The organism is Streptococcus hillyeri (genome assembly GCF_041081565.1).
Taxonomy (GTDB): Bacteria; Bacillota; Bacilli; order Lactobacillales; family Streptococcaceae; genus Streptococcus; species Streptococcus hillyeri.
Map to the genome: position 1 here is coordinate 1,949,904 of NZ_CP163513.1, position 57,671 is coordinate 2,007,574.

Annotated in this window: 52 protein-coding genes, 1 tRNA gene and 2 pseudogenes (2 of these 55 cut by a window edge); 4 read left to right on the top strand and 51 right to left on the bottom strand. The window is 39.8% G+C overall.

The window, feature by feature from the left end:
• Both AB6M99_RS09590 and AB6M99_RS09595 read left to right on the top strand, forming a co-directional pair.
• Positions 1–195, top strand: the final stretch of a protein-coding gene (locus AB6M99_RS09590; RefSeq protein ID WP_121835214.1) for an ABC transporter substrate-binding protein/permease. It extends 1,386 nt beyond the left edge of the window; only the last 195 of its 1,581 coding nucleotides appear in the window; the start codon falls outside the window, past its left edge; it ends in the stop codon at positions 193–195.
• Positions 188–928 carry an amino acid ABC transporter ATP-binding protein gene (locus AB6M99_RS09595; protein ID WP_121835212.1) on the top strand — a complete coding sequence of 247 codons (741 nt, stop codon included), beginning with the start codon at positions 188–190 and terminating at the stop codon, positions 926–928. Before AB6M99_RS09590 ends, AB6M99_RS09595 begins: the two co-directional genes overlap by 8 nt.
• Before the next feature lie 225 nt (positions 929–1,153).
• Here AB6M99_RS09595 and AB6M99_RS09600 read toward each other — a convergent pair whose 3' ends face one another.
• The 22 genes and pseudogenes from AB6M99_RS09600 to AB6M99_RS09705 form a co-directional block, all read right to left on the bottom strand.
• Entirely contained in the window at positions 1,154–1,342 is a 189-nt protein-coding gene (locus tag AB6M99_RS09600; RefSeq protein WP_245962693.1) for a hypothetical protein, read from the bottom strand.
• 2 nt (positions 1,343–1,344) lie between these two features.
• On the bottom strand, positions 1,345–1,668 hold the full coding sequence (locus AB6M99_RS09605) for a hypothetical protein (protein ID WP_121835208.1): 324 nt from the start codon (positions 1,666–1,668) through the stop codon (positions 1,345–1,347).
• An 11-nt stretch (positions 1,669–1,679) separates the two neighbouring features.
• Positions 1,680–2,570, bottom strand: a pseudogene (locus tag AB6M99_RS09610) (SPFH domain-containing protein).
• Positions 2,571–2,891: 321 nt separating this feature from the next.
• Positions 2,892–4,142, bottom strand: a complete 1,251-nt coding sequence (gene ilvA, locus AB6M99_RS09615) for a threonine ammonia-lyase IlvA (protein WP_121835204.1) — start codon at positions 4,140–4,142, stop codon at positions 2,892–2,894.
• A gap of 39 nt (positions 4,143–4,181) precedes the next feature.
• Positions 4,182–5,447 (bottom strand): S41 family peptidase, encoded by a 1,266-nt coding sequence (locus tag AB6M99_RS09620; protein WP_121835202.1) that lies wholly within the window; start codon positions 5,445–5,447, stop codon positions 4,182–4,184.
• A gap of 441 nt (positions 5,448–5,888) precedes the next feature.
• Positions 5,889–6,911, bottom strand: coding sequence for a ketol-acid reductoisomerase (gene ilvC / locus AB6M99_RS09625; RefSeq protein WP_121835200.1), 1,023 nt, complete (start codon positions 6,909–6,911; stop codon positions 5,889–5,891).
• 33 nt (positions 6,912–6,944) lie between these two features.
• A complete protein-coding gene (gene ilvN, locus AB6M99_RS09630) occupies positions 6,945–7,427 on the bottom strand; it encodes an acetolactate synthase small subunit (RefSeq protein ID WP_121835199.1) in 483 nt (160 codons plus the stop codon).
• Positions 7,420–9,126, bottom strand: a complete 1,707-nt coding sequence (locus AB6M99_RS09635) for an acetolactate synthase large subunit (protein ID WP_121835266.1) — start codon at positions 9,124–9,126, stop codon at positions 7,420–7,422. Before AB6M99_RS09635 ends, ilvN begins: the two co-directional genes overlap by 8 nt.
• Positions 9,127–9,786: 660 nt before the next feature.
• Positions 9,787–11,448 (bottom strand): DAK2 domain-containing protein, encoded by a 1,662-nt coding sequence (locus tag AB6M99_RS09640; RefSeq protein WP_369350665.1) that lies wholly within the window; start codon positions 11,446–11,448, stop codon positions 9,787–9,789.
• Between the two features lie 2 nt (positions 11,449–11,450).
• Entirely contained in the window at positions 11,451–11,813 is a 363-nt protein-coding gene (locus tag AB6M99_RS09645; RefSeq protein ID WP_121835196.1) for an Asp23/Gls24 family envelope stress response protein, read from the bottom strand.
• Between the two features lie 183 nt (positions 11,814–11,996).
• On the bottom strand, positions 11,997–12,185 hold the full coding sequence (gene rpmB, locus AB6M99_RS09650; protein ID WP_018164578.1) for a 50S ribosomal protein L28: 189 nt from the start codon (positions 12,183–12,185) through the stop codon (positions 11,997–11,999).
• A 144-nt stretch (positions 12,186–12,329) separates the two neighbouring features.
• Positions 12,330–13,670 (bottom strand): APC family permease, encoded by a 1,341-nt coding sequence (locus AB6M99_RS09655; RefSeq protein ID WP_121835194.1) that lies wholly within the window; start codon positions 13,668–13,670, stop codon positions 12,330–12,332.
• Positions 13,671–14,157: 487 nt separating this feature from the next.
• Positions 14,158–20,064 (bottom strand): SpaA isopeptide-forming pilin-related protein, encoded by a 5,907-nt coding sequence (locus tag AB6M99_RS09660; RefSeq protein WP_369350668.1) that lies wholly within the window; start codon positions 20,062–20,064, stop codon positions 14,158–14,160.
• A gap of 659 nt (positions 20,065–20,723) precedes the next feature.
• The gene (locus AB6M99_RS09665) at positions 20,724–21,605 is read right to left on the bottom strand and encodes a class II fructose-bisphosphate aldolase (protein ID WP_121835190.1); all 882 of its coding nucleotides are present in this window, start codon (positions 21,603–21,605) and stop codon (positions 20,724–20,726) included.
• 151 nt (positions 21,606–21,756) lie between these two features.
• Positions 21,757–22,596, bottom strand: a complete 840-nt coding sequence (locus AB6M99_RS09670) for an aldo/keto reductase (protein WP_121835188.1) — start codon at positions 22,594–22,596, stop codon at positions 21,757–21,759.
• Positions 22,597–22,608: 12 nt separating this feature from the next.
• On the bottom strand, positions 22,609–24,354 hold the full coding sequence (locus tag AB6M99_RS09675; protein ID WP_121835186.1) for a 1-deoxy-D-xylulose-5-phosphate synthase: 1,746 nt from the start codon (positions 24,352–24,354) through the stop codon (positions 22,609–22,611).
• Complete coding sequence (locus AB6M99_RS09680; protein WP_121835184.1) at positions 24,338–24,769, bottom strand: MerR family transcriptional regulator; 432 nt, start codon at positions 24,767–24,769, stop codon at positions 24,338–24,340. The genes AB6M99_RS09675 and AB6M99_RS09680 overlap by 17 nt, the downstream gene beginning before the upstream one ends.
• 95 nt (positions 24,770–24,864) lie before the next feature.
• Positions 24,865–25,848 (bottom strand): aldo/keto reductase, encoded by a 984-nt coding sequence (locus AB6M99_RS09685; RefSeq protein WP_121835182.1) that lies wholly within the window; start codon positions 25,846–25,848, stop codon positions 24,865–24,867.
• A 93-nt stretch (positions 25,849–25,941) separates the two neighbouring features.
• Positions 25,942–27,093 (bottom strand): N-acetylglucosamine-6-phosphate deacetylase, encoded by a 1,152-nt coding sequence (gene nagA, locus AB6M99_RS09690; protein ID WP_121835180.1) that lies wholly within the window; start codon positions 27,091–27,093, stop codon positions 25,942–25,944.
• Between the two features lie 95 nt (positions 27,094–27,188).
• Positions 27,189–28,824 (bottom strand): annotated as a pseudogene (locus AB6M99_RS09695) (Na/Pi cotransporter family protein).
• 146 nt (positions 28,825–28,970) lie between these two features.
• Positions 28,971–30,185 (bottom strand): pyridoxal phosphate-dependent aminotransferase, encoded by a 1,215-nt coding sequence (locus tag AB6M99_RS09700; protein ID WP_121835176.1) that lies wholly within the window; start codon positions 30,183–30,185, stop codon positions 28,971–28,973.
• Positions 30,186–30,315: 130 nt separating this feature from the next.
• Positions 30,316–31,710 carry a Cof-type HAD-IIB family hydrolase gene (locus AB6M99_RS09705; protein ID WP_369350673.1) on the bottom strand — a complete coding sequence of 465 codons (1,395 nt, stop codon included), beginning with the start codon at positions 31,708–31,710 and terminating at the stop codon, positions 30,316–30,318.
• 143 nt (positions 31,711–31,853) lie between these two features.
• Here AB6M99_RS09705 and AB6M99_RS09710 point away from each other — a divergent pair, with 143 nt between their 5' ends.
• On the top strand, positions 31,854–32,819 hold the full coding sequence (locus AB6M99_RS09710) for an asparaginase (protein WP_121835172.1): 966 nt from the start codon (positions 31,854–31,856) through the stop codon (positions 32,817–32,819).
• Between the two features lie 67 nt (positions 32,820–32,886).
• Here AB6M99_RS09710 and AB6M99_RS09715 read toward each other — a convergent pair whose 3' ends face one another.
• The 21 genes from AB6M99_RS09715 to AB6M99_RS09815 form a co-directional block, all read right to left on the bottom strand.
• A complete protein-coding gene (locus AB6M99_RS09715; RefSeq protein ID WP_121835169.1) occupies positions 32,887–33,801 on the bottom strand; it encodes an aldo/keto reductase family oxidoreductase in 915 nt (304 codons plus the stop codon).
• Between the two features lie 122 nt (positions 33,802–33,923).
• Positions 33,924–34,130 (bottom strand): helix-turn-helix transcriptional regulator, encoded by a 207-nt coding sequence (locus AB6M99_RS09720; RefSeq protein ID WP_121835167.1) that lies wholly within the window; start codon positions 34,128–34,130, stop codon positions 33,924–33,926.
• A 14-nt stretch (positions 34,131–34,144) separates the two neighbouring features.
• On the bottom strand, positions 34,145–34,777 hold the full coding sequence (locus tag AB6M99_RS09725; protein WP_121835165.1) for a DUF2975 domain-containing protein: 633 nt from the start codon (positions 34,775–34,777) through the stop codon (positions 34,145–34,147).
• Between the two features lie 64 nt (positions 34,778–34,841).
• Positions 34,842–35,432 carry a hypothetical protein gene (locus AB6M99_RS09730; protein ID WP_121835163.1) on the bottom strand — a complete coding sequence of 197 codons (591 nt, stop codon included), beginning with the start codon at positions 35,430–35,432 and terminating at the stop codon, positions 34,842–34,844.
• A gap of 4 nt (positions 35,433–35,436) precedes the next feature.
• Positions 35,437–36,009 (bottom strand): hypothetical protein, encoded by a 573-nt coding sequence (locus tag AB6M99_RS09735; RefSeq protein WP_121835161.1) that lies wholly within the window; start codon positions 36,007–36,009, stop codon positions 35,437–35,439.
• Between the two features lie 16 nt (positions 36,010–36,025).
• On the bottom strand, positions 36,026–36,592 hold the full coding sequence (locus tag AB6M99_RS09740) for a hypothetical protein (protein WP_121835159.1): 567 nt from the start codon (positions 36,590–36,592) through the stop codon (positions 36,026–36,028).
• A gap of 9 nt (positions 36,593–36,601) precedes the next feature.
• Positions 36,602–37,309 carry a hypothetical protein gene (locus AB6M99_RS09745; RefSeq protein WP_121835157.1) on the bottom strand — a complete coding sequence of 236 codons (708 nt, stop codon included), beginning with the start codon at positions 37,307–37,309 and terminating at the stop codon, positions 36,602–36,604.
• Between the two features lie 13 nt (positions 37,310–37,322).
• The gene (locus AB6M99_RS09750; RefSeq protein WP_369350678.1) at positions 37,323–38,192 is read right to left on the bottom strand and encodes an ABC transporter ATP-binding protein; all 870 of its coding nucleotides are present in this window, start codon (positions 38,190–38,192) and stop codon (positions 37,323–37,325) included.
• Between the two features lie 22 nt (positions 38,193–38,214).
• Complete coding sequence (locus tag AB6M99_RS09755; protein WP_121835153.1) at positions 38,215–38,664, bottom strand: hypothetical protein; 450 nt, start codon at positions 38,662–38,664, stop codon at positions 38,215–38,217.
• Positions 38,665–38,928: 264 nt separating this feature from the next.
• Positions 38,929–40,257 (bottom strand): aminopeptidase C, encoded by a 1,329-nt coding sequence (gene pepC / locus AB6M99_RS09760; protein ID WP_121835151.1) that lies wholly within the window; start codon positions 40,255–40,257, stop codon positions 38,929–38,931.
• A gap of 156 nt (positions 40,258–40,413) precedes the next feature.
• Positions 40,414–41,784 (bottom strand): glycoside hydrolase family 32 protein, encoded by a 1,371-nt coding sequence (locus tag AB6M99_RS09765; protein ID WP_121835149.1) that lies wholly within the window; start codon positions 41,782–41,784, stop codon positions 40,414–40,416.
• Between the two features lie 3 nt (positions 41,785–41,787).
• A complete protein-coding gene (locus tag AB6M99_RS09770; RefSeq protein ID WP_369350681.1) occupies positions 41,788–43,410 on the bottom strand; it encodes an ABC transporter substrate-binding protein in 1,623 nt (540 codons plus the stop codon).
• Positions 43,411–43,463: 53 nt separating this feature from the next.
• Positions 43,464–44,351 carry a carbohydrate ABC transporter permease gene (locus tag AB6M99_RS09775; protein ID WP_121835147.1) on the bottom strand — a complete coding sequence of 296 codons (888 nt, stop codon included), beginning with the start codon at positions 44,349–44,351 and terminating at the stop codon, positions 43,464–43,466.
• Between the two features lie 9 nt (positions 44,352–44,360).
• A complete protein-coding gene (locus tag AB6M99_RS09780; RefSeq protein ID WP_121835145.1) occupies positions 44,361–45,281 on the bottom strand; it encodes a sugar ABC transporter permease in 921 nt (306 codons plus the stop codon).
• 169 nt (positions 45,282–45,450) lie between these two features.
• Positions 45,451–46,440: a LacI family DNA-binding transcriptional regulator gene (locus tag AB6M99_RS09785; protein WP_121835262.1), complete on the bottom strand. Its 990-nt coding sequence runs from the start codon at positions 46,438–46,440 to the stop codon at positions 45,451–45,453.
• A gap of 155 nt (positions 46,441–46,595) precedes the next feature.
• Positions 46,596–47,921, bottom strand: coding sequence for an FtsX-like permease family protein (locus AB6M99_RS09790; RefSeq protein WP_369350684.1), 1,326 nt, complete (start codon positions 47,919–47,921; stop codon positions 46,596–46,598).
• 9 nt (positions 47,922–47,930) lie between these two features.
• A complete protein-coding gene (locus AB6M99_RS09795) occupies positions 47,931–48,665 on the bottom strand; it encodes an ABC transporter ATP-binding protein (RefSeq protein WP_121835141.1) in 735 nt (244 codons plus the stop codon).
• A 129-nt stretch (positions 48,666–48,794) separates the two neighbouring features.
• Entirely contained in the window at positions 48,795–50,810 is a 2,016-nt protein-coding gene (gene recG / locus AB6M99_RS09800; RefSeq protein WP_369350686.1) for an ATP-dependent DNA helicase RecG, read from the bottom strand.
• A gap of 55 nt (positions 50,811–50,865) precedes the next feature.
• Positions 50,866–51,717 (bottom strand): amino acid ABC transporter substrate-binding protein, encoded by an 852-nt coding sequence (locus tag AB6M99_RS09805; RefSeq protein ID WP_121835137.1) that lies wholly within the window; start codon positions 51,715–51,717, stop codon positions 50,866–50,868.
• A 133-nt stretch (positions 51,718–51,850) separates the two neighbouring features.
• Positions 51,851–51,936 (bottom strand) — tRNA-Leu (locus AB6M99_RS09810).
• Between the two features lie 108 nt (positions 51,937–52,044).
• Complete coding sequence (locus AB6M99_RS09815; RefSeq protein ID WP_369350688.1) at positions 52,045–52,998, bottom strand: IS30 family transposase; 954 nt, start codon at positions 52,996–52,998, stop codon at positions 52,045–52,047.
• Positions 52,999–53,322: 324 nt separating this feature from the next.
• Between AB6M99_RS09815 and AB6M99_RS09820 the strand changes: the two genes are divergently transcribed.
• Complete coding sequence (locus AB6M99_RS09820; protein ID WP_121836318.1) at positions 53,323–53,913, top strand: VanZ family protein; 591 nt, start codon at positions 53,323–53,325, stop codon at positions 53,911–53,913.
• A gap of 40 nt (positions 53,914–53,953) precedes the next feature.
• Here AB6M99_RS09820 and AB6M99_RS09825 read toward each other — a convergent pair whose 3' ends face one another.
• From AB6M99_RS09825 to AB6M99_RS09860, 8 genes are all read right to left on the bottom strand, one after another.
• On the bottom strand, positions 53,954–54,505 hold the full coding sequence (locus tag AB6M99_RS09825; protein ID WP_369350690.1) for a cysteine hydrolase family protein: 552 nt from the start codon (positions 54,503–54,505) through the stop codon (positions 53,954–53,956).
• A gap of 70 nt (positions 54,506–54,575) precedes the next feature.
• The gene (codY, locus tag AB6M99_RS09830) at positions 54,576–55,361 is read right to left on the bottom strand and encodes a GTP-sensing pleiotropic transcriptional regulator CodY (RefSeq protein WP_121836316.1); all 786 of its coding nucleotides are present in this window, start codon (positions 55,359–55,361) and stop codon (positions 54,576–54,578) included.
• A 137-nt stretch (positions 55,362–55,498) separates the two neighbouring features.
• Positions 55,499–55,699, bottom strand: a complete 201-nt coding sequence (locus AB6M99_RS09835) for a helix-turn-helix transcriptional regulator (RefSeq protein WP_121836315.1) — start codon at positions 55,697–55,699, stop codon at positions 55,499–55,501.
• A complete protein-coding gene (locus AB6M99_RS09840; protein ID WP_369350693.1) occupies positions 55,696–56,169 on the bottom strand; it encodes a hypothetical protein in 474 nt (157 codons plus the stop codon). Before AB6M99_RS09840 ends, AB6M99_RS09835 begins: the two co-directional genes overlap by 4 nt.
• Complete coding sequence (locus AB6M99_RS09845; RefSeq protein ID WP_121836313.1) at positions 56,169–56,639, bottom strand: hypothetical protein; 471 nt, start codon at positions 56,637–56,639, stop codon at positions 56,169–56,171. Before AB6M99_RS09845 ends, AB6M99_RS09840 begins: the two co-directional genes overlap by 1 nt.
• Positions 56,640–56,802: 163 nt before the next feature.
• A complete protein-coding gene (gene rpmH, locus AB6M99_RS09850; protein WP_002885866.1) occupies positions 56,803–56,937 on the bottom strand; it encodes a 50S ribosomal protein L34 in 135 nt (44 codons plus the stop codon).
• Between the two features lie 107 nt (positions 56,938–57,044).
• Complete coding sequence (locus AB6M99_RS09855; RefSeq protein ID WP_121836312.1) at positions 57,045–57,428, bottom strand: DUF3021 domain-containing protein; 384 nt, start codon at positions 57,426–57,428, stop codon at positions 57,045–57,047.
• Positions 57,429–57,436: 8 nt separating this feature from the next.
• On the bottom strand, positions 57,437–57,671 hold the 3' portion of the coding sequence (locus tag AB6M99_RS09860) for a DUF3021 family protein (protein WP_121836311.1). It continues 89 nt past the right edge of the window; the window shows 235 of its 324 coding nt (coding positions 90–324); its start codon lies beyond the right edge, outside the window; the stop codon is at positions 57,437–57,439.

The following is a 57,671-nucleotide window of genomic DNA, read 5'->3' on the forward strand; positions in this document are numbered from 1 at the left end:
CTTTACTTCTCTGGTAAAACTGTTGCCACACAGACTTACCAATATTTCCAAACCTTTACCATCATTGCAGTGATTTACTTTATCCTAACCTTCACGATTACGCGTATCTTGCGTTACATTGAAAAACGTATGGATACCGACACTTACACTACTGGCGCTAACCAAATGCAAGTCAAGGAGGTCTCACATGTCTAATACGATTTTAGAAATCAAGCACCTTAAAAAATCTTACGGACAAAACGAAGTCCTCAAAGATATTTCATTAACTGTTGAAAAAGGAGAGGTCATCTCTATCATTGGGTCATCAGGTTCTGGTAAATCAACCTTCCTACGTTCCATCAACCTACTCGAAGAACCAAGTGGCGGAGAAATCCTCTACCACGGTCAAAATGTTCTTGAAAAAGGGTATGACTTAACCACCTACCGTGAAAAACTAGGTATGGTTTTCCAATCCTTTAACCTCTTTGAAAACTTAAACGTTCTAGAAAATGCCGTTGTTGCTCAAACAACCGTTCTCAAACGTGACCGTTCTGAAGCTGAAAAGATTGCCAAAGAAAACCTTGAAAAAGTAGGACTTGGCGAGCAATACTGGTCAGCTAAACCAAAACAATTATCAGGTGGACAAAAACAACGTGTTGCCATCGCACGCGCACTATCAGTTGACCCAGAAGCCATCCTCTTCGATGAACCAACTTCTGCCCTTGACCCTGAAATGGTTGGCGAAGTTCTTAAAACCATGCAAGACCTTGCCAAATCAGGACTTACCATGATTATCGTAACCCACGAAATGGAGTTTGCCAAAGATGTCTCTGACCGAGTCATCTTCATGGACAAGGGACTCATTGCAGAACAAGGAACACCGCAACAAATCTTCGAAAACCCACAAGAAGACCGTACCAAAGAATTCCTAAAACGTTTCTTGAAATAAAGCAAAGACCAGCAAGCACACGCCTGCTGGTTGTCTTTTTATTGCAATTTATTTTTACTTCTCCGCTCTTCCCACCAATCATCAAGTTGCTTGTGAAAAATAACAGACATTACACCTATAACAAGAAAAACTAATTCAAGCCAGTGCTCTCCTTTTATAACATAAATGACCACCAAATAAGCAATCATACATAACAAAGTTATCAGTGCAGAAAATCTCATCTATTTACCTCAATTTTTCTGGTTTCTCCACAAAACTTCTGACTACCGTACCACACTTAGCACAGATATCATGGTAGAGAAATTGACTGGATAATGCCCACCCACTCTTACGAATGGCCCCTTGACCATCTTGCTGTCCACGAACCATTTCAGTTCCACCACAGTAGGTACAAACTAAATTTTTCATATTCATAACTAACTCCTTTTTTCCATAGCAATCGTCACACAGCCATATGCCCCACCTATAAAACCTGCGACAAGCACCTTCCAATACCAAGCAAAGTCTGGTATAAAGACGTTCATTAGTAACATTAAGGTAAAGATAACAAGACTCTCAATAATGCGACTTTGTCTCAACTTCCCATACCTTGTTTCCTGAAATTTCTTAGCAAGGGCAAAGCAAGCTCCTAAACCAAATCCAAAAAGAAATTTCATTGATAGGGTCAGATCTGTAAAAAGCAAAAGGACATTAGCCATCAGAATAAAGATTACAAATAGCGTAAATGATTTACTCTTCATCAACGTTTCATTTACTTCGCTTTCAAAGCAGATAGGACTTGGGTGCGAATGTCATCAATACCATTTGGTGTATTTGGCAAGAAAATGGTTTGATTTCCTTTAGCCGCAAAGGTATTGAGGGTATCAAGGTATTGGTTGGTCAAAAGGATTGACATGATTTGCTCTTCTGTCATACCGACATTAGCTTCTTTCAATTCAGCGATTGAATCTGCCAAACCATCAACAATAGCCTTACGTTGTTGGGCAATACCGACACCATGGAGGCGATCTTTTTCAGCTTCAGCTTCTGCGGCTGTAACGATTTTAATTTTATCAGCGTTAGCCAATTCTTGGGCTGCCACACGTTTACGTTGCGCAGCATTGATTTCATTCATAGACTGCTTCACTTCAGCATCTGGCTCAACCTTGGTAATCAAGGTTTTCACGATGATGTAACCATAAGTTGACATTTCTTCTGCCACTTGGTGTTGTACTTCAAGGGCGATTTCATCTTTTTTCTCAAACAATTCATCCAAGGTTAATTTTGGCACAGATCAACGCAAAGCATCTTCGATGTAAGACTTGATTTGAGATTCAGGTTTCATCAATTTGTAGTAAGCATCGGTAACATTTTGCTCGTTAACACGGTACTGTGTTGCCACATTCAAGGTTACAAACACGTTATCTTTTGTCTTGGTTTCAACGACAATCTCGCTTTGGAGCAAACGGAGTTGCACACGCGCCGCAATACGATCAATACCAAATGGTAGGCGAATATGAATACCACTTACCGCTGTTTTCTGATATTTACCAAAGCGCTCAATAATGGCAACAGACTGCTGACTCACCACATAGAGAGTGCTAATAAACACAAGTATAGCTACAAATAGTAAAGCTATCAATACAATAACAACAGGGTTCATAAGAGACCTCCTTAAAATTATTTCCCCATAGGGCTCCAAAAATGGCCACCCACGCACACAACAAGACTAACCAAATTGTCTTCATATTTCCACACCTCTTTGTATGGTTGATTTAATATAATTTTATGAACAAATTTGATAAAAGTCAAGTAGAAAGTTAAGTTTTGACGTCAAAAACTTTTAAATATGACAAAAGAGTCTGCCCCCACAGCGACAAACTCCTCTAGTTCAATATTTATAAAATAATTATACCCCATTTCCTTAGGGAGTCAAGAAAAATGATAACGTATTTTTCCGGTTTTTTGACCATATTTGACCAAATCAGACAAGCATATTGTAAAGACTTTCGTTCCCATGCAAGTTAATATAGGTTGGGTCAAATCCAGATAAACGTTCAAGAAAAGCTTGATAATCTTCTTTCTCTGCAAGGGTAATCCCAATCAAAACAGGACCTTTACCTTTATTAGCTCGCTTGATGTATTCAAATCGGGTAATATCATCATTTGGCCCCAAGATATTATTTACAAATTCACGTAGCGCACCTGGACGTTGTGGGAAATTCACCACAAAATAGTGTTTCAATCCGGCATAAATAAGCGCGCGTTCTTCCATCTCTTGCATACGGTTAATGTCATTATTACCACCCGAAATGATACACACAAGGGTTTTACCAGCGATTTCCTCTTTCATGACTTCTAAAGCTGCAATGGTTGCTGCACCAGCTGGTTCAGCAATAATACCCTGTTTTGAGTACATGTCAATCAGTGTCTCCGAAATCAATCCTTCATCCACACCAACGAGGTGGTCAACGTATTTCCTAGCCACTTCATAGGTATTGTTACCAACTTTTGCAACGGCAATACCGTCTGCGAATTTATCAATTTCTGGTAAAGCTACCGGTCGTCCCTTATCAAAGGCTGCTCTCATAGAGCGCGCACCAGAAGCCTCGACACCAACAACCTCAATTTCTGGCGAAACATCTTTCAAATAAGTCGCTACTCCTGAAATCAAGCCCCCGCCTCCAACTGGGACAAGAATTTGATCAAAATGAACCCCTTCTTCTTGAGCTTGCTCATAAATTTCATAAGCAACTGTTCCTTGCCCTGCTTGAACATTGGCATCGTCAAAGGGATCAATAAAGGTCATCCCTTCTGACTTGGTATAGTCTTGCGCTGCTTTTGCTGACGCATCAAAGGTATCCCCGACCAGTTTAATGGTCACATACTGACCTCCAAAGAAACGCACCTGCCCAATTTTCTGTTGAGGTGTTGTCACTGGCATAAAAATCGTTGCAGGAATCTTCATTTCATTACAAGTATAGGCAACACCTTGGGCATGATTTCCCGCTGAAGCACAGACAACTCCTCGAGCCTTTTCCTCATCTGATAATTGATGAATCGCATAGTAGGCACCACGAATTTTAAAAGAGCGAACTTTTTGCATATTCTCACGTTTGAGATAAATCGTTGCTCCATATTTTTCAGACAAATAACGGTCAAATTCTAACGGTGTACGTTCGACAACACCATTCAAAACGGCATAAGCTGCCGTCACATCCTTAGCTGTAAGCATCTCTCATTCCCCTTTTTCAAATTTTATCAAGATAAGTTTTTAATGCTCTTTCAGAAATAGCAGAGCTTTTTCCAAATCAACATCCCTAGAAAGATGTTCCTCTGTCCAAGGTATCAAAATATCTGGCTCAATACCTTTATCTGTTTGTCCCTGTCCCTTATCAATCGTCAGCAACCTAGATGTCGGAAAAATGAAGCGATAATCATCCAAAGGTAGGACACAACAATTAGAATAATCATTGATTCCCATTGTCGGTCTCCCCATGACAGTAACCTTAGGCATCCGTTTCATCATAGCCACAAAACTATCACCTGATGATCCACAATACACATCTGCCAAAACAACTACCCTCTTAGGAAATTCTTGACCGATATACGAATCGTAAAAATCAACGTCGTTATCTTCATCAGAGTCATAAGGCACATATCCCTTACCACGATTGGCTCTTAAAAGAGAGGCAAACTCCTCAATTAATCGTCTCGTTTCCTCAGTAATATCTGGTGAATTCAAATCCTTCTCAAACTGCTCTAAACGTAAATCAACATTTCGTTCAGTATAAAAGAACTCTTGCCGAACATCATCCTCTGGCAAATCACTCACCTTTTTCCCTAAACCTAGAGTGTAGTTAAAAAGAGGCCAATAAAGGCTATCTGAGCCACCATGATTAGTTCTAACATCAATAATAAGGTTGGGACTGTTCTCAATAGCTTGTTTACTTTCCTGATAAAGTGTGCTAATAGCTCCTTCATCTGAAAAATTCTCCATTTTGAGATAAACCGTCTCATTATCAAGAAGTTTCCAAACAAATGGTTCTGTCTTTGATACAGTAGTTGGTCTTTGAAGAACAACTTCAAGCTCTTTACCAGCCCGAAAAACAGTAACAGACTGTGTTCTTACCAAAAATTTCGCCCAATCCATGTACTGACGTTCCGGCGTTTTAGAGACAAATAACTCTTGATTATCTTGGTAAAACTGACTGGTCTCCACCTTATCTAAAGCAATGATAATATCTCCCTTTTCAAGACCTGTCTCCTCTCTTGCTGTAATCACATAGAGTTTTTTATCCTGATAGCGCAAGCGAAAACCTACCGGTCGATTATCAGAAGGCTTATAGAAGGTGAGATGACTAAGCACCCCAAACGAAGCCAGATAATTATTAACTAGAAAGACAAAATCATCATCTGACATTTCTTCCGAAATTTGCTTTCTAAATGGTAAAGGATTTGCACCCATTTTATCTTTCTTAGCTGATGAGTCATTTTGAGCTGTCAAAACAACTTGGTCAAAAATATCAATTTTTTGCATCGCAATTCTCCAGAATGGAATAAAGAGGTTGGGACATAATTATCTCAACCTTCTCTTTTTAATAGTAATAACAGATTGACGCAATAACTAATCGAAGTCTTAAACTAGACCTCTCTTCATTTTTAAGCGCCTACCTAAAACATCCCACTTTCTTATTTCAAAGCTCAGGCCTAAATCATGGGATTACCGCTTCCTCGCCTTGCTATTTTCAAGCTCGGACCTAAAATAGTCCACTGGACTTCCTCGCTCTCTGGTTTCAAAGCTCAGACCTAAATCGCGGGATTACCGCTTCCTCGCCTTGCTATTTTCAAGCTCGGACCTAAAATAGTCCACCTGACTTCCTCGCTCTCTGGTTTCAAAGCTCAGACCTAAATCGCGGGATTACCGCTTCCTCGCCTTGCTATTTTCAAGCTCGGACCTAAAATAGTCCACTGGACTATTTTAGTTATAAATCTTAAAGGCGTCGTCATCGTTTTGACCGACGAATGGCATTGCTTTGCGAAGTTCTGCTCCGACTTTTTCAATTTCAAGATTTGCTGCTTCTTTACGGTAAGCTTCCATTTTTGGTCGTCCAGCTTTGTAGTCGTTAACAAAATCATTAGCGAATTTACCTGATTGAATATCAGCAAGAACTGCTTTCATGTTTTCTTTAACTTGATTGGTAATAATACGTGGACCTGATACGTAATCTCCAAACTCAGCTGTGTTTGAAATGGATTGACGCATTTTCTTAAAGCCACCCTCATACATAAGATCAACAATCAATTTCATTTCATGCAGCACTTCAAAGTAAGCCAATTCTGGGGCATAGCCTGCTTCAGTTAGAACTTCAAAACCTGCTTCGATAAGAGCAGTCAAACCACCACAAAGCACCGCTTGTTCACCAAACAAATCTTCTTCCGTTTCTTCTTTGAAGGTTGTTTCAAGAAGACCTACACGCGCGGCACCAACACCTTTAGACCATGACATGGCAATGTCTTTAGCATTTCCAGTTGCATCTTGGTAAACCGCATAAAGTGCTGGAACACCAAAACCTTCTGTGTAAGTACGACGAACAAGGTGACCTGGACCTTTAGGCGCACACATGAAGACATCAACATCTGCTGACACTTTGATAAATTCAAAATGGATATTAAAGCCATGAGCAAACCCAAGAGCTTTACCTGCTGTCAAATGTGGTGCAATTTCATTATTATAGAGATCAGCTTGAATTTCGTCGGGTGCTAAAATCATGATGACATCAGCTTGTTTGGCTGCTTCTGCTACTTCAAATGTACCAAAGCCATCTTCAACTGCTTTATCAAACGATTTCCCTGGACGAACACCGATAATCACATCATGACCTGAATCACGCAAGTTTTGCGCATGGGCATGACCTTGTGAGCCATAACCAATAACGGCAATTTTTTTGCCATCAAGTGCTGGTACTTTTACATCGTTTTCATATTCCATTGTTACTGCCATAAGTCTTCTCTTTTCTATATAATATTTCCTAATTTATGATAAATCTCTGGTGAAGCCCGTTGCCCCTGTCCGAGCAATATTTTTAATGCCATAAGGGGTAATGACACGAAGAAGGGCTTCAATTTTATCCGCGTCACCTGTCATCTGAATGGTAATGGATTTTGTTGCCACATCAACAACGCTAGCTCTAAAGGGTTGAATAATAGCTAAAATCTCCGCTCGCTTGTTTGCAGGCGCAGCAATTTTTACCAAAAGAACTTCACGCTCCAAATGAGGAAGGTCAGTAATATCACGAACCCTAACCACATCAATCAAACGATTGAGCTGCTTGATGATTTGGTCGGCTTCATCCAAAGTCGCCACGTCAATAATAATGGTAATCCTAGAAATATGAGGATCATCCGTTGGACCAACTGAAATGGACTCAATATTAACCTGACGACGGGATAAAACACCTGTGAAACGGTTAAGGACACCTGTCGAATTTTGCAATTTTGCTGTTAACATTCTACGCATTGAAGGTCACCCCCAACATTTCATGATTTGCCTTACCTGCTGGAACCATTGGTAACACATGCTCTCGATTTGAAATACTCACTTCAATCAGCATCGGTTTATTTTCCAAGATAACTTGTAAGTCTTCTCTCAAAGTCGCTGGATTTATCAGGTGGTAAGACGCAATGCCATAGGCTTGCGCTAGCAATTGGAAATTCGGTTCGTCATCAAAGGTCGATTGACTTCGTCTCTCATCATAGAAAGATTCCTGCCACTGGCGAACCATCCCCAAGGAATGGTTATTGATAAGAACTACCTTGATTGGGACACCATAGCCATTTAAAATAGCTAACTCTTGATTGGTCATTTGAAAACCACCGTCACCGACAAAAAGGATAACTTCCTTATCAGGATTTGCTAATTTCGCACCAATTGCTGCTGGAATACCAAATCCCATGGTTCCCATACCACCTGATGTGATGAGCTGACGTCCAAACTGGTAAGGGTAAAACTGAGCAGCCCACATTTGGTGTTGCCCGACATCCGTGACAATAATTGCCTCACCCTTAGTCAATTCTCCGATCACTTCAATCACTTCTTGCGGCTTAATAAAAGTATCATCTTTTTCATAGCTAAATGGTGCTCTAGTCTTGTTGTGTAAAACCTGACTAGTCCAGTCAGCATGATTAGTAGCAACCGTGTCAAAACTCAACAACATTTCCAAGGTCTTCTTAGCATCACCTACAACTGGAATAGCTGTTTTAATGACTTTACCAATTTCAGCGGGATCTACATCAACATGAGCGACCACAGCATTTGTCGCAAACTGAGCAACATTTCCTGTCAAACGGTCATCAAATCGTGCCCCAATATTAATAATAAAATCCGCATCAGTCAAGGCCATATTAGAAGCATAAGAGCCATGCATTCCTCCCATCCCCAGTGAAAGCTCGTGGGTAATGGGCATCGTTCCTAACCCTAGTAGTGTTGAAACGACTGGAATCTGATACCGTTCTGCAAATTGAATTAATTCTGCGCCAGCATTGGCGTAAGCAATCCCACCCCCCGCTAGAATGACTGGGCGTGTAGATTGACTAAGCTGGGCTAATAATTTTTTAACCTGCAAGCCATTTGGTTCAACCGTTGGTTGGTAACTTGGCAAATGAACCGTCGTCTCATAATAAAAATCAACTTCATTGGCTGAAATATCTTTTGGTAAATCAATGACAACCGGTCCCGGTCTACCAGTCGTTGCAATATGAACCGCTTCTGTGATGATCCGAGGAATATCCTCAGTATGGCGCACCTGATAATTGTATTTAGTAATCGGCATGGTCATCCCAATCATATCCGCTTCTTGAAAAGCATCTTTACCAATACCTGCGGTAGCTACTTGACCAGTGAAGACTAAAAGAGGAACACTATCTCCCATCGCATCTGCAATTCCTGTAATAGCATTCGTTGCACCAGGTCCAGAAGTCACTAGAGCAACACCAATTTGTCCAGTTGACTTAGCAAAACCTTCTGCTTCATGGACCGCTCCCTGCTCATGACGTGCAAGCACATGTACTACTCTATCTTGATAATGATAAAGCGTGTCATAGAGCGGTAAGACCGCCCCACCTGGATAACCAAATATCCTATCAATACCGAGCGTTAAAAGCGTATCGAGCACTAATTCCGAACCTGATTTAGGTCTATCTAACGTTATTTTTTCCACAAGATCTCCCTTTCCTAAAAAATTACCGAAACAGGCCAATGCATCAACCAAAGCATTTTATAACTCAAAGCAACCTCTTTTTCAAGAAGTTTGACGCGAGAGCATTCAAACAATACCCTGTCAATCAATAGTCTAGCATCATTCGTACATTTCTGATTTTTGAATTGTCAAAAAATTCAAAAACTTTCTTACTATGATACCATTTTTACATAAGATTGCAAGATAAAATCGCAACAATTTTTAGTTAAAGTCAATTAATTTTTATTGGCAATTAATTTTTATTTAGTATTTTTTTAGCACTTCTCCTAATGTGATGTGGGGCGCTCAAAAGGTCTGGGAGACCTTTTGAGGTGGGAAATGAAGCTGACGAAGTCAGTGTCAGAACCTCCCCTCCTACAGAGTTCCATTCCTTCTTGGCAAGCCTAGGTCTCCTTCGCTCTCTGGTTTCTAAGCTCAGGCTGAAACTGTTCACTGGACAGTTTCACTAATAAGAATACCACCATGGCGAAAGAAGCTCTGGTAAATCAAGCCATTTATTGCTTCTTGATTTTACTTAAACTGATAATTTTGATTTTGGATGAGTATGAAATTACGTTCTGTCATTTTTCTTCTCTTTTCCTAGCAAAAAATCGTTACAGGAAATCCTGTAACGACTCATCTTTATTCCACACTCATCAAATATGGATATACTGGTTGATCACCTTGGTGAATTTCTACTTCGACATCTTCATAGGTGTCTTCGAGGAATTCTGCGATTTCACTAGCTACTTCTTGTGACCCTTCTTCACCAACGTAGATGGTTACAATTTCGCTATCTTCATCAATCATTTTCGCAAATGTTTCTTTTAAAGCGTCAACCATATTTGGTGTTGAGACAAGAATTTTACCATCAACCATTCCTAGAATATCATTTTCATGGATTTCAAGGCCGTCAATTGTTGTGTCACGCACAGCAAGGGTCACACTTCCGCTAACAACATCAGCCAAACTTGCAGTCATGGCTTCGACGTTTTCTTCCAAAGCTTTGCTTTCATCAAAAGCTAATAGACTAGTGAAACCTTGTGATACGGTACGCGTTTCAACCACGGCTGCGTTGACTTCTGCTACCTCTGCCGCTGATTGCGCAGCCATAAAGATATTCTTGTTATTTGGCAAGATGATCACATTCTTAGCGTTAACTGCTTCGATTGCTTTGACAATGTCTTCTGTTGATGGGTTCATTGTTTGACCACCAGAGATGATGTAGTCAACACCTTGTGATGTGAAGATGTTTGCCAAACCATCACCAGCAACAACTGCAATCAAACCGTATTCTTTTGCTTCTTGTTTAACAGGCGCAGCTGCTTTTTCAAGTTGTGCTTCGTGCTGACCACGCATATTGTCAACTTTAACTTTGACAAGCGCACCGTATTTCAATCCTTCTTGCATGACAAGACCTGGGTCTTCTGTGTGGACGTGCACTTTAACAATTTCATCGTTATTGACAACGAGAAGAGAGTCTCCAAGCCCTGATAGGTATCCTTGGAATTCTTCATAGTTAAATTCTTTAACATAGGTAGGACCTTGTCCAAGAGCCACCATGATCTCAGTACAGTAACCAAAGGTAATGTCTTCTGTTGCCACATGACCAGCTACTGATTTGTGATGCTCTGCATTGATCATTTCAGACATCACAGCTGGAGTTGCTTTGAAATCTTCTGATGCAATGTACTCACCTGTCAAAGCTGATAGGAAGCCTTCGTAGATGTAGACAAGACCTTGACCACCTGAGTCAACAACGCCAACCTCTTTGAGAACTGGAAGCATTTCAGGTGTCTTAGCCAAGGCACGTTTTGCCCCTTCAAGAGCTGCGCGCATGACTTCAATGGCATCATCAGTTTCTTCTGCTTTTTTAAGTGCTCCAGTTGCACCACCACGAGAAACGGTAAGAATCGTTCCCTCAACTGGTTTCATAACAGCTTTATAAGCCACTTCAACACCTGATTGGAAAGCTGCCGCTAAATCTTTACCATCAAGCTCTGTTTTACCTTTAATAGCATTACCAAAACCACGGAAAAGTTGTGATGTGATAACACCAGAGTTTCCACGAGCCCCCATAAGAAGACCTTTTGAAAGAATCTGCCCCACTTCACCAACGGTATTGGCAGGCTTATCAGCAACTTCTTTAGCACCATTATCCATGGTCATACTCATGTTTGTCCCAGTATCACCGTCTGGCACAGGGAAGACATTCAATGAGTTAACATACTCTGCTTGGCTTCCAAGACGACTAGCTGCCGCCTGTACCATTTCTTGTAATAAACTTGTTGTAATTGTAGACACGATTATTCTCCCTCGACCTTCACATTTTGGATATAGACATTCACTGCACTTGCAGAAATCCCTAATTGACTTTCCAAATTGAATTTAACACGTTCTTGAATATTTTTTGAGACTTCGCTGATTTTAACACCGTAACTCATAACAGTGTAAACATCAACTGCAATGCCGTCTTCTGTTGATTTGACAACGACACCTTTGGCATAATTTTCTTTTCCTAGAAGTGCTTGGAAATTATCCTTAATCGCACTCTTGCTCGCCATACCAACAACACCGAAAATTTCTGTTGTCGCACCGCCTACAACAGTAGCGATAACATCATCAGCAAGTTCGATTTGACCATCTTTTGTATTGATTTTTACAGTCATAATAAGATACCAAGTCCGCTCGTAAAGTTAGTTTTTCTTCATAGCTCTTTGAACGGTTTAGTTCCTTTCTATATTTCAAAAGTTTCTATCACTTTATTCTACCATATTTACCAAGTCTTGTAAAAAAATAGAAGTTTTTCGATTTTTAGGCACAAAAAAACGACCAAGTTGGTCGATTTTTAATTAAACGCGTTCAACTTTACCAGATTTAAGAGCACGAGCTGAAGCCCAAACTTTTTTAGGTTTACCGTCGATAAGAACTGTAACTTTTTGAAGGTTTGGTTTAACTGTACGTTTTGTTTGGTTCATCGCGTGTGAACGGTTGTTACCAGAAACTGTTTTACGTCCTGTGAAATAACATACTTTAGCCATTTCGTTTTTTCCTCCTAGGTAGAATATGTTCGGATGTGCTAGCACCACATACTTGAATATTCTATCATAATTCGGTGACTAGCGCAAGGCATTTCTTCATTTTTTTATTCAGATTGTTTCATAACGCTCTCGCTAAAGCATCCTTTACTTCTGACCTGTATTTTTTCGGTAAAGGGCAAAGCTTCCCAAACAGAAAAGGAGGCAAAAGAGCATAAATGAGGTTGCCATCACAAAGTTTGTCAAAAGACTACCTACAAAAAGTGCAATAATAGATAAAATCGCAAAAATTGGAGAAAAGAGCCCCGTTAATTTGTTGGTAATTTCTCCCTTTCGGTACAAGCCAATTACTGCCACATAAAGGAGAATAAAGGACATATTGTTGAAAACGATAGCTACTTCACTAATATCACTTCCTGGAAGCAGATGATATTTTGTCGCTAAGTAATGGATACCTAACCAAAGCAAGGTCACAGCAACGGTTGATAAACTAGCTGAGATTGAGAGTTGGTAGCGACGGTCAACTTTTGCAAACTGTTTATTTTTAATCCAACCACGTGCAGCAAAGGCCTGTGGAAGCCTCATATTAGACAGCATCAAACCATTTGACACCCCGAGCACAGCAATGATGATAATCACCAAGAGCAACTTACTGATGGTTTCACCGTAAATCATTTTTGTCGCATGAAGTACAGCATCATTTCCTGTTGTCATAATAAAGCTAGGTCCTAAAATACGACTTAAGCCATAGAAAAATACCAGATACAGAGTAAGAATCACAAGTGGTCCAATAATAAAGGCTTTGGCAAGATTTTTCTTAGGATTTTTCAATTCAGGTGCAATACTTGCCACGACTGTCCAGCCATCATAAGCAAAGTAGAGAGGCATTAGTCCAGATAACCATCCCAGCCCCACTTCACGCGGTTCAATTGGTGTCAGGCCTTGCGGAATTTCAGGCACCGCTTTTCCCCAAGAAAGCCCTACAAGGGCAATCGCTAAAAGAGGAATGATTTTGAGCACTGTCGATAACGATTGAAAGCGCCCCGCCAAAATACGAGAAAACAGGTTCATAAGAGCTAGGAGAATCAGGTAGACTGCCGCTAGGAGAATCTGATATTCTAGCTTAGAGCCGCTTCCTAATGTAAAGCTAGCCGCTACCCAAGCTACGACCGCATTTAGGGCAGGAAGATAGACGTAGGCTGAAAACAAGCCAAGTGAGGCGGCCAAGCCTGGATGGAGGTAGGTCATATAGTAAGAAAAAATACCACCTTCATCATCATTTCTCGTCGCTAATTCTGACAAACTCAGAGCTCCAAATACGATGGAAAATGACCCTAGAACGATAATCAACATCCCCAGTCCAACATTTCCACCCGCATAGGATAGAATGTCATCAACCTTAAAATAAATCCCTGATCCTATAACAACCCCAACAATTAAGGCGATTGCTGTCGATAATCCATAAACTTGTCTATCTTGATTTTTCATCTAGTGCGATGTCCCCCTTAACATACTACTCATTCATTTCAAAATAAAAATTGACGTTAAACCACTCAGCAAATAGTTTGCGAATTTTTAGTTTAACTTTCTATACTAACTTTAACCATTATAGCTTAAAAAGAAGACTTGAACAAGGTCAATTGCAACCATATCCGAACAATACTGCAAACTGTAAATTTACCTAAAATTCAAACAATAATGATTTTATACTTCATGATTTTTATAAACAACATTTCTGAGCCATATTTTAGGTATAGATATTGATTGGACTAAAGGAGGCAAGAAGAAAATAGCTTAAATAACTCTTTATACTCGCAAAAATCAAATCGAAATATTAAAAAAGAAAAAGAGAAGACCAAATATTTAGCCTTCTCTCAAACTTAGATCTTCACCCCCAGTACAAGCTGGTAAAGAGTCTAATTTATAACTAGGTATCAAGAGTTTACACTACTAACTCTAATACTACTAATCATTTTTACAAATTATGATTTTTAATTTTTAGGTACATGAACGCAGCTAGTGCTACAAGAAGAATTGATCCAGCAACACTCATCCACAATACTACTTGTTCACCCGTTCTTGGCAAAATAGATTGAGATTTTTTAGACCCAGCTTTGGTTTTTTCACCTTTATTGCCACGATCTGTTTTTTCTGTTGTATTACCTGTACTTGCTTCAGTAGAAGATATTTCGCTTGCTGCTGTAGTGTTTGTACTTACACCAGTTGTAGTCTCACTAACCGTTGTTTCACTTGTGATTGCTTCTGTTGTCGTTTCACTTGCTGTTGTTTCACTTGTGATTGCTTCTGTTGTCGTTTCGCTTACTGTTGTCTCACTTGTGATCGCTTCTGTTGTCGTTTCACTCACTGTTGTCTCACTTGTGATCGCTTCTGTTGTCGTTTCACTCACTGTTGTTTCACTCACTGTTGTTTCACTTGTGATCGCTTCTGTTGTCGTTTCGCTTACTGTTGTTTCACTTGCAATCGCTTCAGTCGTTGTTTCACTTGCTGTAGTGCTTGTTTCTGTAGTTGGAGCAACTTGGTCTGTAACAACTAACTTGTTATCTGTAGAATCTACTTTATTGCCAGCTGCATCTTTAACAGTTACTTGACCATCTTCACTTACTGTGAAAGTGATGTCGGTTACTTTCAAGTAACCATTTGGCGCTACTTTTTCATGGAAGATATAGTCCCCAGCCTCTAACTTAATTGTCTTAGCTGTTTTTTCTGATGTCCATTTCTCTACGACTTTACCGTCTTTAGAAATTTCAATTTCCGCACCTTCAAGTTCTTCACCACCCAAGTTAACTTTACTGATGACAACATCTTTAGTTTCTGGCATATCTGTAACGATGAGCTTATTGTCATCTTTTACTTCTGATTTCGCCTCTGTAGCATCATCATTAACACCTTTAGATACAACAGCTACTTTTCCTTGAGCATCAACTGTGAATTTCAACTTCGTAACTTTTTGTAATCCTTTTGGTGCAACCTTTTCTTCAAAGGTGTATGTACCTGGAAGTAATTTTAACTTAAAGACTTGACCTTTTTTAGAAGTCCATTCTGCTGGGTCATGCTCTCTTATGCGATTATCTGCAATATGCCCTAACTCATTATAGATAGTGATAAAAGCGCCTTCTACCTCTTGACCTGCAATATCAACTTTGCTGATAATTACTTCTTGGGCTTTAGGCTCTTCGGCTTCATCGGTTACAACTAATTTATTGTCTACAACTTCAGCTTTACCGCTTGTTGTCGTCTTAACTACTGTGACTTTACCTTCTTCTGAAACATTGAAAGTAATGTCAGTCACAACTTTATAGCCTTTTGGTGCTGCTTTCTCATGGAAGATATAATCTCCAGCTGTAAACTTGATTGTTTTAGCCGTTTTTTCTGATTTCCATGATTCTACGACTTTACCGTCTTTTGAAATTTCAATCTCAGCACCTTCAAGCTCTTTGCCATCTAGGTTAACTTTACTGATGACAACATCGTGTTTCGTAGCTTGGTCAATGACGATGAGCTTATTCGCTTTCTCAGCATCTACTTTAGCTGTCTTAGACATGTCATCTTGTTTAGTTGAATCACCAACTTTTGTGACGTTCACTTTACCATCTACGGTTACCGTAAAATGAATATCTGTAACTTTTTCATAACCCGCTGGCGCTGCATTTTCGACAAAAATGTAATCGCCTGCTTCAAGCGTGAGTTTATGAGACTCCTTGGTAGATGTCCAATCTGCAATACTTATCGCTTTTTCACCTTTTTCAGTCGCTTTAAAGATTTCAATCTTGGCATTTTCTAGCTCTTCGCCTCCAAGGTTTTGCTTACTGATTTCAATGTCATGTTGTTTGGCTTGGTCCGTAACAACTAATTTATTACCTTTCATTGTCACTACTTCAGCTGTGTTAGACATCAACGCTGGATCCGTTAAATCACCAACTTTAGTCACCTTGATCATGCCATCTGCGGTTACTGTAAAATGAATATTTGATACTTTTTCATAACCCGCTGGCGCTGCATTTTCGACAAAGATGTAATCGCCCGCTTCAAGGGTTAATTTATGAACTTCTTTTTTAGAAACCCACTTAGTAACATGTACTCTGTTACCATCAGCTGTGGCTTTGAAGATTTCGATTTCGGCTTTTTCTAATTCTTCACCACCAAGATTTTGTTTACTAATTTCGATGTTGTATTTTGTAGCTTGGTCAATGACAGTCAAGACAGAATCCTTAACTTTCGCCTCTGTACTTGTTGTTGTCACCTTGCCATCTTTATCTACTGTGAATGTGAAAGTTGTTACTACATCGTAGCCAGCGGGTGCCGCATTTTCTTCAAATGTGTATTCACCTGCTTCCAACTTCACTTTCATGTTGTCTTTCGTTGTGACATAGTTTTCAAGTTTGGCACCATTCACATCAGAAACAACATCATTTGTTTTCTTATTGCGAACAGTAACTGTTGCATTTTCAAGAATGTCACCAGCGATGTTTTGTTTACTAATTTCGATGTCATGCTTGGTAGCTTGGTCGATGACAACTAGTTTATTTTCATTAGCTGCCTCTACTTTAGCTGTCTTAGAAATTTCAGATTCTTCTTTCGAATCACCAACTTTAGTAACTTTGACCTTACCATCGGTTGTGACTGTGAAGTGAATTTCTGAAACTTTTTCGTAACCTGCTGGAGCTGCATTTTCGACAAAAATGTAATCGCCTGCTTCAAGGGTTAATTTATGAACTTCTTTTTTAGAAACCCACTTAGTAACATGTACTCTGTTACCATCAGCTGTGGCTTTAAAGATTTCAATTTCGGCTTTTTCTAATTCTTCACCACCAAGATTTTGTTTACTAATTTCGATGTTGTATTTTGTAGCTTGGTCAATGACAGTCAAGACAGAATCCTTAGCTTTCGCCTCTGTACTTGTTGTTGTCACCTTACCATTCTTGTCTACTGTGAATGTGAACGTTGTTACTACATCGTAACCAGCTGGTGCCGCATTTTCTTCAAATGTGTACTCACCTGCTTCCAACTTCACTTTCATGTTTTCTTTAGTTGTCACATAGTTTTCAAGTTTGACACCATTCACATCAGAAACAACTTCACCTGTTGCTTTGTTGCGGACAGTGACTTTTGCATTTTCAAGAATATTACCAGCGATGTTTTGTTTACTGATTTCTATGTCGTAACGCTTGTATTCATCTTTCATCACAATAGTGTCGTTTGCCACAGTTTCTTTATCTGTGCGGGTAATACCACCATTTTCATCAATTGTGAAAGTGATGTGCTCCGCGATCAAGAATCCGTCTGGAGCTTGTGTTTCCACCATTGTATAGGTGCCAGCTTCTAGTGTAAATTCTTTTTGATTCTTACCTGAAACCCAAGTCAATTCTTTTTTAGTTTTAGAATCAACAGCGATTTGTCCTTCGGCATTAGCCCCTTCAACAACTTTCAAATGAGCGTTTTCAAGCTCTTTAGTCCCGTTAACCGCAACTTTACTGAAACGAACTATTTTTTCAACTTTAATAATTGGTGCAGTGTAAGTGTTTTCCCAAATCCAAGTATCATTGCCTTCGCCATACGCCTGCGCATTATCAACTTCTTTTATAACTTTAGAAGTGTAATTTTCATACTGCCAAGTATTTCCTTCGCTATTAACTTCCAAAATATTATAAACATAAGGAATTCCATTCTTACCATGAGTATCTAGGTTTGTAAATTCTACAGTTGTTTGTCCTTTTTCAAGTTTCTTCTTCTCTACAAATTCTGTATCAGAATCACCAGCTTTTCGAATCAATTGGAAGTATACATCTGGTGTATTTTCTGGCTTGTTGACCCAGTCTTTCTGAGCTTTCAAAACCAATCTCTGAGCATCTTTATCAACAATAGTAATCGTTTGATTAGCAAGTGTGATCATATCTGCTTCATATGTTTTCTTTAAATCACCAACTCCCCCTTGCCCATTAACCGTAAAATTAAACTGTTTAACCGCTACATAATTAGCTGGTGCTTCTTCTTCCGATACAGTATATGTACCTGGTTGAAGCGTGAGCGTACGTTCCTTATCAGTTGTCTTGAAAGCAGCTACAGTCTCTTTGGTGTTCGGATTTGTGATAACCAATGTCGCACCTGCCAATGCTTGACCTTTTGAATCTTGTTTTTTAAAGGTCACAGAAGTTTCCACTTCTTTTTTGTTAATGAGTTGAACCGTAGTCTTATCCTGATCTACTTCAACATTATCTTTATTTTTTGTAAACTCCAGTGCCCCCTCACTTGAAACTGTAAACTCAGAAATAGTTGCTACATCATAACCTTCTGGCGCCTTGTCTTCAATTAGGCGATATGTTCCAGCCTCCAAGGTAGTTTCATGCAATGACCCATCTGTTGTCCAGCTATCTACTGTTGAAGTCGTTTCTTTTTCACCTTCTTTAGTAACTTTTACAATGCGTAGTTCCGCATTTTCTAATTGCTTTTCTTTCGCATCTGTACCAACTTTACCAAATTGATAGCGGAATTTATTGGTTTGCTTGTTGGTTGTAACAACAGTCATAGAGCCTTGGGCTGTATAAGTGACTTTATAACTTGTTTCATAACCCGGATAACTCCAGTCAATGAATTTATCACCTTCTACTTTACGAAGTTCCTTTACTACATATCGGTAACGTTCACTAGTACTGTCACCAGGTACTTTGTACAAAGAAAGTTGAATTTGCTTCCAGTCAACTCGATTCCGTTCTAATTTTTTAGGATTGATAAAAGTAGCCTTAGCTTGAGGATAATCAATCTGCTCTTGTGTCACTAACGTCTCACTGCCATCTTCAGAAATACGATAGATTCCAAAATAGATATTATCTGCATCTACTGCTTTGTCTTCCCATTTTTTTGTAACTTCAATATTTGGAATAGATAAAGTATCTGTTTTATCATTTGTTATCGTATAAGGTGAGTCCTCACGACCTGTTCCAGTTAAAGGACCTGCCATAAAGCCTTCTTTTTTGCCAACTTCAATGATTTTATAATTGCTAGCATGCTTTGGTAGATTTTCCCAAGTTACCACATTAGAAGCTGTTTCCTTAGCTTTTGTTGTCAATACTTTTTCAGCATCTCCATCACTAATCTCCTCAGCTTTGCTACCATCTTTATTCACTAGCTTGAAAGTAACTGTTGTTTCAGCTAAAGGATTTGGTGCGGTTGACCAACGTTTCTGAGCAAACACCTTGTAACTGACTGGCGCTTTTTCACTAGCTATTAAGTGCTGATAATATTTCTTGTTTTTTAGAGCAGTCGGACTCGCCTGAAGGGTCCGATCATTTTTAAAGAAAACTGGTTTAAAATCAGCAGGTGCTGTCAAGTCACCAGAAATCAACTTATTAAAAATCTCTTCTTCCTTACCAGATAAGTGGAAGTCCTTGGCAGTTTTTCCATCCGTAACATTCCAGATGGCATACTGGGTTAAGGCTCGCAAACGAGTCGCACTGATAACCTTATCTTCCACATAATGGTTGCCGTCCGTTGGGTAACCATAGTAAAGAATAGCATTTAACTTATCTTTTTTACTGTCAAAATTGTCAATATCAGTATTCGTTAAATCAGTTTTATCATAAATAGCCGGTCTCAGCTCATTGTTCACAGAGCCTGGAAAGGCGTAGGCATACTGTAAACAGTAAGCGACCATTTCTTCCGATAATTTCCCATCGTTGCCAATTTTGGCAATATCAATCTTGTAAACTCCATCAGCTGTCGCTGAACTGTAAGCTTGATAACGACCTGCATATTGTGACGATCCACTTTCAGCTTGAACTGAGGTCCAGTTAAAACAGTGACCACCCGACACTATGAAAACAACTAGCCCTAATAGTGCCAACAGTTTATTTTTTAAACTATTCATTTCTCTCTACTCCTAAACCATCTCTGTATTTGTCCACCAAATATAGCAGTTATCGCCCTTCTCGGCTGAAATCGCCACCGTTAGCAAACCTGTCAATCGGCTCAGTAAAAGGACTATTAAACTAAGCCATCTATAAACTTTTTTAATCATAAGTTTATTATCCTCCTATTTTTAATATATAGCTCTAAAAGATTTATTTTCCCTCCTTTACCACTTCTAATCTTAGTATGTTTTAATCTATTAAAACCATCACTACATTATATCACTTGAAGACAATCCATGTGTTTCAAGTTAATTCCTTTACATGATGATTCTCAATTTTATTTCTTATAGAAAATAAATTCTATATCCCTCCAGATGCCAGTCCCAGACTGTTTTCATTCTGATTTTCAATCCCTTTAAATAGACATTTTTCTCATTATCGGTTTTTTAACTTTCAAAAAAAGGATAAAATCTAATGCCTATTTTTTGAGCATGTGACCTATTCCTGTGAATCCAGATTCAAAAAATCCTCCCCAAATAAGAAAAGGACTCCCTAATCGGAAATCCTTTTATTTTTTATTCAACGTTAGATTAAGCTTTGTTTGCTCCAAATCAAAGATTTGTTCGCAGATTCTTATGCTTTATTTGCTCGTAATCAGAGATTATATCGCAGTTTTTTATGCCTTGTTTGCTGAACCGAATACGTCGATACGTTCTTCAACAGCACCTTGAACAGCTTTGATACCTGGTGCCAAGAATTTACGTGGGTCGAAGAGTTTTTTCTTGTCGTATTCTGCTTCGTTTGCATCGTAGTTACGTGCAAATTCACGAGTTGCGTTTGAGAATGCGATTTGGCTCTCAGTGTTTACGTTGATTTTTGCAACACCAAGTTTGATTGCTGCAACGATTTGCTCATCAGGAATACCTGAACCACCGTGAAGAACGATTGGGAAACCTGGGATAGCGGCAGCCAATTTTTCAAGGTGATCAAGAGCAAGACCTTCCCAGTTTTCTGGGTATGGACCGTGGATGTTACCGATACCAGCTGCAAGGAAGTCAATTCCAGTTTCAACCATTGCTACTGCATCTTCGATTGGAGCAAGTTCACCTTTACCAATGATTCCATCTTCTTCACCACCGATAGTACCAACTTCAGCCTCAACTGAAATACCTTTAGCGTGAGCTTTTTCAACAACATCTTTAGCCAAGCGAAGGTTTTCTTCTACTGGAAGGTGTGATCCATCAAACATTACTGAAGTGTAACCAACTTCGATACACTCAAGAACGTCTTCGTAGTGACCATGGTCAAGGTGAATAGCAACTGGAACAGTGATGTTCATTGATTCTACAAGGTTAGCGATAAGTGATTGACACACTTTGTAACCACCCATGTATTTAGCAGCACCCATAGAAGTTTGGATAAGAACTGGAGCTTGTTTTGCTTCAGCGGCACGCAAGATAGCTTGTGTCCACTCAAGGTTGTTTGTGTTAAATCCGCCGACAGCGTAGCCGTTTTCACGAGCTGCTTGGACAAATTTTTCTGCTGAAACTAATGGCATTTCGAGCCTCCTAATATTTTTTTGGGTCACGCCCATTACTCGTTTATTTTATCACAAATCCTCTCATAAATCTAGTCTCATGTTAACTCCTTTAAAATATTCTTGCTTTTTTATGCTCAAAATTTAAAAGAGAGCCTAAGCTCTCCTAATGTTAGAAATTAGCATTGTCTGGGTCTGGTGCTGTTGTCAGGCCTGAGATGTTTTTGATAAACTCTGCATCTTCTTGACTGAGTTCGATGTCTGCAAAGTCCATGTTTTCTTTGATCCGTGCTTCATGAACGGATTTTGGTAATGGCAAGAAGCCTTCGTGCCATGACCAAGCAAGAGCCACTTGGGCAATGGTTTTGCCATATTTTTCAGCCAAGGCTTTCATGTCAGTATTCCCAAAAAGTTCTCCCTGTCCAAGAGGTCCCCAAGCTTCGATGACAATATCATGCTTACGGCAATATTCAACAACTTCCCCTTGGTAGCATCCTGGTGCTAAACGAATTTGGTTGACAGACGGAGTCACTTTAGCTGTTTTTGCTAGTGCTTCTAAGTGATGAACAAGGAAGTTGCTGACTCCGATTGATTTGACAAGACCTGCTTCTTTGGCTTCTTCCATGTAGCGCCATGCTTCTGCATTGGCTTCTTCCCAATTGTCACGGAAAGCTTTTGGATTTGGCCAATGGATAAGGTACAAGTCAATATAATCTAAGTCTAGTTTTTTCAGTGACGTTGCTAGCGCAGCTTTTGCCAAATCATAAGAATGGGAATCATTCCATAATTTTGTTGTGATGTAGAGTTCCTCACGTGGAATACCGCTGTCTTTAATGGCACGGCCAACACTTTCTTCATTGCCGTAGATAGCGGCCGTGTCAATGTGACGGTAACCAGCTTTGAGGGCGTCTAGTGTTGATTGGTAAGCTTCGTTGCCATCAGCAGCTTTAAAGGTTCCAAAGCCAAGGGCTGGAATTTTATGTCCGTCATTTAAGTTAAATACTGTTGTCATGATTTAATTCTCCTATTTTAAAATATCTAAGATATCTGCTACAATTTGTTCTTTATTGAGACGGTATCTATCATAAAGTTCGGCTTGTGGCACAACTTCTGTAAATTCACGAAGGGAGCCTTTGACTAAAACTTTCACCTCTGTCGGACCAAAGAAGCCTGCAATACGCTGACCAAAACCACCGTCTATTGAGCCATCTTCAAGTGTCACCACGAGTTCATGGTTGTCTTTCAAGCTTTCCAGAGTTTTTTCATCAAGACTTGCAATAAAGCGTGGATTGATGATAGTGGCAGTAATACCAGATTTTTCAAGTTCTGTTGCGACTTCTTTTCCTAATTGCAGGAATCCACCTAGGCCAAGAATGGCTACACGACTCCCTTTTTGAACAATATCATAGTTTGGAGTGGCAAATTCTTTTTTGACATGCTGCTCCTCCATATCTTGTTGTGCTGGAATGGAAATGACGACTGGATTTTCAGTCTGTTGACTAGCAAAGCGCAGCATTTCTTTCAATTCAGCAACATGGGCTGGCGCTAGATAAATGAGATTTGGGATGGTTGCCAACATAGCACGTTCAAAAGTTCCTTGGTGCGTACGGTCACTGTTGGTAATGGTAGAACCACGTACAATCAGAACTGCTGGAACCTTATTAATCGCTAAATCGTGAGAAATCTGGTCATAAGCACGCTGTAAAAACGTGGCACTGTGAAAAATATAAGGTTTAGCCCCAGCAGTGGCAAATCCAGTCGCCATACTGATATTATGTTGCTCTGCAATGCCTGAGTCCCAATAATGATCAGGATATTTGGCTTCGATACGACCTAGACCAAAGGCACCTGGAATCGCCGCATTCATAGCAAGAACAGGCTTACCAGCTTCGATTTCTTCCTCAAGAAAATCCACGATGGTTGATTCAAAAGTCGGCTTAGCTGGTGATTGTTTCAGAGGTTCTCCAGTTTCAACATTGAATGGAGAACGCCAGTGATTGGTCTGCTTATCTTTCAAAGCCCAGTCCACACCGTGTCCTTTTTCGGTGTGAATATGGAGCAATACAGGATGATTGGCATCTTTAACTTCTTCAAACAAACCAATTAAATCTGCTATGCTATGTCCATTTTCTAAATAATGATAGTCAAAACCAAAGGCTTTAAAGAGGTTATTGTTAGCTTGACCATTGGTTGCACGAAGTTCAGCTAAATGCGGGTAAAGACCGCCGTAATTTTTAGCAATAGACATTTCATTATCATTGAGGATCACAATGAGGTTACTGTTCAATTCCGCAGCATTATTAAGTCCTTCAAATGCCAAACCACCTGACATAGAACCGTCACCAATAACTGCGATGATATTCCCTTTTTCTCCCTTTATATCACGCGCTTTGGCAAGTCCTTCTGCTAGGGCAATGGATGTAGAGGTGTGACCAATGGTGAAAAAATCATGCTCACTTTCTTCTTGGTCTGTATAGGGAGTGATATCATGGAAGTGACCGTCCACAAAACCTTGTTTTCTTCCTGTTAAGATTTTATGAGGATAAGACTGATGACTGACATCCCAGACAATTTTATCCACAGGAGCATTGAAAACCTTGTGGAGAGCAATGGTCATCTCAACAACACCGAGATTGGGGCCAAAGTGTCCACCAACTTTACTGACTTTATTCACTAAAAGTTCTCTGATATCATTGGCTAAGTCTTCTAGTTCCGAAAGGCTGAGCTTTTTGACATCAGAAGGATTATTGACTTTATCCAACACTGTCATTTTCTTGTCCTTCCTTACGCCTAATATCATAATAGGCATCTGTACGTTCTTTTTCTGTTAGTCCTTGATTTTCAAGCTCAGATAACCGACGATGAATTTTAATTTTTTCAACTAAATAATGGTGTGTTTCCTGTAAATCGTGGATTTGCTGCTCTAAATCGCGCTTTGTTTTTTCAAGTAACTCTGTTGATAGTGTGTGATTATGAAATTCCGCCAAAATCTTACGAATATCTTCTAAAGACATACCAACACGGCGGTAATGGGCAATAGCTTTTAAGCGGTCAACGCTACGCTCATCAAATTCACGAAAGCCACGGTCATTTCTTGGAATGTCGACCATTCCCTCTTTTTCATAGAAACGAATGGCATGCGCAGAGATTCCTAATTGCTCTGAAATCGTTTTGATGCTAATCACGCTAGCCTCCTCTCAATTGTTTTTCAATAATTTTCTTGTCCCCATCATACCACTTTAGAGTAAGTCTAAGTCAAGAAAGAACCTAGTTCTTCTCCTTAGTAAGCACCACGAATGTGAGAATGGACTTCTTTCCAATAGAAGTCTGACAATCGTTCTAACTCTTGCGGGCTAAATGGCAGAGCTTCTAGGCTTTCAAGATTATTATCAACCTGCTTAATACTCTTAAAACCTGGGATAACGGCTGTAATCCCTTCTTGTTGCAAGAGCCATTTGAGTGATGCTGTCGCTAAACCACCGTGCTCTTTACCAATCCATTGTACTTGGTCAACCAGTTCAATCGCCTTGTCAAAAGGAAGACCACCAAAGGTTTCACCAACATTGAAAGCCGCGCCATCACGATTATAATGACGATGATCATTTTCTGGGAAGGTAGAGTTTTTACTGTATTTTCCTGTTAGAAGTCCGCTGGCAAGTGGGACACGTGCTAAAACACCAACATGTTTATCTTTGGCTAGTGCAATCATTTCCTTCACTGGTTTTTGGCGAAGCAAATTCACAATGACTTGTAAACTGCTAGCATTTGTATTTTCAAGGACAAATTTTCCTTGGTCATCTGTCTCAACACTGACCCCATAGTAGCGAATGAGTCCTTCTTTTTTCAAATCTTCAAGCACTGTAAAAACATCCGATTGGGTAAGAATCTCGGTTGTGGGACAATGAATTTGATAGAGGTCTATCGCATCCATCTGAAGATTACGCAAGCTTTCTTCCGCATACTGGCGAACCTTTTCATAAGTATAATTTTCAGGATTAGTAAAATCATCACGACGTCCAAATTTTGTGGCTACATAAACACGTTCGCTACGCTCTTTCAAGACCTGACCAATAATTTTCTCACTCCGTCCGCCACCGTAAACATCTGCAGTATCAAAAAAATTGACACCTCTATCAATTGCATGGTTAAGAGCAGATTTGGCATTTTCCTCAGTGACATCGCCCCAATCACCACCGAGCGCCCAAGTCCCAAAACTAACGGAACTAATTGACATATCTGTCGTCCCTAATGGTCTATACTTCATAACATTCTCCTTAGTTTGTTTTCTTCCTATCCTAACACCTTAGACTAGGTCTAAGTCAAGTAAAAAAGGGGAAATCCCCCCTTTTCATCACATCTAGGCTTCAAATCGTTTTTCACCATCAATATAGGTTGCAACTAAGTTTAACTCTTTATCAAGGACAATAAAGTCTGCGGCATATCCCGCGGTTAACTGACCACAAACATTGTCGATATTTACTGATTTTGCAGGAACAAGACTTGCCATTTTGATGGCGTCTGCTGGTGTTGCCAGACCCCATTTGACAACATTTTTAAGCCCATCTTTTAATTTCAAGATAGAACCTGCTAAGCTACCATTTGACTTGAGCCTAGCTGTGCCATTTTCCACAATAACCGGAAATTCACCGAGCATATAATCGCCATCTGGGCAACCGCCCGCACGCATACAGTCTGTAATGAGAGCAACATGGTCATAACCTTTTTGTTTCATGAGGATATCACCAGCTTCAGGTACTGAGTGATGTCCGTCACAAATCCACTCTGCATAAGTGTTTGGAATGTGATAAGCAGAGCCAACCATACCGAGTTCACGGTGCGTTAAACCACGCATCCCATTATAGACATGCACCCAGACAGACGCACCAGATTCAACAGCTGCCTTTGCCTGAGCATAAGTCGCATTAGAATGTCCTAGAGCAACTGTTACACCACGTTCTTTCATAGCCGTTACAAACTCAGCTACACCTTTGCGCTCTGGTGCCAAGGCGATTTTTTTGATAAGGCCATTGGCTGCCTTTTGCCAAGCGTCAAAATCTGCTAGATTTGGATTGGACATATAGATTGGGTTTTGGGCTCCTTTGTATTCTTCTGTAAAATATGGTCCTTCAAAGTAAATACCTTGAATTTTAGCTCCCTTTTCACTGCCAGCTACACTGGCAATAGCAGCTGACGCTTTTTCCAATTGTTCAAAAGAAGAGGTCAAAGTCGTCGGTAAAAATGAAGTCACTCCCGTTGATAGCAACGCTTCACTCATATGCAATACACCTTCAGGATCTGCATCCATAACATCTGCACCACCGTAACCATGAATATGGGTATCTACCAAACCTGGTGCAATAGCATAGCCTGTGTAATCTAAAACCTCTGCTCCTTCTGGAATATCGCTCTGCCATTCTCCAAAACGACCATCCACTAAAGCCAAATAGCCACCAGATTTTGTTTCATCTGCAAAATAGAATGTATCTGCTTTAATAAACTTACTTGTCATAATTTTCACCTCGGTTAATATATTAATATTGTAAGATTTTTTTGGAAATTTGTAAACAAAAAAAGCGAGAATAGTCCCACTTCTTCTAATCAAGATTATAATTGATTTTCAATCACTTTTTCAGCAAGATTAGCTGCGTGATCTGACATGCGGGTATAGTGTGATAAGATATCCACAAAGTTCAAACCAGCTTGAGCTGAGCATTCGCCATTATTGAGACGACGGATATGATTTTTTCGGATTTGACGTTCCATACGCTGAATGTCACTATGGCGTTCTAGCAACTCCTCAGACAAGACCTTATCTCCGTCTGTAATCGCTCGAATACTGTCTAAAATCATACGGTGTGCCTTATGGTACATCTCACGTAATTCTCTATCTGCTTCTTCCGAAAAATGAGCTTCTTTACTGAACATATGATCAATTAAGACCACTAAGGCTTCAGAATGGTCACCAATGCGTTCCAAATCACGAGAAGCATCTAAGATTCCCGCTAAAACCTCATTTTCAGAAGGATTGAGAGCCTCATTTGAGATGGCGATGAGATAGTTGGTCAACTCCTCATCAATCGTATTTACCGCTTTTTCATAACGGTGAACATAATCCGAATACTTTTCATCAGCAGTTTTTAGATAGCTATAGGAAGCCTCTAAAGATTGAATGGCATATGACGCCAAGTGAATCAATTCTTTTTTAGCATTACCAAGGGCAATAGCTGGCGCCTGAGTGATTAAAATTTTATCAAGATAAAGCGCCTCGTACTTAGTAACTGACTCTTCTTGACCCGGAATGAGTTTAGTAACCAAAAATGCAAGTACACCAATGAAAGGTAAAAGAATAATCGTGTTGGTAATATTAAATGCACCGTGAGCAAAGGCTATCGTCATTTCAGGTGTCAAATGTAAGTGCCCTTGCAACAAATCAATAAAACCTGTAAAAGGTACTAACAATATCATAAAAATAAGAGTACCAATCACATTAAAGAGCACATGCGCCCAAGCCACACGCTTCGCAGCAATGGTTGAACCGATAGAGGCTAAAACCGCTGTGATACAGGTCCCAATATTCGACCCTAAAAGAATCGGAATAGCACCTTGCAAGTCCAATAAGTCACTACCATGCAAACCCTGAACAATTCCGATAATAGCTGATGAGGCCTGAACCATCATGGTCAAAACAGTACCGATAAGATCCCCCATCAACGGTTTATCGCCCAAGGTTGCCAAATAATCACGAAAAGCATCAACTGATTTTAAAGGATCAACGGCATCTCCCATCAGATTGAGAGAGAAAAAGATCCCCCCCAACACCAAAAATAACTCGACCTAAATTATTCAGTTTTTTATTTGAAGTGAAAAAGAGCAGAGCTGCTCCGAGCGCAATCATCGGAAGGGCATAATCTCCCAACTTGAAACCAATCATGAAAGAAGTCACGGTCGTTCCGATATTAGCCCCCATGACAATTCCTATTGCCTGTCTAAGATTAAGCAGACCCGCCGATACTAAACCAACTGTGATAACCGTCACCCCAGACGACGACTGAATGAGCGCCGACATTGCCAAACCTACTAATATCCCTAAAAACGGGTTACTTGTGTAACGATCAATGTAGTACCGTAATCGGTCACCCGCTGCCTGTTGAAGCCCATCTCCCATGTATTTAATACTGAAGAGGAACAGACCAAGTCCACCAATAAAATTAAAAACAATATCCTGCCAATTTAGCAACACTGATTTTTCTCCATTTCTGAATGTTTACCTTTACTATTTTAGTCCTTTTTAGAACTAGAAACAAGGGGTTTTACGATATTTTAAAACTAAAATAAAGAGACTGGACGAGTTTTTGCCCAGCCTCCAATGTTTATCAGGATTAACCCTTAACGTTTGTATTGATTAAGAACACGTGTTAATTTTGTTTGCAAGGTTGCCAATTCTTCCACTCGAGGGAGATAGACGATACGAAAGTGGTCTGGTTCTTTCCAGTTGAAGCCCTTACCAGGTACCAACATGACCTTTTCTTGTTTTAACAGTTGCAAACAGAATTCCTCGTCATCATCAATACGGTACATCTCACGGTCAATTTTTGGGAAAATATAGAGCCCCGCCTCTGGCTTAACAGCTGATAAGCCTGGGATATCATTGACTGCTTTGGTGATAAATTCACGTTGCTCATAAAGGCGTCCGCCAGGAATTAACAATTCATCAACAGACTGATAACCACCTAGAGAAGTTTGAACCACATGCTGGGCTAAGACATTTGAACAAAGGCGCATATTTGACAACATATTAAGCCCTTCAATGTAGCCCTTAACATGTTTTTTAGGTCCAGAGAGCACCATCCAGCCCACACGGAAACCACAGATACGATGAGATTTTGACAGCCCATTCATTGACACACAGAACACATCTGGTGCTAGGCTAGCAATGGCAATATGTTTTTTACCATCCATAACCATACGGTCATAAATTTCATCCGCAAAGATAATCAAATCATTTTGACGAGCAACCTCAACGATTTCTTCTAAAAGTTCTTTTGGATAAAGAGCTCCCGTTGGGTTATTTGGGTTAATGATAACAATCGCCTTCGTCTTAGAAGTAATTTTAGACTTGATGTCATCAATATCTGGATACCAATTGGCAGATTCATCACAAAGGTAATGCACCGCATTTCCCCCAGCGAGACTCACACAAGCTGTCCAAAGGGGGTAGTCAGGCATTGGCACTAGCACTTCATCACCATTGTCCAAAAGCGCCTGCATAGAGATGGAAATCATCTCAGAAACACCATTACCAATGTAGATATCGTCAATATCCACACCTTGAATGCCCTTGGTCTGACAATACTGCATAATTGCTTTTCTAGCAGAGAAAATCCCTTTACTATTAGAATAGCCTTCACTGTTACGAGCATTCAAAATAAGATCACGAATCACCTCATCTGGTGCTGTAAAACCAAACTCCGCCGGATTTCCAGTATTAAGGCGTAGAATTTTTTCTCCATTGGCAATCATGCGCTCAGCTTCATCCAAGATTGGTCCACGAATATCATAAGCGACATGTTCAAGTTTTGAGGATTTATTAAATTCTTTCATTATCAAATACCTGGGACGACAACTGGGCAGTCCCCCTTTCAATCACGTTCCTTATTATAGCGCAAAATCATTTAAATGAAAAGAAGAAGTCAATTCTGATGTCATGTAAAAAGCTCCAACGGAGCTTTTATCAGATTTCTTTTTTCCTTTGTTTCATTTTCGCTTTTTGGATCTGTCTATCCAGTTCTCGTTTGATGGCTGGTTCAGGGGCAAAGCGTTTTTCCCAGTCATCTGGTTTCAAGATTTTATGGGTAATTGGGTCAAAATGCGCTTTTCCGTCTGGGAAAATTTTCCCCATATTAGCTTCATGCACGGTGTCAAAGAATGGTTTCGGGTCAACCCCCATCAATACAAACGAGCCATAGGTAAAATAGAGAAGGTCTGTCAGGGCATCGACTTGCCCCACCAAAGGGTTATCAACAGGCTCTCCTTTTGCCTCCACTTTCTGCACCGCTTTATCCACAGCCTGATGAAGGTCTTCCACAGCGTTTTTAAACAAGTCTGTATTGCCACCGCTGGTTGCGTAGAGAAATTCAACAATCTCTTCTGCTTTAAAGCCTGAACGGTGACCTGCTTCCTCTAAATCATAAACTCTAGGCATCTCGCAAGTCTCACCGTCCATAAGCTGGTGAAAGTCCTTAACTCGGTTGAAGTTGTCGTCACGGCTACCGAAGACTTTTTCTTGCTCAACATGGATTAGTCCAAAGTGGGCCAAAGCTTGCGCAATACCATCTTTATTATTGGTTTCTGTGACATAGTGAGCAACAGCTTTTACCTCTTCATTGGCATTACCCATCGCTACTGCGACACCAACTCCAGATAGCATCTCCATATCATTGTCCGAATCACCAAAAGCCATAACCTCAGACAAATCAAAGCCAAAGACCTCACCGACACGGGCAATTCCTTTTATCTTAGATTGCCCTTGAGAAATGACATCCGCTGAGTAGGGGCTACTTCTCGTCACAGTTGCAGTTGGAAATTCTTCCCTAAGCAGTTGGGTTTTAGTAGTAATCAAGACAATTTGGTAAACAGGCTGACGCATCATCGTGAGGAGGTACTGACTATTTTGGGGTTTCACACGGCGCACCAAATATTTAAAGCCCCTCTCAACTGATTTTGTCCATTTTTTAGGAACCAATCGGCTGATCACTTGACCAACGGGGCTCGTCCCCATATTGATGATATTAGAACCAAGGAGACCGTCAGCTGATCCCAAGGAAATCTCCATGCGGTTACTTGACGCAAATTTGATTGCCTTATAAATCAATGATTTTGGCAGTTGGTTTTGGTAAAGAATCTTATCACGCGTAATAATGTACTGACCGTTATAAGTAACTGCAAAATCTAACCCCAAATTTTCCATGAAAGGAGCGACAAATCCTGGACCACGGCCAGTCGCAAGACCAACTAAAATCCCTTGCTTTTTCATCTCAGAAATAGCCTTTTGGGTTGATCGCTGCACTTTTTTCATATCATTTAACAGTGTCCCGTCAATATCAAAAAAGACTGCTTTGACTGCCATACAAACTGCTCCTTTCACCTATCATTTTTTACACCTTACACTGCAAGAAAATCTCTCCTAGCGTGCGTCTCCTTCATTCCCTTACAGAAATGTGTTACAATACTTATATTATATCATATTCATTTTCAGAAAGGCTTTCATTTATGACTAAAAAAATCTTAGTTCTCCATACTGGTGGTACCATTTCCATGACAGCTGATGATACTGGAAATGTGAATCCTACCGAAAATAATCCCATGACACAGATTGATATTGACTGGAAACATTTAGACCTGACTGTCGTTGATTTTCTAAATCTTCCTAGTCCACATATCAAACCAAGCCACATGCTGGCTCTTTACCACAAAATCCGTGAAACAGCTGGGCAATTTGACGGCATTGTTATCACTCACGGCACAGATACTTTAGAAGAAACAGCCTACTTTTTGGATACCATGGCTATCCCAGAAATTCCCATCGTCCTCACAGGTGCCATGAGGTCTTCAAATGAATTGGGAAGCGATGGGGTGTATAACTACCTCTCTGCCCTACGTGTCGCCAGTCACGACAAGGCTGCTGATAAGGGTGTTCTTGTGGTGATGAATGATGAAATCCACGCTGCTAAATACGTGACAAAAACCCACACGACCAATGTTTCGACCTTCCAAACGCCTACACACGGACCACTTGGCATCATCATGAAACACGATATTCTCTTTTTCAAAACAGCCGAGCCTCGTGTACGATTTGATTTGAATAAGATTTCAGGGACTGTTCCTATTATCAAAGCCTACGCTGGTATGGGTGATGGCAGTATCATTAGTCTGCTCAGCCCTGACAATATTGATGGGGTGGTCATCGAGGCTCTTGGTGCTGGAAATATTCCGCCTAGCGCAGCTTTGGAACTCAAAAACCTGATTGACCAAGGAGTTCCTGTCGTCCTTGTCTCACGTTGCTTCAATGGCATTGCTGAGCCTGTTTACGCTTATGACGGTGGTGGCGTAACCCTTCAAGAAATGGGCGTCATGTTTGTCAAAGAACTCAACGCACCCAAGGCAAGATTGAAATTGCTGATTGCACTCAATGCAGGATTAAAAGGAAAAGAATTGGTTGATTACATTGAAGGGTAATCTGATAACACTCAAAAACGACTGCTCATCTGATGAAGACAGTCGTTTTTTTGTTTAAATCAGCCGCTTACGGCAACACATTTCCTGCGCTGCGGTAAATGTCATACCATTCTGGACGCGTCAGATTAACCTCAGTCGCCTTAGCGATTTTGGCAATGCGGTCTGGATTCATTGAGCCGATGATAGCTTGCATTTTAGCTGGATGGCGTAAAATCCATGCAATGATAATCGCTTCATCAGACACACCGTATTGTTCAGCGTAACGGCTGATTGTTTCGTTTAATTCTTTGTAATCTGGATTTCCTGAGAAAAGGCCTTTCCCAAGATCAATTTGGAATGGTGACCAAGCCTGAATCGTCACCTTGTTCAAACGGCAGTATTCCACAATGCCACTATCACGGTTAACACCAGCGTCGTTACGCATGTTGACATTAACCCCAAAATCAAACATTGGTGTGTGTGCTGGGGATAGCTGCAATTGATTTACTGCTAATGGCTCATCGAGATAAGACTGCAAGAGTTCCATTTGGTAGCGGTTTTGATTGCTGACACCGAAGTGTTTGACTTTACCAGATTGTTTTAATTGACTAAAAGCTTCCGCAACTTCTTCTGGTTCGACCAAAATATCTGGTCGGTGCAAGACTAGAAAATCAAGGTAATCTGTATCCAAACGTTTCAAAATCCCATCAACAGAATTAAGGATATGGTCTTTTGAAAAATCAAAATAGCCACGCTGAATACCGCATTTAGATTGTAAAATCAGATCCTCACGCGCAATGCCTAGATTTTTCACCGCATCACGGAAGCGTTCCTCAGACTGACCACCACCATAAATATCGGCATGGTCAATAAAGTTGATACCTGCTTCAAGACTGGTCGCAATCACCTTTTCAGCGTCAGCCACTTCTAGCGCAGCCATTCGCATACACCCAAGCGAAATACGTGACCCTTCCACACCTGTCTGTCCAATAACTTGTTTCATGTTTCTCTCCTTTGTTTTTATGGTTTTAGTATACCAAAAAATGAAAACGATTACTTATTTTAACCTTAAAAAGAGGGATTTTCTCCCTCTTTCTTACTATTTGTCTGCCCCAAGGGCAACAACTAGTCATCTTCACGATATTCCAAAATATCTCCTGGTTGACAGCCAAGCTCCTTACAGATGGCTTCTAAAGTGGAAAAACGAATAGCCTTTGCCTTACCTGTTTTCAAAATGGAAAGATTGGCTGGTGTAATGCCAATACGCTCCGCCAAGTCACCTGATTTCATTTTTTTCTTTGCCAGTTCCACATCTAAATTGACGATAATCATGTCCCTACCTCCAATCAGATGGTGAATTCATTTTCTTCAGCAATAGCGATAGCTTTTTCCAAGATGATTGACATGGTCCATACCAATACTGCCGCTAACAAGTAATTTAAGCTAAAGAAACTATACTCATAGGTCTTCTCTGCATATTGCCCATGCATGACAATACTTGAAGTATCAACACCTGATCGAATCAATGATCCTAGCACTAAGAAAATCGTTGATAAACGTGCTAGTCTCACATTATTTGGAATGAAAATCTCTTCCAAAATAATATTTTTCATAAAAGCACGCATGCAGATTAAGATTCCTAGAACAGAGATCATATTGATCATATCTACAATTGTCGCAAATGGCGACTGATTAACCATTTCAAATGAAAAACTGAAGCCATTTTGACCACCACTGACATTAAGGAACTCTTGTAAAACATCTAGAAGTCCAAAAAGGTTGAGGATTAATCCAATAATACCCAAGATAGCCCCAAGCCCTAACCCAACAATAAGCAGATTAAGTAAATAGATAACCCACTTGAGGTATCCAAACTCCCTCTTTGGAAGAGGCTTATTTTTTTTATGGATTTGTAGAATAACTACAGCTACTAAACTCAAAACGATTAGCGCTACAATAGTATTTAAAACGAAAGTCATACGATTTCTCCTTTTTATTTCTTCTATTATACACCAGTTTTTTCTGCTTAGCGACAATATTTATCTAATCAACAATAATATTGGCATAGTAATTGGTCACCTTAATGTTAGTTTGAGTTCCATTGACGGACTGAGGAGTGTTCTTGACTTCGCCATCAACAGCTGTTAAATGATAGTTTGCTTGAAAATCTTTCGGAAGTTGCAGATGAACAGCGCCACCCGTAGAATCAAGATGTAACGTCTTCAAAATAGTCTCTTTACCAAGAGACACCTTTATAGTAACAGGCTTACGAGCATTTTCATTGATATTGATGTGATGGGTACCTAAACCAGTCTTCAACTCTTCAAAAGCCAAGCTCAGGAAAGTATCCGATTGTTTCGTATATTGTTTATCTGACAGTGATTTCAAACTTCGCTCAGGAACTTTTCCTGTAACAATTACCTCAGTATTTCTTTTTTCAGAGCGCTCAATGACTAGATTCACCGGCTGATTCATCCCTGCCATATAAATCTCATCAATGGTTTGGCCAGTCAAAATCCATCTTTTATCAATTTCTTCTGTCGTATTTTCTTGACTTGCAAAAGCAAAAACACCTGTCAGCAGAAGGCCAATCATCATAAGGATAAAGCCTCCAAAAGCATATTTTTTCTTCATTTCTCTACTTTCTATTTTTTACGGTAATATTACCATAGGTATTTATAGTGATAATAGCAGAGCTGTTCTCATCACTTTTAACTTCTGAGGTGATTTTGCCACTTCTGTTAGTATCTAGGTCATAACGTGCTGCAAAGTCCTCTGGTACTTGAAGGACAACATCTCCTGTCCAGGTATCCATAACGAATTCTTCCAAACTTTTTGCCTCGATAAGCTCTAATGTAACCATAAGTTCATCCTTATGGGATTGAGAAACAGCTAATTTAAACCCATGTTTTGAGAAAGGTAAGTACAGTTCTTCTAAAGAAGCTTTGCTATCGTAAGCCAAAGTTTGTAAACTTTCCTTTGGCACCAGACCATCTACAATCAAACGATTTGCTTCATGTCCTGTTTCCACAAGAATGGTCACAGGTTGCTGAGTGCCGTAAAATTCTATTTTTTGAACATGTTCAGCTAAATCCCACTCTCGATGAATTTTCTGATCAGTTTGACCGTTTTCGACACTATGGAATACGGCGAAAACAAATCCTACAAGAACAAAGATTATGAGACCAATAACTGCCCAAATTTTTCTCATGTAAATCTCTTCTTCCCTACTCCAGCACTACATTCACATCACCTGGGGTTTCAATGCTTGCTTGGCGTTTCTTATTAGTCCCATTTTGTGGTTTGGTGATCTTGTTACTCTGGCTGGTGATTTTATAGCGACCATCAAAGCTCTTCGGCAAGGTAATATCTGCTCCGCCATTGCTACTAAAAAGACGAAAATCGTTAAACGTCACGTCTTTGGCAAGGGTAATCTCAATGGTCACCGTCGGTTTATCTCTCATAACAGTCAGGGTCAAGCCATCCTCCGCAAAGGAAATCATCAAATCGCCCTCCTCATCAATGCCAAATTGTTTCTCCATAGCAGCGATATTATTTTGAGCCATTTGCCCCGTGATATGAACACTTGTCTTTGCTTGCTCACTTTCTTTGACCACCACTTTGGCAGGTTGTTCCAAACTAGACACATGGATGACATTGATGTTCTTGGCTGGTACGGTAAATGTCTTATCATAAGAAACATCGGTCTTATCATTTTGAACACCAGTCCAGACAAGCCCAGCAAGGCCAATCACTAAAAAGGCTGCTAATCCTATTAAAATCTTACGTTTCATCATAATCTCCTACTTAAATTCACGTTTGGCAAACATGAGGTAACTCACAAGGGCATAAACAAGGCTAAACAGTATAGCCACAAGAACGGTATTTGTCAGATAATTTCCTGAAATATCAACCTGACTCAGCTGATTAAACATCATGTAAGGTGCTAACGCATCGGTCTTAAACAGCATGCCCATCATGAGACTCGCCAGTTGGTCAAATAACAGCACAATAATGATATAAACCATATAAGACTGATAAATGCGGTCAAAGAAGGCAAAGATAAAAGCACAGAGGCTGGCAATCACCGTATAAAGTGGTAACTGGTAGAAAAGGTAAGTCAAGATGGTCTGATAAGAGGCCATTCCTGTCACTAAATGATGGACAAGGCCTGTCATCATCAGCGCTACAAGCGCATATAGCCAAGTAGCAAGTACCGTCATGACCCATTTATAGCTAAATACCTTCAGACGATTTTGACTTTTGATAAGCATGTTGTTAATGGTGCGGTTGGTCAAATCTTCTCCTAGGAAAATCTTGGCTGGTGTGACAAAGAAAAGTGGTAACAAGGTTGGCCAGGTCATCACAAGATTTCTAGCCACTTCTGTTGAATGGTCTTCACGGTAAATATAGGCAAATAAACTGCCAAAAACAAGGAGTAAACCAAGTGATACAAAAGACAGGTGCTCCTTACGAATACGGTAAATATCTGCTTTGACATAATTTAACATCAGGTTCTTCTTTCTAATCTAAGAGGCTTAGGTAGTAGTCTTCAAAGTTACCACCCGCATGGTAAATATCGGTAATTTCAATTTTCTTCTCAAGAAGTGCTAGGATAAGCTCCTGAACAGATTGGTCAGGCGACAGGACTAACTTGTCCCCTTGGGCAACTGGCTTTAAGCCCAACTCATTAAGCGTTTGTTGCGCCAGCTTATTGTTCGTCGTCCTTACAACAATCTTTTCCTCGACCTCTGCATACAGGTCGTTTTTGGCAATATCCTTGATGACCTTGCCCTTGTGCATGATGACGAAACGGTCAACGACCAGCTCAAGCTCTGACAAAATGTGGCTGGAGATGAGGATGGTAATGCCGTAGCGGTCTCGGAGGTTGTGGATAATGTCTCGCATCTCCTTGATACCAGATGGGTCGAGGCCATTGACGGGCTCATCCAAAATCAGGAAATCTGGAAAATCAAGGATAGCAAGCGCAATCGCCATCCGCTGACGCATCCCGAGTGAGAAGTCTTTGACCTTTTTCTTCGGATCCACGTCAGATAGACCAACGAATTTCAGCACCTCATCAATACGTTTCTCAGTATCTGCAATCCCAATTTGCAGGGCTGAGTACATTAAATTATCAAATGCTGACATATTTGGATAAAGAACTGGTGATTCAATAATGGCACCGATTTTATAGGCAGTTTCTTGAATAACCTCACCCTCATCTTTGGTGATGAGACCGGATAGGACTCGGATAAGCGTTGTTTTACCAGCTCCATTTTGACCAACGAATCCTAGAATCTCACCTTTTTTGATGGTAAAACTCACCTTGTCTAGTGCTTTTTGTTTGCCGTAGTGCTTGCTAATGTTAGTTATCGTTAATAAGTTTTTCATGCGTTTTTTCCTTTTAAATGCCTTAGAAAGTCAATCCTTTTTTAACCATGTAGCGGCGTGCGTATTCACAGGCAAAGCCCGCTAGGATAAGGTAAACACCAAGTTGAACATTCACATGAATGTAGCCTAGCATTTGAGACATAGTGTAGCTAGAAATCAAGTCTGCGATAACTGCCACGATACCAACTTGAGTGAGGGTTTTACCAAAGGCTGCTGACATCAAGGTTTCTTTGGTAAAGCCTTTGATCAGTTTTTTGAGAGCCATTAAGGCATAAATCATCAAGCTGTGATGTGCAAAGAGTGCGATAACATTTGTCCAGCCGAGTTCTCCGACCATGACTGCACCTTTTGGCAAGAACTGCTCGGGGTTGAGAGATAAGATTTGAAGAAGGGCTGCGGCACTCACTTGAAGAACAAGAACGGCGATAATTGCTGAGAGGGTTACTGTTGCGATAGTTTTGATTGTTTTCATGATAATAGTTCCTTTGTTTATAATTCATTTTAGTTTTTAGGGAAAATAGCTGAGCTCTTAACTTTTTCTTCTTTTCGATGACGATTTGTTGTTTTTAATTTATTTGTTATCGTATTTCGATATATTTATATTACAACACAAAAATATCTTTGTCAACAACTTTTTATCGTTTTTGATAATTTTTTATTTTTTGAAATAAAAAAGAATCCCTTAAATGTAAAGGATTCTTTGTTAAAATGCTTTTTCAATAAAATATAATAACGCTTATTTGCCTGCCAAGGCTCCCATTGGGTCCCAAGGGGCTAAAACTTGCGGTTCTGCTTCATAGGCAGCTAATTCTTCTTCGGTGAGGAATTCTTTGCGGACAACGATTTGATAAGTATATTCGTCCATCCAGGCATCTGAAGCGACAAAGTAGCCTTTCTCACCGACTTTATCTCCCCATGAATTTTCGACTTTCCATTTAAGTGGTTTGCCATTGTCATCCAAATCAACTCCAGTCAAGACCATCGCATGCGTCATCAGACTTTCACTATAATCGAGACGCCCAGCCTTATCCTGAGTCAAGCTAATATCCAAAGCTGCATCAAAATCATAGGTATTTGTCGCCATGATACCTGCTTGACGGTCTGACACTTGACCAACATCAGAACCAAACCAGACCGTTTCTCCTGCCTTCATTTGGGCAATTGCAAGCTCTTTGAAACGCTCCATCCCAAGATTAAGGTAACGAACCGCAGGTGCTCCGACGACATTTCCAAGCAACTCAACGGTGTAAGATTTGCCATAAGGCTTATCAGCTGTTGGCGCATTGATGACAGAAACATAATCTGATAATTTCAAACCGACATATTTGTCAAAGAAATCTTGAGGAGTGATTTGCTTTTCCGTGTGGAAATTATTGTCCTTGTCACGGTAAGAGAAATCAAATTGGCGTGGTGGCAAACCTAGATTAACCGCTAGAAAATTGAAAATCTCTTGTAAGAGAGCTTCTTTCTTGGCTTGGACATCCTCACCACTTTGAACAGCTTCACGAAGAATTTGGGCATCTTGACGAAGCAATTTGTTCAAGTATTGGTTGAGCTCACGGCTATTGCTAGATGACACGGATTCTGGATAAACTGACTTTGGCACAACCCCGTATTTTTCAAAAAGTGCTACCACCATATCCCATTGACCACCATCTTGTTGTGGCACATCAAGGAGAAACTTCACCTTACGACTTCCCAATTCTTGGTCTGCTGTCGCAATAATTTGTTCCAAAAACCAGTTTGATTTTTCGTATTTATCCCAGAAGAAAGTATGAGCTTGCGACAATTCAAAGTTTTCTAATTTGAATTGGTTGATGAGTTTATGACGAAACGTATTCAACGCTGCAAACATCCAGCAACGCCCTGAAGCTTTTTGATTAGAGACAGCATCTTTCGTCAAATCAATTGAAAAGGTAAAGTCATTATCAATTGCAGATTGACGTGTTCGAAGAGATTTGAGCAAACCATTATTGGTCACAGCATTTTCAACAGCTTGATACTTAGGATTAGCTAGGTAGTCAGCATATAATTTTTCCGTAAAGTCATTCGTTAATGTTGACATAAAATACTCCTTTTTTCTTATTACAGTCCCATTATATGCCTTTCACCCAATATTGCAAGACTTTTCTGAAAATTTGGGATAATTCCTCCATATCTGCATTTATTTCTACTTAAAAACGAAAAACCTAGGATTTCATCCGAATCCTAGGTTTTCTTACTATTTAAGTTCTTCCAAATATCTTTCTTGTGTCAGATAGACTACACTAGTTAAGCTTTCTTGACCACCATTGACAAATATTTCAAGAGAGTTCTTATCAATCACAACTTGCAAGCGTGTTGCTTTTACGGTTACTGCTCGGCGAGTAGTTTCCCATTTTTCTTCACCAACTAATTGATAAGCGAGTTTGCTACGGTCAATGTAGACTTCTTCACGATCAGCATCGTAACCAAAGGTCACAAAATCTTCTGCCGAACCAATTCGGAAATGACGGCTAGCTTCCAGAGAAAGTTCAAGATAGGCTGCGCTTTCTACTACATCTCCTAAAGCTACTTTTGGAAGCTCTGCTATGCTTTCAGAAAGAACTGTCTGCTTCACACGTCCATTAACAATCGTCAATTGACGAGGGAGGGTCATGCTACCTGCCCATCCGTGGCGCAACTCATGAGGGATAACGGTACGCCCCCATGTATGCTCCCATCCAATCATGATACGACGTCCTTGACCATCCTCTAGGCTTTGAGGTGCATAAAAGTCATGACCGTGATCAATTTCTTGAACAGATTCTAACTTAAATGTTTTAGTTTCCCAATCAACCGTACCAAGAACTGCCACAGATGAGTTAAGATTTGCAAAGTCATTACCAGCTTTTGGATAACCCATTGGAGAGAAGACAAGGACATCTTGGCCACCTAGACTAAAGTAATCTGGACATTCCCACATAAAGCCTTGGTCAGCTTCACCTTTAAGGAAGATGGATTCAAAGCTCCAGTCCACCAAATCATCTGAACCCAATAGAACAATGGTTCCGACATTATCTTTATGCTTAGCAGCAACTACCGCATAATAACGACCATCTTTTTCAAAAAGTTTAGGGTCACGAAAATCTGCTGCCACCAACTCTTCTGGTAGAATATCACCAGTCGCTACTGGATTTTCCTTAATCTTAGTAAAGGTCACACCGTCTGTTGAGTAGGCCATGTTTTGGATTTGACGAACGCTTCCATCTGGATCCACATTATGACCAGTGTACATCAACCAGAGGGTATCGTCTTTGACAATGGCAGAGCCTGAGAAGCATCCATCCTTATCATATTCTTGATCTGGTGCTAAAGCAACTGGTAAATGCTCCCAATTGACCAAATCTTTTGACTTGGCATGGCCCCAGTGCATTGGCCCCCACACACTATCGTAAGGGTAAAATTGGTAAAAGAGGTGATACTCTCCACGGAAATACACAAAACCATTTGGGTCATTGATCCAGCCAATCGGTGCTGAAAAATGTTTTTCGGGTTTAAACGTTGTGTCAAGAGCCTCTGTAGGTGCTGCAATATAAGCATTAGCCCTTTCCACAGTAAAATGTTCTGTCATAACTTACTCCTGTGATTTGAGGTAGTTATCAAGGTAATCTTGTTTAATTTTCATCCAATCTGAAAGACCATATTTTTCAAGCTCAGCCTTGTAGCTATCCCATTCTGCATCAACGCCACCTTTAGTAATCCATTCGGCACGTTTACGAGCGACAAAGTCCATCATATCTGCTTCAACTTGTGCCAATTTATCCAAGTCCTCTTCTTCCATAAAGACGCGTGGGTAAATCATGTCATTGCTCATGTAAGGCACGTAGTGTTTTTTAATCAAATCTAAACGCCAAGCAGCATCGTCTGGTTTTGTAGTCACTTTACCATAGTAGCTATCTAAGATAGCAAGTGGTCCACCAACCTCTGTTTTTTGACGAAGTTCAGCTGGCGCTGTACCTTCAAGTGGCAAGTGTTTCAAACTTTGTGTTGCTTCATCAAATTCAAAGATATTTTGTTGTTTATCATCACCATAAGTACCCCAGTTGTTTTGAACTGATTGTACTGGTGCATATTGTTCATCAATCCATTTAGCAGTCAATTCTAAGTTTTGGTTAGCACTTGTGATTACCATGCGGTCACGAGAGAAACCGATGTTGTTTGTACGAGTGACATTTTTCTTACCGCTTGGACCTGCTAGAACTGGAAGAACATCATAGCTGTCGTTCATACCAGAAACATTAGCCTTATCCCAAGTGAAGTAAACACCGTATTGGTTTTCCCCACCTTTGGCAATGTAGCTGTTCCAGTCTTGTTCAAAGGCTTCTGTATCAAGAAGTCCTTTTTCATAAAGGCTGCGCATGAATTTCACACCTTCTTTATAGCTGTCATTGTCAGCTGTAAAATCAACTTTACCATCATTACTTACGACAAGGTGGTCATCATTGTCCCCTTCACCAAAGGCACCAAAGAGAATCTTGAAGTCTTCATTTCCACCATTGTTGATGAATGACATTGGAATTTCATCTGCCTTGCCATTACCGTTAGGGTCTTGTGTTTTAAAGGCTTCGAGAACTTTTACCAACTCATCTGTTGTTTGTGGCATTTGAAGATTCAATTTTTTCAACCAGTCAGTATTAATCCAAGCCATGTCATTAACACTGTGGATAGATTCTTTACCTTCACCAAGTTCTTCAATCCATGGGAATGAGTAAATGTGTCCGTCTGGAGCTGTGATCAGTGAACGGTACTCTGGGTGCTCATCCAAGATTTTCTTAAGATTTGGCATGTGTTTGTCAATCAAATCTTCAACAGGAACGATAACCCCTTGTTTTGCCCAAGACATCAACTCAACGTCAGACGCACCATCATTGTGGATAGCATCAGGAAGGTCACCAGATGAAATGTCCAAGTTACGTTTTTCAGCAAAGTCCGCTTGATAGTTTGTCCATTCAACATGAACGCCAGTTTTTTCTTCCATACGTTGGAAAATCAATTTATCGTTAGGGTCCTCTGGTGCCAACGTTGAGCTACCAGTGATGAATTTCAATGTCACTTTGTCTTTAAGTGGGAATTTAACATTCTCCAATTTGTAATCTGGGCTTGCAGCGGTGTCCTTAGACCCACAAGCTGTAAGAGCCAAACCTGCTGCAGCTGTTGCAACGATAAGCATTGAACGTGTCATCCATTTGTTTTTCATGAGAAAACTCCTTTATTTTTTTCAATATTAAATCACAATGTTTTGGAAAGGGATTACCCTTTGAGTGAACCAGACATAATACCCTTGTCGAAGTATTTTTGGAAGAATGGGTACATCACAATAAGTGGTAAACTTGAAATGATGATGGTTGCGTATTTAACCATTTCAGCAATTTTCTTCAATTCATTCATGGCTGCTTGCGCACCAATCATATTGGCACTGACTTCATTTTGAATCAAGATATTGCGAAGAACCAATTGTAGCGGTGCAAGGTCTGGATCCTTGATGTAAATCATCGCATCGAAATATGAATTCCATTGACCGACAAAGGCGTAGAGGAAAAGAACAAACATGATTGGTTTTGCCAGTGGCAACATGATCTTCACAAAGATTTGGAAGTCATTTGCCCCATCAATAACGGCAGCCTCTACCAATTCTTCAGGAATTCCTTGGAAGTAGGTTCTAGCTAAGATGATATTCCATACATTGACGGCACCTGGAACGATAATTGCCCAAACGGTATTGAGCATGCCCAAATTTTTAATGAGCAAGTAAGTTGGAACCAAACCACCACCGAAGAACATGGTGAAGATAAGGAAGTAATTGATCCATTTACGACCAACCAAGTCCTTGCGAGACAAGGGATAAGCAGTCAAAACTGAAATCGCAACAGTTAAAATCGCAAAACCTGTTGAGTAAATCAGTGAGTTGATGAATCCACGTAAAATCGAATCATCACCAAATACTTTTTGATAGCCTTGGACAGTCCAATCATCTGGATTAAAACTAATTCCTTTAACCGCTAAAACTTGCGGGTCCATAAAGGAAGCCACTAAGATATAAACCATCGGTACAACTGTAATCAAGACCAACCCAGCAATCAAAATCTTATTCAGCAATAAAATTTTTCTATCAAAGTCGGTATATAATTTTGTATTCATAACTACCTCCTAGAGCCCTTCACCATCATTGAGACGTTCAACAATTTTATTCACTGAGAAGAGCAAGATCATGTTAATGACTGAGTTAAACAAACCAACCGCTGTTGAGTATGAGTAATCTCCTGAAACAAGACCGACCTTGTAGACATAGGTTGAAATGATTTCAGAAGCGGTTAAGTTCAAGCTGGTTTGCATCAAGAAGGCTTTTTCATAACCAACACTCATGATGTTACCAGCCGCCAAGATAAATTGAATGACAATGATTGGTTTCAAAGCTGGTAAATCAATGTGACGAATACGTTGGAAAATATTTGCCCCATCAAGCTGAGCTGCTTCAATGAGTGATGTGTCCACATTGACCAAAGTTGCTGTGTAAAGCGTTGAAGCCCAACCCATCCCTTGCCAAATACCACTAAAGATATACAAAGGTCTAAAGTAGTCTGGCTCTGTCATAAAGTTTGTCTTAAGACCAAAGTGCGATAGGATGCCATTTACAGGACCTTCTGCTGAGAAGAAAAGGAAAATCATACCGACAATAACGATAACAGAAATAAAGTTTGGCGCATAGAGAATCAATTGAATACGTTTCTTAGCCTTATCACTAATCAAGAGATTGAGCATAATCGCCAAGATAATTGGCGGGAAGAAGCCTAAAACCAAACCATAAACACTCAATTTCAAAGTATTGCCTAATAAAACCATGAAATTAGGTGATGATAAGAATTTTGAGAACTCTTCAAACCAAACCCACTCACTTCCCCAGACTCCCTTTAAAGGATTGAAATCTTTGAAGGCAATCAAGACCCCATACATGGGAATATAGCGAAAGACAAAGGTTAGTAAAAGTCCCGGTAAAATCATCAAAAGCAAGAAACGTTGTCTTTTAATGCGTTCCCATAAACCAGTCTTTTTCACACTAGCAACAGCCATAGCTCCTCCTTTTTGAAACGTTTCAATTTTTAAAGAATAGGCAAAGGTCTTTGCTTCCAAAAACCTTTGAAACGTTTCAATTTTTTGTTAAATAAAAATTGTATCTTTTGATTACAGTAACATCTTATCATTGTAAGCGATTTCTGTCAACCGTTTTTGCAAAAAAATTTTAATTTTTTGTCGTTGGACCTTCGATAAAGGAAATGGGTAAAATTGACTGCATTTTGTGAGGAACGCCATCAATAATACTTAGTAAAATTTGAACAGCTTCTTTTGCCATATCCTCTAAGGGTTGCTTAATCGTACTCACTGGATTTTTTCGCTCCATCGCTAAACGAATGCCGTCATAACCAATGACTTGAACATCTTCTGGGACACGTTTTCCCAACTGTCTTAGAATTTCAATAACATCCAATGCCAAGAAGTCATTAATCGTGAAAATGCCATCAATAGCTGGATGCTCTTCCAAGAAAGCTCTAACTTGTTCTTTGGTATCTCCCATATCCTCATCGTAGTCTAAAACATGACAGTTTTTTCCTAACTCTTCAAGGGACTGCTTAAAATACCTGTGACGATTTTTGGTTTCATTGGTCGTCTGATTATGTCCACCAATAAAAGCTAACTGTTGACACCCTTTTTCAAGTAGCATTTTTGCCGCTAGACAGCCACCCGCCTTATTATCTGAAGTCACGCAGGCAATGTTTTTATTGTCATAAGTACGGTCAATACTCACAAATGGAATATTGGTTGTTAAATAATCTTCGATTGGGCTATAGGTAATCGCAATAATCCCATCCACCTTATTTTGCTGGAGCATGGTGATGTATTCGATTTCCTTTTTAGATCCGGAAATATTGCAGAGCAGCATTTTATAATTCTGATTGCTCAGCTCATTTTCTACAAAGTAGGCAAACTCCGCAAAGAAGGGATGCCAAATTGTGGGAATAATCAAGGCAACTGTCTCAGTCTTATTTTTTTTCATCCCACGCGCATAAGCATCTGGAATATAATTGAGTTCTTCAATAGCTGATTTGACTTTTGTTAAGGTTAGCTCCTTGATTCCATTTTCATTATTAATCACGCGCGAAACTGTTCCCACACTAACCCCGGCTAACTTAGCGACATCTTTCATCGTAATTGATTTTTTGACAGGTACCATGTTAAATTTCTCCTTTCCCCAATTAGTTTTCATCATTTTATCATTTTTGAAACCGTTTGCCAATATTTTTCCTGTTTTTTTGAAAGCTTTTTCAAAGAAAATCATTTCATGATAGCTAAAAACGCCTGAGAATGGTTCAGGCGTAAACATCAGTCTTATGTTCTTTCCTCACTCTGCCTTCCACTAAGCATCTTAGTCAACAGGATAACGAAAAATATTAAAAGAATAAAAATAACTGTAGGGAGCCACATTCCAACAATACTTCGTATCTCACCATTGATTGTCTCTGCAATTTTTTCAACAATCAAAAACATCAGTCCATTGAAAAGTAATGAGACCAGCACAACAAGCATCGACTGTCTAATCCCCTCCCAAACATGGATAACCAACAGCTGGCTCTTAGAAACTCCTAAAATTTGTAATTGCTGAATATCTCTTTTTTCCTGACTACTTGACAGGATTGTAATTGAAATAGCATTGGCTAAAATCAATAGAATTGGTGTCAATAAATAAGCAATAAAAGAGACGATACTTTCCCTAACGCTGTCGGAAGCATTTCTAGCAGATAGATTTTGAGTAATGAGAATAAATCCCGAAACCAAGGTCAATCCCATAGCCATGGATGACTGTAGCGTTTTTAAATAGAGAGGATAATGGAGTAGTTGCCACCCGCTAATAATATCACCAAAACTTTTTGGATAGGGTAATAATTGGCTCAAACGAATAAAAAATATTTGTAATCTTGGTGTCACCACTTGTATGACTAATAAATTCAAAAGTAGAAGAACTAATGTCAGACTTGAATTTCTAATCAAGTTATCTTTTGATTGAATGTCATTCATGGCTAATAGGAAATAGACAAGCGCCAGCCATGTTCCTAAAATGGAAATAATCTTCACAGTAGAAATAACTTTTGATAACCGTGATGTCTTCACAAATTTCATGGTAAATAAACTGCCTTGCTTGATGACTTTATAAGCATAGAAACAACCCGCAAGCCCAGCTATCACTGGAACCAGTAGCGAACCTACTATTAAATCAAGAAGATTAACAACAATCGCCACATCTGGCAACTCTTCCTTGCCAATCAACAATTGCATCAGCTGATAATAAGGACCAACACTGACCGTTCCAAGTCCCAGACCAACTACACTGACCAAAAAAGCAATTACAAAAAGTTGGGCTCCCATTAATAAGGATAGCTGGATATCGCTAGCCCCTAAAATTGACCAAAGTTGATAATCTTTTTTAAAAAGTTCAATCAAAAATGTCATCAAATTAGAAACCAGTAAAAATAAGGTAACTCCACCAAAAAAAATGAACATCTTGAAAAGCATCTCACCATTGTAGGATACTCCTAATGTACTTCTAATCCCAATAACAGACATTCCAACAAGAAGACTTGAAACCAACAACAGAGGAATCGTTCCTAGCCACTGTTTCTTAGAATATAAAAATTGGTAATAAATCAATCTCAGCATCTTCTCACCCTACTTTCCAGTCGTACCGACTTCCAAAGCTTGATAAAGCTCTGAGGCAGAAGGAGTTTCAATAATTTGTGCTATCAGACCATCTTTTAAAATAAGAGATTTATCGGTATATGATGCCAGCTCTAAATCATGCGTCACCATCAAGACACATTTTCCTTGGTGTGTCAGCTCTCGCAGTAATTCAAAAATAGCTTGTCGAGAGTTACTATCTAAAGCACCGGTCGGTTCATCCGCTAAAATAATACGACTATTAGATAAAATGGCTCTAGCAATCGCTACTTTTTGTTGTTCACCACCAGATAAATTTTCTACCTTAGCATTGATATCTGCCTCAAAATTCATTTGTTGAAGCAAGTTAATCACTTCTTGCCTATTGATTGGTTTATGCCCCAAACGTAAAGGAAGTACAATATTTTCAAAAACAGGCAGGGCTGGAACTAGGTTGTAGGATTGGAAAATAAGCGATACTTCTTCACGTCTAAAGGCAGCTAATTTATTACTATTTAACTTATAAGGATTGATGCCGTTTATATAGACTTCTCCAGAAGTTGGTTTTAACAGACTAGCTATAGCTTTCAACAATGTTGATTTTCCCGAACCACTAACTCCCAATATTGAGATAAATTCTCCATAACTCGACGAAAAACTAATGTCTTTCAAAATGGGTAATTTCTTACCTTTATTTAGTTCAAACGTCTGAGATAAATGAGTGACTTCAATGGCAACAGATTCCATAACCTTACTCCTTACTATTGATATGAGTGTTGAGTGTTAAGTCAACACTTGTTAGACTTAGTATAACAAACTTTTTAAAGTTGTTACTTCTCTTTATATATTATATTAGATAGTCTTGACTAACAATCCCTAATCAAACTCACCTTTGACCTCTACATTGTTAACAATAGCTGTCCAGCGAGGATCTTGTTTCCAGTTGTTATCGGTGACGATTTCCGAAGCGACGCGTCTAGCCTCTTCCAAGATATGGTAGTCTTCGACAATGTCAGCCGTTTTAAATTCTGGAATACCTGATTGGCGTGTCCCAAAGATTTCACCTGAACCACGCATTTTGAGGTCCTCTTCCGCCAAGACAAAGCCATCTGTTGTCTCAACCATAGCATACATTCTCTTTTTACCGACTTCATTTTTAGGATTGGCCACTAGGACACAGTAGGACTGCTTATCGCCACGTCCGACACGTCCACGCAGCTGATGAAGTTGACTGAGCCCAAAACGGTCGGCATCCATGATGACCATCACTGTAGCATTTGGAACGTTAACCCCTACTTCAATGACGGTCGTTGATACTAAAATTTGTGACTTTTTCGCTTTAAAGTCCTGCATGATTTGATCTTTATCATCATTTTTCATACGACCGTGCATAAGGGCGACTGTGGCGGTATCACTAAAATATGCGGTCAATTCTTCGTGCAGAGCCACCGCATTTTTCAAATCCATCGCCTCAGACTCCTCGATAAGAGGAGAGATAAAGTAGGCTTGAGAGCCTTTGGCTAATTCACCTTTTAACCAGTCCAAAACCGTCTCTAATTGCTGGTGCTTGACCCATCTGGTGACAATAGGCTTGCGCCCAGCAGGGAGTTCATCAATGATGGACACATCCATCTCTCCAAAGGCTGTAATGGCAAGGGTCCTTGGAATTGGCGTTGCTGTCATCATGAGTACATCAGGATTGTTCCCCTTTTCACGGAAAATACGGCGTTGATTCACCCCAAAACGATGCTGTTCATCGGTGATAACCAAACCAAGATTGTGGTAGGTCACAGCGTCCTGAATCAGCGAATGCGTCCCCACAATCATCTCCACCGAACCATCCGCAATACCAGCTAGAGCCGCCTTTTTCACTGCCGCTTTCATCCCAGAGGTCAAAAGAGCGACATTGAGCTCTGGAAATAAATTGGTTAAGCTCTCAAAATGTTGCTCGGCTAAAATCTCCGTTGGAACCATAAGAGCAGACTGAAGTCCAGCCGTATGAGCAGCGTACATGGCAAGACTGGCAATGACTGTCTTACCTGATCCCACATCTCCCTGCAAGAGACGATTCATATGGGCACCTGACGCCATATCGGCTAAAATTTCAGACAAACTCCGTTCCTGAGCTTTGGTTAAAGGAAATGGCAGAGCAGCAATCTTATCAGCCACTTTCTGCTTGTCATAGGAAATAGCTAGTCCATTTGTCTCAGATTTGTTTTCAGCCTTTAAAACCTGCAAACGCATTTGGAAATAAAAGAGTTCTTCAAATTTGATGCGACGTAGAGCCTGTTTGTATTCTGCCAAATCTTTGGGAAAATGCATGGCACGCACCGCTTCCTGGCGTCCCAGTAGACGATAATTCATCAGAAAAACATCTGGTAGATTCTCTTTAATTTCTTCTAAGGCACCGCTCTCAAAAGCTGCTTTAATAGCTTTGACAAGGGCAGTCTGCGAGATTCCTTGAGCAACATGATAAACTGGCTGCATGTCATCTTCCACCTGAGCCAGAATTTTCATCCCTGTCACCGCAGACTTTTTCTCTTCCCATTTCCCAAAAATAGCTACCTCAGTCCCAAGCTCAATCTTCTCAGCAAGATAAGGCTGATTGAAAAACGAAACAGCAACAACGGCTTCGCCCTGCTTTATTTTAAAGGAAAGACGGTTCCGCTTAAAACCGTAGTACTGGACATTGGCTGGCGTCACCACTGTCCCTGTAATAACAGCTTTTTCGCCATCTAGTAACTCAAAAACAGACTTACTCTTAAAGTCTTCATAACGAAAAGGGTAATAAAGCAACAAATCCTCGATGGTATAAAGTCCAAGCTTCTGAAACTTCTCCGCAGACTTGGGACCAAAACCTTTGAGTGTTGCAATCGGTTGATCTAATAACATAGTTTCATTATAACAAAAAGGACGAGAAAGCTCAGCTTCTCATCCCATTTCCTGTTTATTTTGCTTCTTTAACGTCTTTTTCTTCTGGTAAGTATGTTCCACCTAGGAATTCGTTAGACAATTTTTCAAGTGTGCCATCTTCATACAACTCCGCAATACGTGTGTTTACAAATTTTTGTAAGTCGTCTTGACCATCTGCAAAGATGAAGTAAACGTATGGGTTTGTATCTGCACCAAGGTCAGCTGCATCAAATTCAATCAATTCAACATTGTTAAGACCTTGATCTTCAATGATAGTTTTCACAGATTGTGTTTCAAAAATCTTGTAGTCAAATTTACCACCATCAACACTTGTCAACATTTGTGTAATGTCTTCGTTAGTGTAGTTAATTTCAGTTGCTTTATCAGCATTAGCTTGGTTGTATTTGTCAAGCATTGAGGCAGTTGACGTTCCAGCTACAACTTGAGTCTTTTTACCAGCGATATCCTTGATTGATTTAATACCACTATCTTTATTTACAGCAAGTACAAGTGGGTTAGTCGCTGTTGGTGCTGAGTAAAGGTATTTAGCTGCACGTTCTTCACTGTAAGAGAAGTTGTTACCAGCCATTTGGAATTTACCAGCGTCGAGTCCTGTAAAGATTGATGACCAAGCTGTTTTTTTGTACTCAACTTCGTATTTATCAGAACCTTTGAAGACCGCTTTAGCAACTTCGACGTCATAACCAGTCAAATTGCCATCTTTTTCAAATGAGAAAGGTTTTGTTGTCCCTACAGTTGCAAGAACTACTTTTTCTTTTTCTGATTTTGCTGAATCTGCTGCTTTCTCAGTTTTTTCACTTGAACCACATGCTGCAAGCAATACTGTTGATGCAAGCGCAACGATTCCAAATGTTAATTTTTTCATATTAATCCTCCTAAAGATAATAAAACTATGATACCACGACGACATGCCTTTGTATAATATTAAAAACCTATCAGAGCGATAGGCTTTTTTTATCAAGATAAACAAAAAAACCAGTCCTACGACTGGTCTAATCTGCGGAGAGTGGGACTTGAACCCACACGGCCTAAAGCGGCCACAGGATCCTTAGTCCTGCGCGTCTGCCAATTCCGCCATCCCCGCTTGGCAACATAATAAATTATAGCAGAGATACCACCACCCTGTCAATAGATTTTTGAAATTTTTTTCATATTTTCAAAAAAATTTTTGAGGCCAAATTTCAAGTTCAAGTTAGGCAGTCTGTAAAAACTCTATAGAAGATTTATAATTGAATAGTTTCTTTGGATAGTTGTTAATCCAGTTTTCAATAAATGCGACTTGTTGTTGAGTCGCATTTTTGCTTCCCTTAGGCAACCAACGCCGGATGAGTCTATTATGATTCTCATTAGTACCACGCTCCCAAGAAGAATACGGGTGGGCATAGTAGATATGAGCAGGGTCAAAAACTTCTGCTAAACGACTGAACTCAGCCCCGTTATCAGCTGTGATAGAGTTCATTTGATAATCCTTGAGGATTGCTTTCAGAGCTTGATTGACTGAAGACGCGGACTTATCGGGAATGAGTCGAATGATTTGATAACGACTCTTTCTATCGGTTAGGGTCAACAGACACTCGTTTTTTGCCCGTGTTTGAATAACCGTATCAATTTCAAAATCACCGATATTCTCACGCTTATTAATGCTTTCTGGTCGTTCCTCAATAGACTTTCCAGCTGGCTTAAAATTGGGACTAGCATGCTTTTTCTTAGCTTTCTCTTGTCGAGGATAAAGCATATCAGCCTTGGTCAATCCTAAGTGTCCATGATGAATCCAGTAGTAAATGGTGGAGATGGGAACAGGTATCCCTTTTGACTTTACCATCATCTCGGGAGAATATTTCTGTTCGATGTAGTGAGTTATCTTTTCTTTGAGTCCCTTGGTTAGGGAGAGCTGTTTAACAGAACGTTTACGATTGTTTTGATAGGCTTTTTGAGCGAAATCAGCTGAGTAGATCACTTCAAATTTTCCTTTACGCACTTGTTGTCTAACCTGACCACGTTTGACTTCGTTGTGAATGGTTTGAGGAGCTTTAGCTAATCTCCTAGCGATTTCACGATTTGAGAGCCCTTCTTGAAGCCAACGTTCAATCATTCTACGTTCAGTTAGTGTCAAATGTTTACTTTTTGGTGTATAATAGTTTTGCATCTCAGAATCTTTCTAATTGTTGTTGTGGTGATTACAATTATATCTCTCTGAGATGTTTTTTGATACCCTTAGGTGGCTAACTTCATTTTAGAACTTTCCAAAAATTTTTGAGTTAAAGCAAAAGTGTTTTCTAAAATTGATTCAACTCCCCTGATATGTGCTTTGAATACCTTGAATAATCACCCTTGCCCCCAAAACCGTCACATAAAAGACATCAAACAACCACACGCTATTCATATCTCTGTTACCCATCCCAATCGTATATTTTGCTATAATAAACCTATTACTGTTACAAGTACAACATTAATCAAAGAGAGGTGGCATATGAAAAAACTTGGTTTACTCTTATTAGACACATTGCTGTTTTTAAGCCTGTGGTTTATCGGCTACAAAATTTTCACTCGATATTTCTACTGGTATGCTACCCGCCTATTTGCTCAGGGAAATCTTCCAATCCCAGAAATTCTCATCACCCCATTTGTCGTTACCCTGATTGTCACCTGCCTCTTTCTTCTTCTGCGCCCCCTTTATTCTAGAGAACTAAGGCAGTCTGCCCTCATCTTGATTTACACCGTCTATGCTCTTGCACTGCTTTTTGGCCTTTTCGGGAAAAATGTAGGACTGAAAGGTTTTAATCTCTCTATCGCAACCAGTCTTCAAGACCTATACTATGATAAAATCACCGTATTTCTCAATGCTATCATGTTTATCCCCTTGGGACTTCTGTTTAAACCTTCCTTAAAAAATAGCCTCCTCTTTCTCGGCTTTATTTTATGTGTAGAATTTAGCCAATATTATTTTGCACTAGGCTATTTTGACATCGGTGATCTCATCATAAATAGCATGAGTTTTCTGGTTGGTAATCTGATTGGAACCAGCACCCTTGGTCGTTACGTTAAATCCCATATTCAATAAAAAAGCTGCCTCTCTATTTTGTGAGAAGGCAGTTTTCCTTTTAATCTAAAATCGTTGCTCCTAAAACATTTTTAAAGTGATTTAGAGCAAATTGATGCGCCTCGTCTGTGATTGAGGCAATAGCAGAGCTGACAATTTCAATGTCATAGCCAAGGTTATAAGCATCAATAGCCGTATGTAGCACACAGATATCGCTTAACACACCAGTCAATACAACTGTTTTAACCTGACGCTCACGCAGACGAATATCTAAATCTGTTCCTGCAAATGCGGAATAATGACGTTTGTCCATCCAAAACACTCTCGGATCCGCTTTGCTATTAGCATAAAAATCAGCCAAAGGACCAAATAAGTCACGCCCAGAAGTCCCAGCGATGTTATGAGGAGGAAACAACTTTGTCTCAGGGTGAAACACATCTCCTTCATCATGACAATCAACCGCAAAGAAAATATAGTCACCATTGACATAGGCCTCCTTAGTGACCTGTGCAATACGCTCAGAAATCGCTTGAGCAGGTTTTCCAGCTGTCAACTTCCCATCATCCGCCACAAAATCATAAGTATAATCAATTGAAATCAACGCTTTTTTCATAAAATCTCCTCATTACAGAAAGAAGCTGAGAAATTCCCAGCTTCTTTTAATATCACTCATTAGTCGAGCTTTATTCATATCCTTTAACTTTTTCAAAAATACCTTCGTTAATCACTTTGAGGTATGTCCCCTTCATACCAAGTGAACGACTTTCAATGATACCAGCCGATTCTAATTTACGAAGGGCATTAACAATCACTGAACGGGTAATACCAATGCGGTCTGCAATAACAGAAGCTGTCAAACGCCCCTCGTTACCGTTAAGTTCAGCTAAGATTGCTGCGACTGCACGCATTTCTGAATAAGATAAGGTATTAATCGCCATATTGATAGCTGTTTGCTTACGGATTTTCTCTTCCAAGTTTTCATTTTGGAAGTTGACAAGCTGAATACCAACTACCGTTGCTGCCATCTCAACCAAGACAAGATCATCTTCGCCAAAAGTCTTGTCATTTCGCCAAATAATGAACGAACCAAGACGCATCCCTCCACCATAAATTGGCGCAAGAGTTGTCAATCCATCTGGATAGATGTCTTTTGATTCTACTGGGAAAATCGTTAGCGCGTTATCAACTGGGATATTTGCCTCAGTATCATAAACACGGCTGGCTGCACGTACGTATTCCTCTGGGAAAATACGGCTTTCAAAAAATTCTTCTGTTCGGTCGTTATTCGTCTTATACTTCAGAGCATAGCCAAGCAAGTTACCACTTCCATCAATGATACAGGCATTACAATCAATAATATCGGCTAACTGGTCTGCCATGGCATTATAAGGAAGCCCCTCACCTAAACTATCAATAGAACGTTGTAAGATAGCGGTGATTTTGCGCGTTTTTTCAAGTAAATTCGCCATTTCTCCTCTTTCCTTTTTTTAGTCGTGCTTATTATACCAAAAAGGCTATCTTTTAGCAACAATTTTCAGAAAATTAGATACAGTTTTGACAATTTTATAAAATCCAGATACAGCAACAAAGAAAACCTTTTCAAAATCTAATTTTCTGGCCAAAAAAGCTGATCTAAAGTAACCTCTAAAACCTGACAAATAGCAATACAAAGATTAATCGTTGGATTATAATCTCCCTTTTCAATTGCATTGATGGTCTGACGAGAAACTCCTACTAAATCTGCTAATGCCTGCTGAGATAAATCTTTCCCAGCCCTCGCTGCTTTTAAACGTAAATTTTTCTTCATTCTTTATCCTCAAAATGCCGAATAATCAATTTTAAAAAGATTGTCAAACCAGCAGCACCAAACCAAATCGCCTGCATAATAGCGGAAAAGCTATCTTTTAAATTAAAATGTTCACTTGAAATAACCTTCCATGATGAAAACTCAATCAAAAGAATCACTAGGAGATAAATCACTTCTTCCCACTGCTTTTTCCGTGCTTCAAAATAGGCATCATGCCAAATACTGTAAACGATAAAAAGAATGACACCCCCAACCATAATCAGAAAGAGACTGTTTCTAAAGTCAAGCCAGGCAGGACGCTCTTCTACAAAGAATAACACCGTTGCAACAGCAAAAACACCTGCAGTTGCCAGTTGATAGCCTTTTAATTGATAATATCGTTGGCGCTCATCAAATGAGCTAAACAGCTCTGATACTCTCCAAATGCCAGTCAAAAGAACAAACACTATAAACATCCAAAAAAATAACATCAGTCTTCCTCCTCTCGTTTATCAAGATAGCGACGGTAAGTAATTGAACTTCCCATTGCAAATAGTGATAAGCCTAAAATAAGCATTGACCCACTGCCACCATGCGAAAAGAATTCATTTACATCCAAATGTTTTGAAACCATTTCCCAACCCGTCATCAAGATAGTGACCAACCCATACAACAAACAACCGATACCCATAAGATGACCATGTTTTTCAAAACGCGGATCAACCAAAGGGTGAGCTCCTTTTAACGTTGCATAGGTAACATTAACCGCAAGTCCACCAAATAGGATAAAAACAAACCAAAAGATCGGCGAAAATAAATTTGGCAACATGCGTGTCAGCAACAATCCAAGCCAAGCACTAAAAATCGTAAAGGCAAAACCATATTGATAACTCTTTAGTACAAAATGTTTTTGTCTCTCATCTAAAGCAACTCCCGTTTTTCCTCTTAATTGTTTAGCCATAACAATTCCTCCTTGGCTTCTGATATTTTTCACCTTAATCATACTCTTTAGATAACTTTTTGTCAATTATATTTTACAAAATGTCGTAAATTTTTTCAAAAAAATAAAAGACCTAAAGTCTCGAGCACTCTAGGTCTTTTTCTTATAATCATTGTTCACTTAATTAAGCTGACAATACTTTACGTCCTTTACGACGACGAGCTGCAAGCACGCGACGTCCGTTTTTAGTTGACATACGGTGACGGAATCCGTGTTTACGTTGACGACGGATTTTACTTGGTTGATAAGTACGTTTCACAATGAATACCTCCTCATAGATTTTCGTATTCGTTTAGCCGGCTAGTGTGATATCAGTTACTAAACATACCATAATATTCTATAAAAATTTGCCCCTCTTGTCAAGAACTATTTCCGTAATTCACGGAGTTTTTGATTGATTCTTCTTGTTTGTTGCTTTTCGTATTGAAAAATGGCAAAGCTGATAATCAGATAAATGACCAGAAACTCAATAAAGAACGACAAGAAGTCCACTTCTGTAAACCACCCATTCACAGTCATCATGAGGCTGACCCATAAAAAGATAAGGCTGAGATGCAATAATTGTCTTAGCCGCGGAGCTATTTTCAAAGCGTAAGCATAGCTAGAAAGCCCCATCAATCCTGAACAAACTGCTACAACCAGCATTTGAGAAAACTTCTGGGTACTAACTCCCAGCAAAGTCAGCATCATCAGATAAACGACTTGCCCAATGCCAATGCCACTAATCACATAAACGATTGTTTTTTTCATATAATCACCTACTTCATCATATAACGGCTAGTCGAAAAGACAAGGAGGTAAATGATTGCCGTCATGATGATGGCAAACCAATTAAATATCCCATTAAAAGCTAGCATCCCTGCTACCAATCCACAGACCAGCACCATGTGGAGTAGACCACGATAAGATACTGTGATATGTTCTTGCTCATAAATCATGGCAGTCAGACCTATCAAGGCACTCATGACCAAAACACTCACAATCATTTTGACA

Excerpts from the sequence above, each read along its gene's own strand:
- AB6M99_RS09595 (WP_121835212.1), top strand. The coding sequence starts at position 188 with ATGTCTAATACGATTTTAGAAATCAAGCACCTTAAAAAATCTTACGGA.
- AB6M99_RS09600 (WP_245962693.1), bottom strand. The coding sequence starts at position 1,342 with ATGAATATGAAAAATTTAGTTTGTACCTACTGTGGTGGAACTGAAATG.
- AB6M99_RS09605 (WP_121835208.1), bottom strand. The coding sequence starts at position 1,668 with ATGAAGAGTAAATCATTTACGCTATTTGTAATCTTTATTCTGATGGCT.
- ilvA (WP_121835204.1), bottom strand. The coding sequence starts at position 4,142 with ATGCTTACAGCTAAGGATGTGACGGCAGCTTATGCCGTTTTGAATGGT.
- AB6M99_RS09620 (WP_121835202.1), bottom strand. The coding sequence starts at position 5,447 with ATGCAAAAAATTGATATTTTTGACCAAGTTGTTTTGACAGCTCAAAAT.
- ilvC (WP_121835200.1), bottom strand. The coding sequence starts at position 6,911 with ATGGCAGTAACAATGGAATATGAAAACGATGTAAAAGTACCAGCACTT.
- ilvN (WP_121835199.1), bottom strand. The coding sequence starts at position 7,427 with ATGCGTAGAATGTTAACAGCAAAATTGCAAAATTCGACAGGTGTCCTT.
- AB6M99_RS09645 (WP_121835196.1), bottom strand. The coding sequence starts at position 11,813 with ATGACTGTAAAAATCAATACAAAAGATGGTCAAATCGAACTTGCTGAT.
- rpmB (WP_018164578.1), bottom strand. The coding sequence starts at position 12,185 with ATGGCTAAAGTATGTTATTTCACAGGACGTAAAACAGTTTCTGGTAAC.
- AB6M99_RS09655 (WP_121835194.1), bottom strand. The coding sequence starts at position 13,670 with ATGAAAAATCAAGATAGACAAGTTTATGGATTATCGACAGCAATCGCC.
- AB6M99_RS09660 (WP_369350668.1), bottom strand. The coding sequence starts at position 20,064 with ATGAATAGTTTAAAAAATAAACTGTTGGCACTATTAGGGCTAGTTGTT.
- AB6M99_RS09665 (WP_121835190.1), bottom strand. The coding sequence starts at position 21,605 with ATGCCATTAGTTTCAGCAGAAAAATTTGTCCAAGCAGCTCGTGAAAAC.
- AB6M99_RS09670 (WP_121835188.1), bottom strand. The coding sequence starts at position 22,596 with ATGACAACAGTATTTAACTTAAATGACGGACATAAAATTCCAGCCCTT.
- AB6M99_RS09675 (WP_121835186.1), bottom strand. The coding sequence starts at position 24,354 with ATGACAGTGTTGGATAAAGTCAATAATCCTTCTGATGTCAAAAAGCTC.
- AB6M99_RS09685 (WP_121835182.1), bottom strand. The coding sequence starts at position 25,848 with ATGAAGTATAGACCATTAGGGACGACAGATATGTCAATTAGTTCCGTT.
- nagA (WP_121835180.1), bottom strand. The coding sequence starts at position 27,093 with ATGACAAGTAAGTTTATTAAAGCAGATACATTCTATTTTGCAGATGAA.
- AB6M99_RS09700 (WP_121835176.1), bottom strand. The coding sequence starts at position 30,185 with ATGAAAGAATTTAATAAATCCTCAAAACTTGAACATGTCGCTTATGAT.
- AB6M99_RS09705 (WP_369350673.1), bottom strand. The coding sequence starts at position 31,710 with ATGGCAGTCAAAGCAGTCTTTTTTGATATTGACGGGACACTGTTAAAT.
- AB6M99_RS09710 (WP_121835172.1), top strand. The coding sequence starts at position 31,854 with ATGACTAAAAAAATCTTAGTTCTCCATACTGGTGGTACCATTTCCATG.
- AB6M99_RS09715 (WP_121835169.1), bottom strand. The coding sequence starts at position 33,801 with ATGAAACAAGTTATTGGACAGACAGGTGTGGAAGGGTCACGTATTTCG.
- AB6M99_RS09720 (WP_121835167.1), bottom strand. The coding sequence starts at position 34,130 with ATGATTATCGTCAATTTAGATGTGGAACTGGCAAAGAAAAAAATGAAA.
- AB6M99_RS09725 (WP_121835165.1), bottom strand. The coding sequence starts at position 34,777 with ATGACTTTCGTTTTAAATACTATTGTAGCGCTAATCGTTTTGAGTTTA.
- AB6M99_RS09730 (WP_121835163.1), bottom strand. The coding sequence starts at position 35,432 with ATGAAGAAAAAATATGCTTTTGGAGGCTTTATCCTTATGATGATTGGC.
- AB6M99_RS09735 (WP_121835161.1), bottom strand. The coding sequence starts at position 36,009 with ATGAGAAAAATTTGGGCAGTTATTGGTCTCATAATCTTTGTTCTTGTA.
- AB6M99_RS09740 (WP_121835159.1), bottom strand. The coding sequence starts at position 36,592 with ATGAAACGTAAGATTTTAATAGGATTAGCAGCCTTTTTAGTGATTGGC.
- AB6M99_RS09745 (WP_121835157.1), bottom strand. The coding sequence starts at position 37,309 with ATGTTAAATTATGTCAAAGCAGATATTTACCGTATTCGTAAGGAGCAC.
- AB6M99_RS09750 (WP_369350678.1), bottom strand. The coding sequence starts at position 38,192 with ATGAAAAACTTATTAACGATAACTAACATTAGCAAGCACTACGGCAAA.
- AB6M99_RS09755 (WP_121835153.1), bottom strand. The coding sequence starts at position 38,664 with ATGAAAACAATCAAAACTATCGCAACAGTAACCCTCTCAGCAATTATC.
- pepC (WP_121835151.1), bottom strand. The coding sequence starts at position 40,257 with ATGTCAACATTAACGAATGACTTTACGGAAAAATTATATGCTGACTAC.
- AB6M99_RS09765 (WP_121835149.1), bottom strand. The coding sequence starts at position 41,784 with ATGACAGAACATTTTACTGTGGAAAGGGCTAATGCTTATATTGCAGCA.
- AB6M99_RS09770 (WP_369350681.1), bottom strand. The coding sequence starts at position 43,410 with ATGAAAAACAAATGGATGACACGTTCAATGCTTATCGTTGCAACAGCT.
- AB6M99_RS09775 (WP_121835147.1), bottom strand. The coding sequence starts at position 44,351 with ATGAATACAAAATTATATACCGACTTTGATAGAAAAATTTTATTGCTG.
- AB6M99_RS09780 (WP_121835145.1), bottom strand. The coding sequence starts at position 45,281 with ATGGCTGTTGCTAGTGTGAAAAAGACTGGTTTATGGGAACGCATTAAA.
- AB6M99_RS09785 (WP_121835262.1), bottom strand. The coding sequence starts at position 46,440 with ATGGTACCTGTCAAAAAATCAATTACGATGAAAGATGTCGCTAAGTTA.
- AB6M99_RS09790 (WP_369350684.1), bottom strand. The coding sequence starts at position 47,921 with ATGCTGAGATTGATTTATTACCAATTTTTATATTCTAAGAAACAGTGG.
- AB6M99_RS09795 (WP_121835141.1), bottom strand. The coding sequence starts at position 48,665 with ATGGAATCTGTTGCCATTGAAGTCACTCATTTATCTCAGACGTTTGAA.
- recG (WP_369350686.1), bottom strand. The coding sequence starts at position 50,810 with ATGTTATTAGATCAACCGATTGCAACACTCAAAGGTTTTGGTCCCAAG.
- AB6M99_RS09805 (WP_121835137.1), bottom strand. The coding sequence starts at position 51,717 with ATGAAAAAATTAACATTTGGAATCGTTGCGCTTGCATCAACAGTATTG.
- AB6M99_RS09815 (WP_369350688.1), bottom strand. The coding sequence starts at position 52,998 with ATGCAAAACTATTATACACCAAAAAGTAAACATTTGACACTAACTGAA.
- AB6M99_RS09820 (WP_121836318.1), top strand. The coding sequence starts at position 53,323 with ATGAAAAAACTTGGTTTACTCTTATTAGACACATTGCTGTTTTTAAGC.
- AB6M99_RS09825 (WP_369350690.1), bottom strand. The coding sequence starts at position 54,505 with ATGAAAAAAGCGTTGATTTCAATTGATTATACTTATGATTTTGTGGCG.
- codY (WP_121836316.1), bottom strand. The coding sequence starts at position 55,361 with ATGGCGAATTTACTTGAAAAAACGCGCAAAATCACCGCTATCTTACAA.
- AB6M99_RS09835 (WP_121836315.1), bottom strand. The coding sequence starts at position 55,699 with ATGAAGAAAAATTTACGTTTAAAAGCAGCGAGGGCTGGGAAAGATTTA.
- AB6M99_RS09840 (WP_369350693.1), bottom strand. The coding sequence starts at position 56,169 with ATGTTATTTTTTTGGATGTTTATAGTGTTTGTTCTTTTGACTGGCATT.
- AB6M99_RS09845 (WP_121836313.1), bottom strand. The coding sequence starts at position 56,639 with ATGGCTAAACAATTAAGAGGAAAAACGGGAGTTGCTTTAGATGAGAGA.
- AB6M99_RS09855 (WP_121836312.1), bottom strand. The coding sequence starts at position 57,428 with ATGAAAAAAACAATCGTTTATGTGATTAGTGGCATTGGCATTGGGCAA.